57 protein-coding genes and 3 pseudogenes (1 of these 60 only partly in view) are annotated in these 55,584 nt (G+C 60.3%); 30 read left to right on the top strand and 30 right to left on the bottom strand.

What is annotated here, in order from left to right; all coding sequences use genetic code 11:
• Together mgtE and NKJ11_RS19850 are read right to left on the bottom strand one after the other, a co-directional pair.
• Positions 1-580, bottom strand: partial view of a magnesium transporter gene (mgtE, locus tag NKJ11_RS19855; RefSeq protein WP_352794104.1) — the beginning only. It extends 785 nt beyond the left edge of the window; only the first 580 of its 1,365 coding nucleotides appear in the window; its start codon is at positions 578-580; its stop codon lies off the left edge, out of view.
• A gap of 273 nt (positions 581-853) precedes the next feature.
• Positions 854-2,740, bottom strand: coding sequence for an ABC transporter ATP-binding protein/permease (locus NKJ11_RS19850; protein WP_352794102.1), 1,887 nt, complete (start codon positions 2,738-2,740; stop codon positions 854-856).
• Between the two features lie 599 nt (positions 2,741-3,339).
• Between NKJ11_RS19850 and NKJ11_RS19845 the strand changes: the two genes are divergently transcribed.
• On the top strand, positions 3,340-3,777 hold the full coding sequence (locus NKJ11_RS19845; protein WP_023811876.1) for a hypothetical protein: 438 nt from the start codon (positions 3,340-3,342) through the stop codon (positions 3,775-3,777).
• A pseudogene (locus tag NKJ11_RS19840) lies at positions 3,729-3,836 on the top strand (hypothetical protein); the annotation flags it as partial. The gene NKJ11_RS19845 and the pseudogene NKJ11_RS19840, both read left to right, overlap by 49 nt.
• Here NKJ11_RS19840 and NKJ11_RS19835 read toward each other — a convergent pair.
• Positions 3,815-4,495, bottom strand: a complete 681-nt coding sequence (locus tag NKJ11_RS19835; RefSeq protein ID WP_352794101.1) for a DsbA family oxidoreductase — start codon at positions 4,493-4,495, stop codon at positions 3,815-3,817. The pseudogene NKJ11_RS19840 and the gene NKJ11_RS19835 sit on opposite strands and share 22 nt — an antisense overlap.
• Before the next feature lie 18 nt (positions 4,496-4,513).
• Positions 4,514-6,334, bottom strand: a complete 1,821-nt coding sequence (locus NKJ11_RS19830) for an extracellular solute-binding protein (protein WP_352794099.1) — start codon at positions 6,332-6,334, stop codon at positions 4,514-4,516.
• 232 nt (positions 6,335-6,566) lie between these two features.
• Here NKJ11_RS19830 and NKJ11_RS19825 point away from each other — a divergent pair, with 232 nt between their 5' ends.
• Complete coding sequence (locus tag NKJ11_RS19825; protein WP_352794098.1) at positions 6,567-7,196, top strand: invasion associated locus B family protein; 630 nt, start codon at positions 6,567-6,569, stop codon at positions 7,194-7,196.
• Positions 7,197-7,267: 71 nt separating this feature from the next.
• Here the strand turns inward: NKJ11_RS19825 and hspQ are convergent, their stop codons facing one another.
• Positions 7,268-7,591, bottom strand: coding sequence for a heat shock protein HspQ (gene hspQ / locus NKJ11_RS19820; RefSeq protein WP_023811879.1), 324 nt, complete (start codon positions 7,589-7,591; stop codon positions 7,268-7,270).
• Positions 7,592-7,716: 125 nt separating this feature from the next.
• On the opposite strand from hspQ, the gene NKJ11_RS19815 reads away from it, so the two are divergent.
• Complete coding sequence (locus tag NKJ11_RS19815; RefSeq protein ID WP_352630746.1) at positions 7,717-8,679, top strand: AEC family transporter; 963 nt, start codon at positions 7,717-7,719, stop codon at positions 8,677-8,679.
• On the opposite strand, the gene NKJ11_RS19810 is transcribed toward NKJ11_RS19815, so the two are convergent.
• Positions 8,656-9,867 carry a UbiH/UbiF family hydroxylase gene (locus NKJ11_RS19810; protein WP_128305845.1) on the bottom strand — a complete coding sequence of 404 codons (1,212 nt, stop codon included), beginning with the start codon at positions 9,865-9,867 and terminating at the stop codon, positions 8,656-8,658. The genes NKJ11_RS19815 and NKJ11_RS19810 overlap by 24 nt on opposite strands.
• A 70-nt stretch (positions 9,868-9,937) precedes the next feature.
• Between NKJ11_RS19810 and NKJ11_RS19805 the strand changes: the two genes are divergently transcribed.
• The 8 genes from NKJ11_RS19805 (at position 9,938) to NKJ11_RS19770 (ending at position 18,218) form a co-directional block, all read left to right on the top strand.
• Positions 9,938-10,876: a DUF2182 domain-containing protein gene (locus NKJ11_RS19805; RefSeq protein WP_023811882.1), complete on the top strand. Its 939-nt coding sequence runs from the start codon at positions 9,938-9,940 to the stop codon at positions 10,874-10,876.
• A gap of 14 nt (positions 10,877-10,890) precedes the next feature.
• Positions 10,891-11,505: a DUF1326 domain-containing protein gene (locus NKJ11_RS19800; protein WP_352794097.1), complete on the top strand. Its 615-nt coding sequence runs from the start codon at positions 10,891-10,893 to the stop codon at positions 11,503-11,505.
• Entirely contained in the window at positions 11,502-12,320 is an 819-nt protein-coding gene (pcsA, locus tag NKJ11_RS19795; protein WP_023811884.1) for a phosphatidylcholine synthase, read from the top strand. Before NKJ11_RS19800 ends, pcsA begins: the two co-directional genes overlap by 4 nt.
• Before the next feature lie 44 nt (positions 12,321-12,364).
• Positions 12,365-13,342: a quinone oxidoreductase family protein gene (locus NKJ11_RS19790; protein WP_352794096.1), complete on the top strand. Its 978-nt coding sequence runs from the start codon at positions 12,365-12,367 to the stop codon at positions 13,340-13,342.
• 133 nt (positions 13,343-13,475) lie between these two features.
• Positions 13,476-15,053: an ABC transporter ATP-binding protein gene (locus NKJ11_RS19785; RefSeq protein ID WP_352794094.1), complete on the top strand. Its 1,578-nt coding sequence runs from the start codon at positions 13,476-13,478 to the stop codon at positions 15,051-15,053.
• On the top strand, positions 15,050-16,180 hold the full coding sequence (locus NKJ11_RS19780; RefSeq protein ID WP_352721481.1) for an ABC transporter permease: 1,131 nt from the start codon (positions 15,050-15,052) through the stop codon (positions 16,178-16,180). The genes NKJ11_RS19785 and NKJ11_RS19780 overlap by 4 nt, the downstream gene beginning before the upstream one ends.
• A complete protein-coding gene (locus NKJ11_RS19775) occupies positions 16,180-17,100 on the top strand; it encodes an ABC transporter permease (RefSeq protein ID WP_352794093.1) in 921 nt (306 codons plus the stop codon). Before NKJ11_RS19780 ends, NKJ11_RS19775 begins: the two co-directional genes overlap by 1 nt.
• A gap of 50 nt (positions 17,101-17,150) precedes the next feature.
• Positions 17,151-18,218 carry a BMP family ABC transporter substrate-binding protein gene (locus NKJ11_RS19770; protein WP_023811889.1) on the top strand — a complete coding sequence of 356 codons (1,068 nt, stop codon included), beginning with the start codon at positions 17,151-17,153 and terminating at the stop codon, positions 18,216-18,218.
• Between the two features lie 45 nt (positions 18,219-18,263).
• Here NKJ11_RS19770 and NKJ11_RS19765 read toward each other — a convergent pair whose 3' ends face one another.
• The 6 genes from NKJ11_RS19765 to NKJ11_RS19740 all read right to left on the bottom strand — a co-directional run bounded on the left by NKJ11_RS19765 (position 18,264) and on the right by NKJ11_RS19740 (position 23,391).
• The gene (locus NKJ11_RS19765) at positions 18,264-19,370 is read right to left on the bottom strand and encodes an acyltransferase family protein (RefSeq protein WP_352794092.1); all 1,107 of its coding nucleotides are present in this window, start codon (positions 19,368-19,370) and stop codon (positions 18,264-18,266) included.
• Between the two features lie 99 nt (positions 19,371-19,469).
• Entirely contained in the window at positions 19,470-20,783 is a 1,314-nt protein-coding gene (gene rimO / locus NKJ11_RS19760; protein WP_013531645.1) for a 30S ribosomal protein S12 methylthiotransferase RimO, read from the bottom strand.
• Between the two features lie 136 nt (positions 20,784-20,919).
• Entirely contained in the window at positions 20,920-21,582 is a 663-nt protein-coding gene (locus NKJ11_RS19755; protein ID WP_352794091.1) for a TerC family protein, read from the bottom strand.
• A gap of 180 nt (positions 21,583-21,762) precedes the next feature.
• A complete protein-coding gene (locus tag NKJ11_RS19750; protein WP_032909322.1) occupies positions 21,763-22,170 on the bottom strand; it encodes a DUF930 domain-containing protein in 408 nt (135 codons plus the stop codon).
• Between the two features lie 56 nt (positions 22,171-22,226).
• Positions 22,227-22,925: a DUF2161 domain-containing phosphodiesterase gene (locus tag NKJ11_RS19745; protein ID WP_352750969.1), complete on the bottom strand. Its 699-nt coding sequence runs from the start codon at positions 22,923-22,925 to the stop codon at positions 22,227-22,229.
• Positions 22,926-22,977: 52 nt separating this feature from the next.
• Complete coding sequence (locus NKJ11_RS19740; RefSeq protein ID WP_502905809.1) at positions 22,978-23,391, bottom strand: sterol desaturase family protein; 414 nt, start codon at positions 23,389-23,391, stop codon at positions 22,978-22,980.
• A 33-nt stretch (positions 23,392-23,424) separates the two neighbouring features.
• Here NKJ11_RS19740 and NKJ11_RS19735 point away from each other — a divergent pair.
• Positions 23,425-23,826: pseudogene (locus NKJ11_RS19735) on the top strand (isochorismatase family protein); the annotation flags it as partial.
• Between the two features lie 716 nt (positions 23,827-24,542).
• On the opposite strand, the gene ku reads toward NKJ11_RS19735, so the two are convergent.
• Entirely contained in the window at positions 24,543-25,367 is an 825-nt protein-coding gene (ku, locus tag NKJ11_RS19730; RefSeq protein WP_352630724.1) for a non-homologous end joining protein Ku, read from the bottom strand.
• A 785-nt stretch (positions 25,368-26,152) separates the two neighbouring features.
• On the opposite strand from ku, the gene NKJ11_RS19725 reads away from it, so the two are divergent.
• The gene (locus NKJ11_RS19725; RefSeq protein WP_023811898.1) at positions 26,153-26,584 is read left to right on the top strand and encodes a hypothetical protein; all 432 of its coding nucleotides are present in this window, start codon (positions 26,153-26,155) and stop codon (positions 26,582-26,584) included.
• A gap of 267 nt (positions 26,585-26,851) precedes the next feature.
• On the opposite strand, the gene NKJ11_RS19720 is transcribed toward NKJ11_RS19725, so the two are convergent.
• Positions 26,852-27,352, bottom strand: coding sequence for a metallophosphoesterase family protein (locus NKJ11_RS19720; protein WP_352442910.1), 501 nt, complete (start codon positions 27,350-27,352; stop codon positions 26,852-26,854).
• Positions 27,353-27,391: 39 nt separating this feature from the next.
• Positions 27,392-27,568: a hypothetical protein gene (locus NKJ11_RS19715; RefSeq protein WP_352442909.1), complete on the bottom strand. Its 177-nt coding sequence runs from the start codon at positions 27,566-27,568 to the stop codon at positions 27,392-27,394.
• Between the two features lie 619 nt (positions 27,569-28,187).
• On the opposite strand from NKJ11_RS19715, the gene NKJ11_RS19710 reads away from it, so the two are divergent.
• Both NKJ11_RS19710 and NKJ11_RS19705 read left to right on the top strand, forming a co-directional pair.
• Entirely contained in the window at positions 28,188-28,496 is a 309-nt protein-coding gene (locus NKJ11_RS19710) for a hypothetical protein (RefSeq protein ID WP_352630714.1), read from the top strand.
• 41 nt (positions 28,497-28,537) lie between these two features.
• A complete protein-coding gene (locus tag NKJ11_RS19705) occupies positions 28,538-29,383 on the top strand; it encodes an SIR2 family NAD-dependent protein deacylase (RefSeq protein WP_050592710.1) in 846 nt (281 codons plus the stop codon).
• 318 nt (positions 29,384-29,701) lie between these two features.
• Here NKJ11_RS19705 and NKJ11_RS19700 read toward each other — a convergent pair whose 3' ends face one another.
• Positions 29,702-30,211, bottom strand: coding sequence for a ferritin-like domain-containing protein (locus NKJ11_RS19700; RefSeq protein ID WP_023811902.1), 510 nt, complete (start codon positions 30,209-30,211; stop codon positions 29,702-29,704).
• 735 nt (positions 30,212-30,946) lie between these two features.
• Between NKJ11_RS19700 and NKJ11_RS19695 the strand changes: the two genes are divergently transcribed.
• The 5 genes from NKJ11_RS19695 (at position 30,947) to NKJ11_RS19675 (ending at position 35,186) form a co-directional block, all read left to right on the top strand.
• Entirely contained in the window at positions 30,947-31,192 is a 246-nt protein-coding gene (locus NKJ11_RS19695; RefSeq protein ID WP_352630712.1) for a hypothetical protein, read from the top strand.
• A gap of 289 nt (positions 31,193-31,481) precedes the next feature.
• Positions 31,482-32,879 carry a cytochrome B6 gene (locus NKJ11_RS19690; protein WP_352794090.1) on the top strand — a complete coding sequence of 466 codons (1,398 nt, stop codon included), beginning with the start codon at positions 31,482-31,484 and terminating at the stop codon, positions 32,877-32,879.
• Between the two features lie 53 nt (positions 32,880-32,932).
• Positions 32,933-33,535 carry a DUF4142 domain-containing protein gene (locus tag NKJ11_RS19685; protein WP_128305829.1) on the top strand — a complete coding sequence of 201 codons (603 nt, stop codon included), beginning with the start codon at positions 32,933-32,935 and terminating at the stop codon, positions 33,533-33,535.
• A gap of 184 nt (positions 33,536-33,719) precedes the next feature.
• The gene (locus NKJ11_RS19680) at positions 33,720-34,013 is read left to right on the top strand and encodes a DUF768 domain-containing protein (protein WP_128305828.1); all 294 of its coding nucleotides are present in this window, start codon (positions 33,720-33,722) and stop codon (positions 34,011-34,013) included.
• A 954-nt stretch (positions 34,014-34,967) separates the two neighbouring features.
• Positions 34,968-35,186 (top strand): hypothetical protein, encoded by a 219-nt coding sequence (locus tag NKJ11_RS19675; protein WP_352630710.1) that lies wholly within the window; start codon positions 34,968-34,970, stop codon positions 35,184-35,186.
• Positions 35,187-35,257: 71 nt separating this feature from the next.
• Here NKJ11_RS19675 and NKJ11_RS19670 read toward each other — a convergent pair whose 3' ends face one another.
• On the bottom strand, positions 35,258-36,646 hold the full coding sequence (locus NKJ11_RS19670) for a phospholipase D-like domain-containing protein (protein WP_352630707.1): 1,389 nt from the start codon (positions 36,644-36,646) through the stop codon (positions 35,258-35,260).
• Entirely contained in the window at positions 36,591-36,917 is a 327-nt protein-coding gene (locus NKJ11_RS19665) for a low affinity iron permease family protein (protein ID WP_352721459.1), read from the bottom strand. Before NKJ11_RS19665 ends, NKJ11_RS19670 begins: the two co-directional genes overlap by 56 nt.
• Positions 36,918-37,429: 512 nt before the next feature.
• On the opposite strand from NKJ11_RS19665, the gene NKJ11_RS19660 reads away from it, so the two are divergent.
• From NKJ11_RS19660 to NKJ11_RS19650, 3 genes are all read left to right on the top strand, one after another.
• Positions 37,430-37,678 carry a hypothetical protein gene (locus NKJ11_RS19660; protein ID WP_352630703.1) on the top strand — a complete coding sequence of 83 codons (249 nt, stop codon included), beginning with the start codon at positions 37,430-37,432 and terminating at the stop codon, positions 37,676-37,678.
• A 111-nt stretch (positions 37,679-37,789) separates the two neighbouring features.
• Complete coding sequence (locus NKJ11_RS19655; RefSeq protein ID WP_352613335.1) at positions 37,790-38,074, top strand: DUF6894 family protein; 285 nt, start codon at positions 37,790-37,792, stop codon at positions 38,072-38,074.
• Positions 38,071-39,123, top strand: a complete 1,053-nt coding sequence (locus NKJ11_RS19650; protein ID WP_352630701.1) for an NAD(P)/FAD-dependent oxidoreductase — start codon at positions 38,071-38,073, stop codon at positions 39,121-39,123. Before NKJ11_RS19655 ends, NKJ11_RS19650 begins: the two co-directional genes overlap by 4 nt.
• Before the next feature lie 836 nt (positions 39,124-39,959).
• Here NKJ11_RS19650 and NKJ11_RS19645 read toward each other — a convergent pair.
• The 4 genes from NKJ11_RS19645 to NKJ11_RS19630 form a co-directional block, all read right to left on the bottom strand.
• Positions 39,960-40,277, bottom strand: coding sequence for a hypothetical protein (locus NKJ11_RS19645; RefSeq protein ID WP_352630699.1), 318 nt, complete (start codon positions 40,275-40,277; stop codon positions 39,960-39,962).
• 1 nt (position 40,278) lies between these two features.
• Positions 40,279-40,515: a DUF6894 family protein gene (locus tag NKJ11_RS19640; protein WP_127296098.1), complete on the bottom strand. Its 237-nt coding sequence runs from the start codon at positions 40,513-40,515 to the stop codon at positions 40,279-40,281.
• A gap of 19 nt (positions 40,516-40,534) precedes the next feature.
• Positions 40,535-41,188: a Crp/Fnr family transcriptional regulator gene (locus NKJ11_RS19635; protein ID WP_352794089.1), complete on the bottom strand. Its 654-nt coding sequence runs from the start codon at positions 41,186-41,188 to the stop codon at positions 40,535-40,537.
• Between the two features lie 405 nt (positions 41,189-41,593).
• Positions 41,594-42,469: an MBL fold metallo-hydrolase gene (locus NKJ11_RS19630; protein ID WP_128305823.1), complete on the bottom strand. Its 876-nt coding sequence runs from the start codon at positions 42,467-42,469 to the stop codon at positions 41,594-41,596.
• Positions 42,470-42,674: 205 nt separating this feature from the next.
• On the opposite strand from NKJ11_RS19630, the gene NKJ11_RS19625 reads away from it, so the two are divergent.
• Positions 42,675-43,841, top strand: a complete 1,167-nt coding sequence (locus NKJ11_RS19625) for a beta-glucosidase (protein WP_128305822.1) — start codon at positions 42,675-42,677, stop codon at positions 43,839-43,841.
• A gap of 88 nt (positions 43,842-43,929) precedes the next feature.
• On the opposite strand, the gene glf is transcribed toward NKJ11_RS19625, so the two are convergent.
• Complete coding sequence (gene glf / locus NKJ11_RS19620) at positions 43,930-45,072, bottom strand: UDP-galactopyranose mutase (RefSeq protein ID WP_352613341.1); 1,143 nt, start codon at positions 45,070-45,072, stop codon at positions 43,930-43,932.
• 2 nt (positions 45,073-45,074) lie between these two features.
• Entirely contained in the window at positions 45,075-46,247 is a 1,173-nt protein-coding gene (locus tag NKJ11_RS19615; protein ID WP_023811918.1) for a glycosyltransferase family protein, read from the bottom strand.
• A gap of 360 nt (positions 46,248-46,607) precedes the next feature.
• Between NKJ11_RS19615 and NKJ11_RS19610 the strand changes: the two genes are divergently transcribed.
• The 5 genes and pseudogenes from NKJ11_RS19610 (at position 46,608) to NKJ11_RS19590 (ending at position 50,674) form a co-directional block, all read left to right on the top strand.
• Positions 46,608-47,525, top strand: coding sequence for a glycoside hydrolase family protein (locus NKJ11_RS19610; protein WP_352442897.1), 918 nt, complete (start codon positions 46,608-46,610; stop codon positions 47,523-47,525).
• 172 nt (positions 47,526-47,697) lie between these two features.
• Positions 47,698-48,542 (top strand): annotated as a pseudogene (locus NKJ11_RS19605) (manganese catalase family protein).
• Between the two features lie 301 nt (positions 48,543-48,843).
• Entirely contained in the window at positions 48,844-49,452 is a 609-nt protein-coding gene (locus NKJ11_RS19600; RefSeq protein ID WP_352613346.1) for a hypothetical protein, read from the top strand.
• Positions 49,449-49,841, top strand: a complete 393-nt coding sequence (locus tag NKJ11_RS19595) for a phage holin family protein (RefSeq protein WP_352613347.1) — start codon at positions 49,449-49,451, stop codon at positions 49,839-49,841. Before NKJ11_RS19600 ends, NKJ11_RS19595 begins: the two co-directional genes overlap by 4 nt.
• The gene (locus NKJ11_RS19590; RefSeq protein ID WP_352613349.1) at positions 49,838-50,674 is read left to right on the top strand and encodes a hypothetical protein; all 837 of its coding nucleotides are present in this window, start codon (positions 49,838-49,840) and stop codon (positions 50,672-50,674) included. The genes NKJ11_RS19595 and NKJ11_RS19590 overlap by 4 nt, the downstream gene beginning before the upstream one ends.
• Positions 50,675-50,754: 80 nt before the next feature.
• Here the strand turns inward: NKJ11_RS19590 and NKJ11_RS19585 are convergent, their stop codons facing one another.
• From NKJ11_RS19585 to NKJ11_RS19560, 6 genes are all read right to left on the bottom strand, one after another.
• Positions 50,755-51,171: a c-type cytochrome gene (locus tag NKJ11_RS19585; protein WP_023811925.1), complete on the bottom strand. Its 417-nt coding sequence runs from the start codon at positions 51,169-51,171 to the stop codon at positions 50,755-50,757.
• A complete protein-coding gene (locus NKJ11_RS19580) occupies positions 51,152-52,030 on the bottom strand; it encodes a cytochrome c oxidase assembly protein (protein WP_023811926.1) in 879 nt (292 codons plus the stop codon). The genes NKJ11_RS19585 and NKJ11_RS19580 overlap by 20 nt, the downstream gene beginning before the upstream one ends.
• Positions 52,027-52,236, bottom strand: a complete 210-nt coding sequence (locus NKJ11_RS19575) for a hypothetical protein (protein WP_352442890.1) — start codon at positions 52,234-52,236, stop codon at positions 52,027-52,029. Before NKJ11_RS19575 ends, NKJ11_RS19580 begins: the two co-directional genes overlap by 4 nt.
• 133 nt (positions 52,237-52,369) lie before the next feature.
• A complete protein-coding gene (locus NKJ11_RS19570; RefSeq protein WP_352794087.1) occupies positions 52,370-52,975 on the bottom strand; it encodes a cytochrome c oxidase subunit 3 in 606 nt (201 codons plus the stop codon).
• Complete coding sequence (ctaD, locus tag NKJ11_RS19565) at positions 52,972-54,939, bottom strand: cytochrome c oxidase subunit I (RefSeq protein ID WP_502905806.1); 1,968 nt, start codon at positions 54,937-54,939, stop codon at positions 52,972-52,974. The genes NKJ11_RS19570 and ctaD overlap by 4 nt, the downstream gene beginning before the upstream one ends.
• A partial coding sequence (locus tag NKJ11_RS19560) for a c-type cytochrome (protein WP_352794086.1) occupies positions 54,936-55,584 on the bottom strand: 649 nt, incomplete at its 5' end. The genes ctaD and NKJ11_RS19560, both read right to left, overlap by 4 nt.

Here is a 55,584-nt window from a genome sequence, read left to right as displayed (position 1 = left end):
CCACCGTCATGATCGAATCGTCGGGCTCCCCGGTGATCAGCCGGCGCAGACCGGTCGAGCGCACGAGCAGGTGCGTTTGCGGATCGACGATATAGATCGCGTACACGGTTTCGCGCGTCCGCTCGACCTTGCGGATGTAGTCTAGCGTTTGCCCGACGGTCCAGTCCGAGGGCACGCTGACGAACTCCGTCGTCATGATCGATGCGGCGCTGCCTTCGGGATAGCCGAGGATGGAGAGCAGCGTTGCGCGGAGCGGCGGCGCAAGCCCGCCAAGCAGCTCGGATCGGGCCGGCTCTTCCAGCTCGCGCAGGATGTCGGCGGCACGGTCGACCGACATCGCGGTGAGCAGCTTGCCCGCCTTGGCGCGCGGCAGCGCCTCCATGAGTTCGGACGCGCCGTCGAGTTCCGGCTGATCGAAGATCTCGACCAGACGTTCGAACGTCACTTCACAGAGCAGTTCCGCCGCGGTCTCTCGAGGCTCCCTGTTCAGGGCCTCGACAATGTCGGCGACGTGATCGTTGGCTAGGATACGGGCAATCGCGACGGCCTCGTCGCTGGCTACGGCGGTAAATTCGTTCATGGCTCACTCCTTGCCGTCCGGCAGGACATGAACCATGTGAGGTCACGTCAGGGCGCACGGCTGTTGCGTTCGACTGTGACTGTCGCCAGGCATGGCGCGGTGACCTTTCCGCTTGCGGGTTCGCGTTTTTACTATCTGCAAGCGGGCGCAACATAGGAGCGCGCCTTGCCGTGTCAATCGCGGTGAGGAGGGAAAATGCCGACGAGCGGCCGAGATCGCGAGACTGTGATTGCCGGCCGCCGTTCGACTAGGCAGACCGGGGTGAATTAACCGTTATTTCTGCTTCAGCCGGCGCGAGAAGCGCAGCCACTTGTCCTCGACCGGCCTGGGCTGCACCAGAATGGTGGTGAGCTCGACGGGCAAGGTCGGAACCAGCGGCTTCTTGGTGGCGACGCCGTCGGCGATCGCGACGATGCTGTGATAGAATTCGCTGCCCGTCATCGATCTCGGCGCCACCGCCTCGTGCATGACGCTGATCACCGTGACATCGGGGCAGTTGTCCTTGATGGCCTGGTGGAAGGCGACCTTGCCATCGGGGTCGAGCGCGCCGGTCGCCTCATCGAGGAACAGCAGCCCCGGCTGCTGCAGCACGATGCGCGCCACCACCAGCTTCTGCTTCTGGCCGCCCGACAGCACCTGGTCCCAGCTTTTGCCTTCGCGGCTTTCGTCGGCCATGTGCTCGATAAAGTCGCCGAGCCCCGCCTTGTGCAGCGCCGACGCGACCTGCGCGTCGCCATGGTCGCGCTCGGAGCCCGGGAGGCAGACCAGTTGCTTCAGCGTCACCTGCTGCAGCTTGACCTCCTGGGCAGCATAGAAACTTTTCACGCCCTCGGGGAAGACGATGGTGCCGCGGCCATAGGGCCACAGGCCGTTGATCGCCTTGATCAGCGAAGTCTTGCCGCTGCCGGATTCGCCTTTCAGGAAGGTCCACTCGCCGCGCCGGAAGCGCAGATTGGCGGCGCTGAGGAAGGGCGTTGCATCCTCGCCCTGATGCGCCAGTTCGAGCTTCTGGATGGTAAGGCCGAAGACCGGGTTCTGGCTGGTGTAGTGGAAATCGGAGCGGCCGGTCTGGCTGTAGAATTCCTGCGGATGCTGTACATTCTCGATCGCCTGCGCCAATTCGATGACGCGCTGGCTGTTGGCGCGCAACGTTGCGATGTTCGGCATGACGTGGATGAACCAGGAGCATTGACTGATCAGCGAATTGACCAGCTCGGAGCCGGTTATGTAGCCCTTGAGATCGAAACCGTTGTGGATGAACGGCACCAGGCCAGGTCCATAGGCGACAATGCGGGCGCCAATGAAATTGTAGATCAGCTCGAACGAATTGTAGCCTGTGTTGACGATATTCAGCCGCGCCCAAGTGCGGTCGATGTCGACATAAAGTCGATTGTGCATCGTCTTCTGCACATCCTCGCCTTGCGAGGCCGCGACATGGAAGCTGCGACGCAGGAAAGTGGTCAACTCGCCGCGATAGCTGCCTTCGGATTGCTGCATCCTGACGTTGAGCCGTTCCAGCAGACGACCCAGTTTGACCGCGATCCAAGTGTTCAGGGGCACGTAGGTGGCGACCGCCAGGAAAGCCAAAACCGCGCTGCCGTAGCTGCCGAGAAATTCCAGCCCTTTCACTTCCGCCGAGTTTTCAAGCAATTTCTGGCCGACGAAATAAAGCGATGTGGCAACACCCAGGACGCCCATGGCGAGGCCGATGGCTCCGCCGGTCATGTCCTTGATGGATTCCTGGACGCGCTGATCGATGTTGTCGGGAGCGGCATTGCCGGACGAACCATGCTGGGCGTGGAAATGCGTATGATTGGTGTCGAGCAGCGCTTCGTTGAAGCGGCTGTCCAGCCAGCCGCGCCATTTGCGGTGCAATGTCGCTGACACGAGGCTGCGGATGCCGGTGAAGCCGGCGTCCTTGAGCACGACCAGCAGCACCAGGACGCCGGCATTGACCAGCAGCGAGCGAAGCGGCGTGGTGTTGGCGGCGTCATGGAAGAAGGCGATCGAGTTGACCAGTTCGCCGGAGGCTTCGGCGAACCAAACACCGGCCTTGCTGGACAGCGCCGTGAGCAGTGCGATCACCAGCGTCAGCGTCCAGGCTTCCTTCCAGCGGTCGGAAACCCAGTAGGCCCGCATCAGGCCCCAGAAGCTGCGCATCGACGACACCGGCGTCAGAAGCGATCGCCCTGCGGCATCGCGAGGTGTTTTTTCCGGTACTGACTCTTGCGATGGTCTACCGACCCGAATCACGATCCCGCCCAAACCTTTTTTCTTTTGTTACGGATGGTAACACCAATTGATCATTTTCCATTAATTTAAAACCGGGCCGACCGGATTGCGCCGGCAGCCGTGGCCGTGAGGCAACAGATTACATGCTGAAATATAGCGACAACGATAGGCAAAAATCCGAATATTGCTTTTCATTTCAAATGCCTGATACATAGGGGCGTGACGTTAGCGCGGCTTCCCTTAGGGAAGGTTTTCACACGGTTTTGTGAACTCAAAATCGTCCGGACCGAGCGCTTTTCTCAAAGCAGGTTGACCCGAACACCCGAAAATTTGCCGTTCGCGACCTCGCCGGGCGTGCCGTTGTCGTCCTTGCCGGAGGCAGGAGGTGACCGGAGAATCGGCCGAGCGGCGCTTCCTTGTCGGATCGGCTGAGGGACTGTGTTTGACAATTCATCCGCTTGGGATTGAACCTTGCCTGGCATCGTCGACACTCATGCATGTTCGGTTCTCCAACAAGGAAGCTCCCAATGCTTGCACGCGCGGCCGCAATCCTGTCCCTCTTCGCCTGGCTGCCCCTCGTACCTTTGGCGCATGCCGGCCAGCAGAGCATCCCGGCCAGCGCCGAAGGCCAGATCGAGTTCAACACGCCGTCCGGCAACATCGGCTGCATCTACACGCCCAAAGGCGGCACCGGCACCTATGAACCAAGGGATGGTGGCCCGGAGCTGAGCTGCTCGCGCGTCGAGCCAAGCTACGTCACGATTATCCTGGGTCCGAAGGGGCCAGCCACGCTGATCAAGAACCCAGGCGAGCAGGGCTGCTGCAGCGATGTCGACAAGCTTGGCTACGGCAACAGCTGGAGCGCCGGGCCGTTTTCGTGCCAGTCGTCAAGCAAGGGACTGTCCTGCACGGCCACGAACGGCCATGGATTTTTCATCAGCAAGGCCAAGGCGACGGTGAAGTAACGCTTGCTGCTGTCGCGGAGAGGAGAGGGCGGTCGGCTCAGCCGGCCTTTTCCAGTTCGCCGCGCGCCTTGGCGGCCGCCACCTGGCGAATGGCATCGGCCAGCGTGTCGGCATCCTGCGCGCCCATGACCGCGTATTTGTCCTCGAGCAGGAAGCACGGTACACCAGAAATGCCCATGCGCGACGCGGTGGCGATCTCCGTGCGCACCGCCTCGACATCGGCCTCGGTCGGCAAAAGCGTGGCGACCACGGACGCATCCATGCCGGCCTCGCGCGCCGCCTCGACCAGCACGGCATGATCGCCAATGTTGGCGCCTTCCTCGAAATTCAACTGGAACAGCCGGCGCACAAGCCTGTTCTGAATGGCTTCGCCGGCGGCACCTGCCCAGCGGATCAGCCGGTGCGCATCCAGCGTGTTCGGCGCCACCTTGATGGCGTCGAAGGCGAACGAGATGCCTTCGATTTCGCCCAGCGGCTCGATGCGGGCGTGAATCTCGCGGATGCGCTCGTCGCTGCCGAATTTTGCCAGCATGTATTCGCGGCGGTCCTTGCCTTCGGGCGGAATGGTTGGATCGAGCTGGAACGGCCGCCAGCGGACATGCACGTCGACATCGCTGACGGCGGCGATTGCCCTGTCGAGCCGCTTCTGGCCGATGAAGCACCAGGGGCAGACGACATCGGATACCACATCGACGGTGATGGCGTTCAATTCGCTCATCTCGATCTCCCTGATCCCTCAGTTGGGCTTGCGCCACCATGTTGGCAGTTGATACCCGAATATGGGTGTCTTTTGCGGATGTTCCAGGTAGTTCCAGTAGGCGACCCATTGCTGCGTGTTGTACTGCATCGGCACCATGTAGTTGCCGGAGATCAGCAGCCGGTCGAGAACGCGAACTGCGGCAACATAATCCTCCTTGGAACGGGCGCGCAGCATCGCCTCGATTGCCGCGTCCACAGCCGGATCGGCGACGCCGGCGAGATTGAACGAGCCTTCCGTCCTGGCCGCGGCCGAACTCCAGCGTCCGCTCTGCTCGATGCCGGGTGACAACGAGTTGTTGAAGCCGCTCGATCCGACCAGGACCTCGAAATCGAAGCGCTGCTTGCGCGACTGGATCTGATCGCCGTCGAGGCTGCGAATGGTGAGGTCGATGCCGATCTTCTCCAGCGTGCGCTGGTAGATGCCGGCAAGGCGCTCCTCGTCCTGCGACGCGGTCAGGATTTCGAAGCTGAAGGGTTTGCCTTCGGGATCGAGCATCGTTCCATTCTGCACGTGGTAGCCGACACTTTTCAAAAGATCGAAGGCTGCCTTCAGCACGCGGCGGTCCTGGCCCGATCCGTCGGTCACCGGCGGCCGCCATGTACCGTCCATGACATCGGCCGGCACGCGGCCGGGGTAGGGCGCCAGAAGCGCTTTCTCCTTGTCGTCCGCTGGATGGCCGAGCGCGGAAAGCTCGGAGTTTTGCCAATAGCTCATTGTCCGCGCGTACTTGCCGCCGAACAGGTTCTTGTTGGCCCATTCGAAGTCATAAAGCATACCGAGCGCGCGCCGCACGACCGGGTTGGCGAATTTCGGCAACCGCGTGTTGAACAGGAAACCAGTCACCACGGGCGGAATGCCGGTGTCGAAGGTCTGCGCGACCACATCGCCCTTGTGGAAGGCCGGAAAATCGAGATCGCGCTCGCGCTTCACCGGATCACTGTCGTCGTCGATGGCGCAAAGGCCTTTCTTGAACGCTTCGAGCTTGGCGTTGGCGTTGAGGAAATACTCGATGGTGATCTGGTCATAATTGTCGAAACCGCGCTTGGCCGGGACGTCCTTGCCCCAGTAATCCGGGTTGCGCTTGAACACGATGCGCTGGCCGGGCTGCACCTGCGCGATCGTATAAGGGCCGCTGCCGATCACCGGCTTGAGCGTCGTCCTGTCGAAAGTCTCCTTGTCGAAGGCATGCTTCGGGATGATCGGGGTCAGCGCGATGATCAGCGGGAATTCGCGATCGGCCTTGTCGTTGAAGGTGAAGCGCACGCTGTGATCGCCGGTCTTTTCGAGCTTGGCGACCCTGGCCATGCGGTCGCTGTAGGGCGGTCGCCCTTTCTCGGTGTAGACATCGTAGCTGAACAGCACGTCCTCCGGCGTCACCGGCTGACCGTCCGACCATTTGGCCTTCGGATTGAGATGGAATTCGATGCTCTTGCGCTCCGGGTCCATGTCGGCGCTGTCGGCCAACAAACCGTAGAGCGTGAAAGCCTCGTCGGCATTGCGCTGCATCAACGGCTCGAAGACCAGATTGCCGAAGATCGTGTCCATCATGCCGCGCGCCGTCGTGCGCAGGCTCTTGAGGATGAAAGGGTTGAGGTTGTCGAAGCTGCCGACGACGCAATACGTGATCGAGCCACCCTTCGGCGCATCGGGATTGACGTAGTCGAAATGCGTATAGCCGGGCGGCAGCGCGGGTTCGCCCTGCATGGCGATCGCGTGCTTCGGCTCCGATGCGGCCGGCTGATGCGAAAGGGCGAGAAACGATATCCCGGTGATCAGCCAAACAACAACGCGGCCCATGACCGTCTCCTTATTGGGTCGGCTTAATGATTCGGTGTGCACCCTAGCATGGGGCGGCTGCGCGCCGGCCAACCGCGCGTTCAACAATTGCTGACGCCGGGCTGGATTCGGCCTCGCTTGCAGTGTAACACGCCCTCCGAAGTCATTCTGTTGCCTCATTTCGGCAACAGGTAGCTGGACCACACGGCACGAAGAAGCCGGTCCTGGGATCATTTGAGAGGAAGTGCACGACATGACGAGCCTGAACAGCAACGCGTACCGCCTGTCGGTCATGGCCGCTGGCGTGGTCGGCTTTCTCGGCGCAGGACTTCCCCCTGCTTCCGCACAGCAGCAACAGCAGATTCCGCAAGGCTGGTTCAAGGCCTGCACCAAGCAGGAAGACGTCGACATCTGCAACGTCCAGAACATCACCACCGCCGGCAACGGCCAGCTGGTCACCGGCGTCAGCCTGATCGAGCTCAAGGGCAAGGTGAACCGCAAGGTGTTCCAGGTGACGGTGCCGACCGGCCGTCTGGTGCCTCCCGGCATCGGCCTGCAGATCGACACCGGCAAGGCGCAGAAGCTCGATTATGTGATCTGCTTCCCGGATCGTTGCGTGGCCGAAGTGCCGCTGACCGACCAGCTCGTCGCGGCATTCAAGAAGGGTCAGGCGATCACGCTGACTTCCGTCAATTTCCAGAACCAGCCCAATCCGATCAAGATCGCCCTGCAGGGCTTCAGCGGCGCCTATGACGGCCCGGCGCTGCAGCAGTCGGACATCGAGGACCGGCAGAAGAAGCTTCAGGACTTCGTCGCCAAGAACAACCAGGATTTCGCCAAGAAGCTCAAGGAAGAGCAGGACAAGGCGAAGACCGCCAACTGATCGGCCAATATCGCCGAGCCAACAAAGAAGCGGGGTCATGCCCCGCTTTTTTGTGCCCGTCTCTCCGCGGATTAGTGCCTTGACTGCCGTTTCGGCTGGTAGCCGCCGTCCGGCCTCTTGTCGAACATCTCCTTGATCTGCGGATGCCGGACTGGCTCACCCGACTGATCCTCAAGCAGATTCTGCTCGGAGACGTAGGCGATGTATTCGGTCTCCGAATTCTCGGCGAGCAGATGATAGAAAGGCTGATCCTTGCGCGGCCGAACGTCGGCGGGGATGGCTTCGTACCACTCGTCGGTGTTGGCGAATTGCGGGTCGACGTCGAAAATGATGCCCCTGAATGGAAACAGCCGGTGGCGAACCACCTGTCCGATTGCGAATTTGGCTGTTTTCATCGTACTCACCACTGAATTCCTTGGGCTTATTTGGCGCAGACCGCGCATCAATTCAATCCCGAGGCGCTTGACGCCCTATCAAGCAACGGGCTAGCCCGGCGCCAGGGTTTCGGACCAGCATAAAAATGTCTGACGTCATCGGTCTTGTTCTTCCGTTCTTCGGCTTGATTTTTGTCGGGTTTCTGGTGGCGCGCATCACCAGGCAGCCGCTGGAGGCGCTCGGCTGGATGAACACGTTCATCGTCTATGTCGCGCTGCCGGCCCTTTTCTTCCAACTGCTTGCCAGGACGCCGTTCGAAGACCTGACGGAATGGCGCTTCATCTTCGGTTCGGTCGTCTCCACCTTCATGATATTTTCCTTGATGTTCATGGGGTCGGTGCTGACCTCGCGCGGCGAGATAGCGCAATCGACCATCAAGGCGCTCGCGGCCGCCTATGGCAATATCGGCTATATGGGACCGGGGCTGGCATTGCTGGCCTTCGGCGAGGAGGCGGCTGTGCCGGTCGCCCTGATCTTCTGTTTCGAGAACATCATGCATTTCGCCCTCGCACCCATGATGATGGCGCTGTCGGGCGACGAGAAGACCACTCCTCTCCGGCTTGCGCTGGGTGTCGTGCGCAAGATCGTGCTGCACCCGTTCATCATCGCAACCGCCCTGGGTGTCGGCGCCGCCTATATCGGCTTTCGACCGCCCGTGCCGGTGGAGCGACTTCTGGAATATCTTTCCCGGGCGGCCGCACCTTGCGCGCTGTTTGCCATGGGCGTCACCCTGGCGCTCAGGCCGCTCAATCGCGTCCCGCATGAGATGGTTCCGATTGCGGCGCTGAAATTGATCCTGCACCCGTTGCTCTGCTATGTCGTGCTGAGCTGGATCGGCAATTTTTCTGAGACATGGGTCTTCTCGGCGGTGCTTCTGGCGGCATTGCCGACCGCCACCAACGTCTTCGTCATCGCCCAGCAGTATGGCGTCTGGGTACAGCGCGCGTCGGCCAGTGTGCTGATCACAACCTGCCTGTCGGTCGTGACCGTCACCGGGCTGCTCTACCTGATCCGGCACAATATCCTAGCGCCGGACCTGTTTCCCTAACCCGCCAGCAAGCGCGGCAAAACCGCTGCCGGGACGAAGTCCCTCGCGCATGAAAAAAGCCCGAAGCGGCGCGAAGCCTCCGAGCACACCGAGCCCGGCAACGCGGGCCATCTGCGCCGGCAGCATGTCGGAAAGCAGCGACATGTTGAGCAGGTTGACCACGCTGCTGCGCGCCAGAATATCGGGGCGGCGCTTGAAATCGTAGGCTGCAAGCGCCTTGGCTGCACCTGGATCGGCTCTATTTTCACGAGCGATTCCAATTAGATCGTCGACGTCCCTGATGCCGAGATTGAGGCCTTGCGCACCAATCGGGGGAAACACATGGGCGGCTTCGCCGACCAGCGCCACCCGATCTCGGGCGAAACGCAGTGGCGTCACCGCCGAAAGCGGATAGATCTGCCTGCCCGGCTCGACCGTTACCCGGCCCAGCATCGACTGCATCTGCTGTTCGACCCGCTGAGAAAGCGTCGCATCGTCCAGTGCGGCGAGGTCGGTCGCGGTCTGGGGCTTGACCACCCAGACCAGGCTGGAGCGATTGCCGGGCAGCGGGACCTGCGTGAACGGACCGGTCTCGGTGTGGAATTCGGTCGAGGTGAAGGCATGGTCGCCGCCATGGCCGAAATTGAGGACGAGAGCTGCCTGCGGGTAGGACCGGGCCGAGGTCGAGATGCCGGCCGCCTGGCGCGCCGGTGACAACCGCCCATCGGCGGCGACCGCCAGCGCTGCGTCGACCGTGCTGCCGTCGGACAGGACGGCACGGGCGCGCTCGGCATCGAGATGCCAGTTCGCCACCATCGGCATCAGCCGGTCGATGCCGGCATGCGCGGCAACGGCGCTGGCGAGTGCCGGGTTGAGCACGCTGTTGGGAAGGTTCAGCCCGAACTGGTCCTCGTCGATCTCGCTGGCACGGAAGGTGACGACCGGGCTGCGGATCAGCCGGCTGGTGGCGTCGACGATGCGCATCACTTTCAGGGCCGCCGCCTTGGATTTGACGGCTTCGAGCACGCCAAGCCGGTCGAGCACTTTCAAGGCAGGGTTCATCAGGGCCGTCGTGCGGCCATCGGGGGCGGTGGCCTCCGGCCCGACCAGTGTCACCGGGAAACCCTCGGCGGCAAAACCGAGCGCCGCGATCAGTCCTGCCGGCCCCGTGCCGGCAACCAGTATCCGCGCAGTTTGCTGATGCTCCAAGATCGGCTTCCGGCTTGCAATGCGAGGCGGTCCACCCGACCTGCCGTTCGATGAGCATATAGGTCAGATCATGCCGCTTGATCAACGCGGCGATTCGGCCCATTCGGATGTCATGACCGGCCAGCAGGACGACTTCAGGCATCTCGACCGCGCCGGCCGCGCCATGGCCGGCATCGCGCGCAGTCCTCGCGTCACGGTAAACGTCGTTGTCGGCGCTTGCATCCTGCTTGCCTGGCTGACCCTTGCCGCGATGGCAATCCGCGGCGCCGAAGGCGGGATTGCAGGCGTCAGCGCCCCCGGCGACACGATCCTGCGCAGCCTGCCGCAACTGCCGCTGCCCGATTTCCTGGAACGGTTCTTTGTGCTGTGCCTCTCACCGGTGCCTTTGGACACAAGTCTCGGCTTGCAGGCCGGCGCGCTCGTTTTCATGTGGTTCCTGATGGCGATCGCGACGATGCTGCCTTCGGCGGCGCCGATGATCCGCACCTATTGCGAAATCACTGACACGGCTCGCATCAAGGGCGAACCGGTCGTTCACCCGCTGGTGCTGGTCGCCGGCTACCTCAGCGTCTGGCTCGCCGCTTCAATGATGTTCGCGGCGCTGACCCTGGCCGCCCATGCATTCGCCTCGTCAGCCGGGATGCTGGATCCGGTCGTCGGCGTTGCCGGTGCGCTCGCTCTCCTGATTGCCGGCCTCTACCAGTTCAGCGGCCTGAAGGAGGCTTGCCTGAAGAAATGCAAGAACCCGTTCTCGGTCCTGTTTTCGAACTGGAGCGCGAGGCCCCTTAACATCTTTCGGCTCGGTGTCGCGCAAGGTCTGTGGTGTCTCGGCTGCTGCTGGGCCTTGATGCTGGTGATGTTCGCCGTTGGCGTCATGAACATTTTCTGGATGGCGTTGATCGGGCTGTTCACCCTGATCGAAAAACAAACCGCCAGCAGGGTTCCAACCCGGCTGGCCGGTGCGATACTGCTTGTCTGGGCAGCCGCGCTGCTAGTAGTCTCGCTGTGAGTGGGGGAAAATCGATGGCAGACCAGAGCTGGGCGATGAAGGGAGAGCTCGTACTCTCCTGCAATTGCACGGTTTTTTGCCCCTGCGTGCTGTCGCTTGGCAATCATCCGCCGACCGAAGGCTATTGCCAGACCTGGGCGGGATTTCGCATCGATGCCGGCCATTTCGGTGAAGTAGATCTGTCCGGCCTCAATCTCGGGCTGGTCATGGAAATTCCCGGCTACATGAGCCGCGGCAACTGGACCGCGGGCCTGTTCATCGACAGCCGCGCCTCTGTCTACGCGGTCAAGGCGCTGACAAAGATCTTCACGGGCAAGGCAGGCGGAACCACATCGCTGCTCTCCATCCTGGTCGGCAAATTCCTCGGCGTCGAACAAGTGCCGATCACCTATGAGACGCGTGACAAGACGCGTATCTTCCAGATACCGAGGATCATCGACGGGGCGGTGACACCCATCCCCGGCAAGGATCGCGACAAGGATACGGTGATCAGCAATTCGGAATACTGGATCGCGCCTGAGATCATCGTGGCAAGGTCCGACAAGAGCAACATGCGGGCTTTCGGCCGCAACTGGAATTTCGCCGGCCGTTCGGCCGAAATCTGCAAGCTGGATTGGCGGGGCCCGTGAGCAAGAACACAACGGCCCGAAAAGCCGCCAAAAAGATCACGGACCGGATTCCGCGCCCGAAAAAGAAGGTCACCTGGCCACAGGCGAGGGCGTTCTCCGTCCACCTCTTGACCGCCTCGGGGTCGTTCCTGGCCTTCCTGTCGCTGGTAGCGGCAAGCGAAGAGCGCTGGACGGCGATGTTCTGGTGGCTCGGGCTGGCATTGTTCGTCGACGGCATCGATGGGCCGATCGCGCGGAAGCTCGAGGTCAAGGAAATCCTGCCGACTTGGTCGGGCGAACTGCTCGACAACATCATCGACTACGTGACCTACGTGCTGATCCCGGCCTTCGCGCTCTATCAGCGCGGCTTCATGGGCGAGGGCCTGTCATTCCTGTCTGCGGCGATCATCGTCGTCTCCAGCGCCATCTACTATGCCGACACCGGCATGAAGACGAAGGAGAATTTCTTCAAGGGGTTCCCCGTGGTCTGGAACATGGTGGTGTTCACCCTGTTCGTCATCGAGCCCGGACAATGGGTTTCGTTTGCGGTGGTAGTGGTGGCCGGCGTCCTGACGTTCGTGCCGATCAACTTCATCCACCCGGTGCGGGTGGTGCGGCTGCGGCGCATCAACCTTGGGATGACTCTCTTGTGGTGCGCTTTCGGCGCGCTTGCCCTGGCCCAGGCGGCACTCGCTGCCTTCTACGATCAGATCGGCGTGCTGGGCGAGCAGGTCAGCACCTTCACCAAGATCGGCATCACCATCACCGGGCTTTACCTTGCCTGCATCGGTGGCATCATGCAGTTCTTTCCCAATCTCGGTGCCAAAAAGGCCTGATCAGCCACTCCCACAGAGAGCCTAGCCCCACAGGAAGCCTAGCAATGTCCAAAGCGATCCGCATTCACGCCAACGGCGGCCCGGAAGTCCTGACCTACGAGGACGCCGACCTCGGTCAGCCGGGATCCGGGCAGATCCTGGTCCGGCACACCGCGATCGGCCTCAATTTCATCGATGTCTATCATCGCTCTGGCCTCTATCCGCCGCCCGGCGGCTTCCCGCTCGTGCCAGGCAGCGAAGCCGCCGGCGTGGTGCTGGAGGTCGGCCAGGGCGTCGACTGGCTGAATCCGGGCGATCGCATCGCCTATGCGGTGACGACGGGGGCTTATGCGCAAGAGCGCGTCATCGATGCCAGCCGGGTCGTCAAGGTTCCGGATGGCATCAGCGACGAACAGGCCGCCGCGATGATGCTGAAGGGCATGACGGCGGAATATCTGCTGCGCCGGACGTTCAAGGTGAAGGCAGGCGACACGATCCTGTTCCACGCCGCGGCCGGCGGCGTCGGGCTGATCCTCGGCCAATGGGCAAAACACCTCGGCGCGACCGTCATCGGCACCGCCAGCTCGTCCGACAAGATCGAGCTCGCGAGGGCGCATGGTTTCGACCATGTCATCAACTACAAGGAACAGGATTTCGTTGCCGGCGTCGCCGCCATCACCGGCGGCAAAAAATGCGATGTCGTCTACGATTCGGTCGGCAACGACACATTTCCGGCTTCACTCGACTGCCTGCGGCCGCTTGGCATGTTCGTCAGCTTTGGCCAGTCATCGGGACCCATACCGCCGTTCAGCATGTCATTGCTGGCCCAGAAGGGCTCGCTGTTCGCAACAAGGCCGACACTGTTCGTCTACAACGCAAAACGCGAGGACCTCGATGCTTCTGCCGCCGCTCTGTTCGAGGTCGTGCTCAGCGGCGCGGTCGAAATCAAGATCAACCAGCGCTACTCGCTTAAGGATGCCGGCAAGGCGCATTCCGACCTCGAGGGCCGCAGGACGACAGGGACGACCATTCTCATCCCTTAGTCCGTTCTGCCTTGCTATCCCTTGAATTTCCGCTGAAATTCTTGAAGCTCTTTCAAGACGCGTGCCGCTTTCCGATGAGAGCCGGCCGCGCCTACCATGCCTGCGGGAACACAGAACATGTCTGGCTAACCAGATGGGAGGCACTGTGAGTGCAAATCACGACGGCACGAACCTGCTTGAGGTGCGTGGCCTCACCAAGATATTCGGCACGCTGACGGCGTGCGATCACATCGATCTCGACATCGCCAGGGGTGAGATCCACGCCTTGCTCGGCGAAAACGGTGCCGGCAAGTCGACGCTGGTCAAGATGCTGTTCGGCTCGCTGGAGCCCAATTCCGGAGAGATCTTCTGGAACGGCCAGGCGGTCAGGATTTCCAACCCCGGCGCCGCGAAAAAACTCGGCATCGGCATGGTGTTCCAGCATTTTTCGCTGTTCGAGGCGCTGACCGCGGCCGAAAACATCGCGCTATCGCTGGACGACGGCTCGCCGATCAGCAGCATCGCGGCCAAGGCGAGGGCGCTTTCCTTCAGCTATGGCCTGCCGCTCGATCCTGAATCGCTTGTCGGCGACCTGTCGGTGGGTGAGCGCCAGCGCATCGAGATCATCCGCTGCCTGCTACAGACGCCGCAGCTCATCATCCTCGACGAGCCGACCTCGGTGCTGACGCCGCAGGAAGCCGACAAGCTGTTCGAGACGCTGGAGCGTTTGCGCTCGGAAGGCAAATCCATCCTCTACATCTCGCACCGGCTCGAAGAGGTCAAACGCATCTGCGACCGCGCCACGGTGCTGCGTCACGGCAAGGTGGTCGGCCACTGCAATCCGCGTGAGGAAACAGCCTCTTCGCTGGCTCGCATGATGGTCGGCAACGAGGTGCAGGCCGTGGTGCGCGCGCCGGTCGAGGGCATCGACAAGGCGCCACCGCTGCTCGAAATCCGCAATCTCAATCGCAAACCGGCAACACCGTTCTCGATACCGCTCAAGGGCATCAACCTGAACGTCCGCGCTGGCGAGGTGATCGGCATCGCCGGCGTCGCCGGCAACGGCCAGGGCGAGTTCTTCGAATCCGTTTCAGGCGAAGTGCTGCAGCAGAATGCCGCCTCGGTGCGCATTCGTGGCAAGGATGCGGGAGGCCTTAGCATCACCGGACGCCGACTGCTGGGCGCCGCCTTCGTGCCGGAGGAGCGCCTCGGCCACGGTGCCGCACCGCGCATGAAGCTTTCCGAAAACCTGCTGCTGTCGCGCCATGCCACCGACGGCAAGGCGTTCGTCGGTTCCGGCGGGATGGTCAAGAGCGCCGCCATCCAAGCCGCCTCCCAGCGCATCATCGAGGCGATGGATGTGCGCAAGAGTGCGCCGGATCCGGAGGCTGCGGCCCTTTCGGGTGGCAATCTGCAGAAATTCATCGTCGGCCGTGAACTCGACCGCCGGCCAAGCGTCATGGTGGTGAACCAGCCGACCTGGGGCGTCGACGCGGGCGCTGCCGCCCACATCCGCCAGGCCTTGATCGAGCTGTCGCGCGGCGGATCGGCGGTGCTAGTGATCAGCCAGGATCTCGACGAGCTGTTCGAGATATCGGATGCGATCGCGGTCATGCACAATGGCGAGCTGTCGAAGCCGATGCCGATCGCCGAGGCGACCTTCGAAAAGGTAGGTTTGCTGATGGGCGGCGCCGAACCAGGCCACGCCGAACACTCGCTGGAGACGGCATGATGCGCCTCGAACTCGTCAAACGCCCGCAGCGTTCCATGCTTTTTTCGGCCCTGTCGCCGTTCATCGCCTTTGCGCTGACCATCATTGCCGGCGCCGTCATGTTCGCGCTGCTCGGTGTCAATCCCCTGACCGCGTTCAATATCTATTTCATCGAGCCGATCAGCCAGGTCTGGCAGCTGCATGAACTGGCGATCAAGGCAGCGCCGCTCATCCTGATCGCTGTCGGCCTGTCGGTCTGCTACAAGGCCAACATCTGGAACATCGGCGCCGAAGGCCAGTTCATCCTCGGCGGCATTGCCGGTTCGATGATTCCGGTGCTGTTTCCGCAGTTCGAAGGTCCGCTGGTGCTGCCGCTGATGCTTTTGCTCGGCATGGTCGGCGGCGCGGCCTATGCGGCGATCCCGGCTCTGCTCAAGACTCGCTTCGGCACCAACGAGATACTGACCAGCCTGATGCTGGTCTATGTCGCGCAGCTCTTCCTCGACTGGCTGGTGCGCGGACCCTGGCGCGATCCGCAGGGCCATGGTTTCCCGCAGACCATCCAGTTCAACGATTCGGCCGTGTTGCCGGAGCTGATGCCGGATGCCGGGCGGGCAAACTGGGGTTTTGTCTTCGCATTGGTCGCCGCGGTGCTGGTCTGGATCCTGATGAGCCGCATGCTGAAAGGTTTTGAGGTGCGCGTGCTGGGCTCAAGCCCGCGGGCAGGGCGCTTCGCCGGCTTCGGCCTCAACCGCATGGTCTTTTTTGCTTTCCTGCTGTCAGGCGCGCTGGCGGGACTCGCCGGCATCTCCGAGGTCTCGGGCGCCATCGGCCAGTTGCAGCCCGTCATCTCGCCCGGCTACGGCTTCACCGCCATCATCGTGGCGTTCCTCGGCCGTCTCAACCCGCTTGGCATCGTTGCCGCCGGACTGGTGCTGGCGCTGACCTATCTCGGCGGCGAAGCGGTGCAAAGCGCGCTCGGCATCTCCGACAAGGTGGCGCGGGTGTTCCAGGGCATGCTGCTGTTCTTCGTGCTCGGCTGCGACACGCTCATCCACTACCGCATCCGCGTGATCGGCCTGGCGCTGACCAAACCGGAAGGCGTGGCCAAACTCGAAGCCGCACCGAAGCTGAAGGAAGCCCGTTGATGGACATCACCGTAAACATCCTTCTGACCATCGCCACCGCGGCAACGCCGCTGTTGATCGCGGCAATCGGCGAGCTGGTGGTCGAGCGCTCCGGCGTGCTCAATCTCGGCGTCGAGGGCATGATGATCATGGGCGCCGTCGGCGGATTCGGCGCGACCTATCTCACCGGTTCGCCCTGGATCGGCCTTTTGGCGGCAATCGCCATGGGCGCGGTATTCTCGCTGCTGTTTGCCGTCATGTCGCTGTCGCTGGCCACCAACCAGGTGGCGACCGGCCTGTCGCTGACGCTGCTCGGCCTTGGCCTGTCCGGCATGATGGGCACCAGCTTCGTCGGCCAGCCCGGCGAAAGGCTGCCCAACCTCTACATTCCCGGCCTGACGGAAATCCCTGTGGTCGGCAGGCTGCTGTTCGGGCAGGATCCGATCTTCTACATCTCGATCGCGCTGACCGCGGCCGTCATGTGGTTCCTGTTCAAGACCCGGACCGGGCTGACGCTGCGTTCGATTGGCGACAGCCACACCTCGGCGCATGCGCTTGGCATCAAGGTGATCCGCTATCGCTACCTCGCGGTCATCTTCGGCGGCGCCTGTGCCGGTCTCGCCGGCGGCCATCTCTCACTAGTCTACACGCCGCAATGGGTCGAGAACATGAGTGCCGGCCGCGGCTGGATCGCGCTGGCGCTGGTGGTGTTCGCCTCCTGGCGGCCATGGCGGGTGCTGGCCGGCGCCTACATCTTCGGCGCGGTGTGGATCGGCCAGCTTCATGCACAGGCTTTTGGCATTCCAGTGCCCTCGCAGTTCCTTTCTTCGCTGCCCTATCTGGCAACCGTCGTGGTTCTCGTTCTAATCTCGCGCAACAAGCGTCTGACGATGATGAACACGCCGGCTTCCTTGGGGCAGCCATTCGTTCCGGATCGTTGACAATAAAAACAAACGGGAAGCTCCAAGGCTTAACTCAGAGAGGTAACACGATGAAAAAACTGCTTATTGCCCTGATGACCACGACCGCCGCCATGTCGCTGGCAGCGACGGCCGAGGCCGCGGACAAGCTGAAGGCCTGCTGGGTCTACACCGGCCCGATCGGCGACTTCGGCTACTCCTACCAGCACGACCAGGGCCGTCTCGAGGTGGAGAAGGCGCTCGGTGACAAGGTCGAGACCGCCTATCTCGAAAACGTCTCGGAAGGCCCCGATGCCGACCGTGCTTTCGAGCGCCTGGCACGCGAAGGCTGCAAGATCATCTTCGGCACCTCCTTCGGCTTCATGGACCCGGAAGTGAAGGTCGCCAAGAAATTCCCGAAAGTGATGTTCGAGCACGCCACCGGTTACAAGACCGCTGACAATCTCGGCATCTACAATGCGCGCTTCTACGAAGGCCGCTACATTCTTGGCCAGATCGCCGCCAAGGAATCGAAGGCAGGGGTCGCCGGCTATATCGTTTCCTTCCCGATCCCCGAAGTGGTGATGGGCATCAACTCCTTCATGCTCGGCGCGCAGTCGATCAACCCGAATTTCAAGGCCAAGATCGTCTGGGTGAACTCCTGGTTCGATCCGGGCAAGGAAGCCGACGCTGCCAAGGCGCTGTTCGACCAGGGCGCCGACATCATCGTCCAGCACACCGATTCCACCGCTGCCCTGCAGGTGGCCGAGGAGCGCAAGCTGAAAGGCTTCGGCCAGTCCTCCGACATGATCAAGTTCGCGCCGAACGCGCAGTTGACCTCGCTCACCGACGAATGGGGTCCCTATTACATCAGCCGCGTCCAGGCCGCGCTCGACGGCACCTGGAAGCCGGACAATGTCTGGCTCGGCATCAAGGACGGCGCCGTCAAGATGTCGGCCTACACCAACATGCCCGACGACGTGAAGGCGATGGCCGAAGCCACCGAAAAGAAGATCGCCGGCGGCTGGAATCCCTTCACCGGACCGGTTGCCAAGCAGGACGGCACGCCGTGGCTGAAGGATGGTGAAGTCGCCGACGACGGCACGCTGCTCGGCATGAATTTTTATGTGAAAGGCGTCGACGACAAGCTGCCGAAATAAGCAGCGCGAGACATGAGACGGAGGGGCGCCGCGAGGCGCCCTTCTTCATTCGGCGGGCCGGGCGCCGGCAGAGGGGCGACGAAACCGCGTTCGTCCGGCATCGACCGCGCGGCCGAGCCAAAACCTGAGCAACCGCTGTACCGGTTGTTCGCAGGTGCGCCAGATCGCCCACGAAATGAAAAGCATGAGCACGACGCAACCAAGAGCGGCAATCCATTTGCCGACAAGGGGCGTTGCCGCATTGATGGCGAGATAGCCGATGTCCTGGTGCAGCAAATAGAGCGGATAGGTCAGCCCGCCCAGCGCCAGAGTGAGCCCCGATGCCCTGACACGGTCGCGCAGCAGCACCGCGCCGATCAAGGCCGCGTGCATGACGACGTTGGCGACGACGAGATTGGCCGAGGCAACGGCAATGCCGTAGTGGCCAAGTATCCAGTGCTGCGTCACCGATAGCGTTCCGCAGGAGATCAGGAACGCGGCGGCAAGCAGCAGCAGGGCCGGCACAGAACGGCCATGCGAATGGATTTGGTGGACCAGCACGCCGGCGGCGAAGAACGGGCCGAACTCGGTGAGGAACAGCAGCCTGGCTCCGCCGCTGCCGATGAAGAACTCGTTCAAGGCCGAGATCGCCAGCCAGATGAAGATCAGCTCCAGCTTGCGTTTCTGGAAGAGCCCGGTGAACAGGGCCAGCGTGATCCATCCGTAGAACACCAGTTCAAGCACGATCGACCAGTAGACGCCGTCCATGAAGGGCTGGCCGAAGGCCGGCGCGAACATCGACAGATTGGCGGCATACTGAACGAAAGAGGCCGAAAGCAGCGGCGACCCGACAAGGAAGACAATCGCGAAGGTGATCGTCATGCAGAACAGAAAACCCGGATAGAGGCGAACGAACCGCGCGATCGCAAACTGATCCCAGTTCCGGTTTTCCGCCGACCAGGCAATGACGAAACCGCTGATCAGGAAGAACAGGTTGACGCCGAGATAGCCGTAGAGGGCGAATGGTGCGGCAAGCGGATAGCCTTGCGCAAGGTAGCCTTCGGCGGCAGCGCCGCGAAAGAAATAGTGGAAGAACACGACGGCAAGTGCTGCCGCCAGCCTGAGCAGGTCCAGCGTCGCGATGTAATTTTGTTCCGCAGGTCTGGTGTTCATCCGCATTTCCCGCATCTACGGTCCACAAACCATAGAGCGGATCGCGGCTGCGCGGGTTAAGACGGCTGAATTATCGCCAGATGTAGTAAATACGGACCGTCAGACCGCCGAACCATAGAGGTCATAGGCATCGGCACGGTCGATCTTGACGGTGACGATGTCGCCTTGGCGCAGCGGGCGGCGCGACTGGATGTGCACCGAGCCGTCGATCTCGGGCGCATCGTATTTGGTGCGGCCCTTTGCCGATGTGCCGTGCGCCTCGTCGATCAGCACCGGTAGGCGCTTGCCGACCTTCCTGGCCAGCTGCGTCGCCGAAATCTTCTGTTGGCGCTGCATGAAGCGATGCCAGCGCGCCTCCTTGATTTCCTGCGGGACCTGTTCAAGGCCGAGATCGTTGGAGCGGGCGCCGCGGACCGGCTCATATTTGAAGCAGCCGGCGCGGTCGATCTTGGCTTCATCGAGCCAGTCGAGCAGCATCTCGAAATCGTCGTCCGTCTCGCCGGGGAAGCCGACGATGAAGGTGGAGCGGATGGCCAGATCAGGGCATACCTCGCGCCAGCCGCGAATGCGCTCGAGCGTCTTTTCGCCGTGTGCGGGCCGGCGCATGTTCTTCAACACCTGCGGCGAGGCATGCTGGAACGGAATATCCAGGTAAGGCAGGATCTTGCCCTCGGCCATCAGTGGGATGACGTCGGCGACATGCGGGTAGGGGTAGACATAGTGCATGCGCACCCAGATGCCGAGCTTGCCCAGTTCCTCCGAAAGGTCGAGGAATTTCGCGCGCACTTCACGGTCGCCGAACATCGACGTCTGGTACTTGATGTCGATGCCGTAGGCGCTGGTGTCCTGCGAGATGACCAGAAGTTCCTTGACGCCAGCCTTGGCCAGTTTCTCAGCCTCGCGCAGCACATCGGCCGCCGGCCGCGAGACGAGGTCGCCACGCAGTGCGGGAATGATGCAGAAGGTGCAGCGGTTGTTGCAGCCTTCGGAAATCTTGAGATAGGCGTAGTGGCGCGGCGTCAGCTTGACGCCCTGCGGTGGCAGGAGATCGATATAGGGGTCGTGCGAAGGCGGTGCGGCCTCATGGACCGCAGCCATCACGCTCTCATAGGCCTGCGGCCCGGTGATCGCCAGCACGTTAGGGTGCTTTTCACGAATGACGTCCGGCTCGGCGCCCAGGCAACCGGTGACGATCACTCGGCCATTTTCCGAAAGCGCGGAGCCGATGGCGTTGAGCGACTCGTCGCGGGCGGAATCGAGAAAGCCGCAGGTGTTGACGACGACGAGGTCGGCGCCGTCATGCTTGCGCGCGATTTCGTAACCTTCGGCGCGCAGGCGCGTGATGATGCGCTCCGAATCCACGAGGGCCTTCGGGCATCCAAGACTGACAAAACTCACGCGGGGAGCGGACATAAAGGTTTTCCGGGCTTTTCAGGATTGCCGGCGCAGTACCACACTTATTGCGGCATTGGTATGGGCAGGCCCGCGATGCGGCAAAACGCACGGCGGTCTTGCTTCCACTGAGTGAAGATGCCGATGTCCGCCAGCCTCAGCCGACCGCACCGTTTACATGCGGCCAGACCTCCACCGCGCCACGATAGACCATGTCCACAGCCACATAGAAAATGATCAGCAGGCCGACATAGGCAATCCAGCGGTGGCGATGCAGCAGCTTGGCAATGAAAGTCGCGGCCAGCCCCATCAGGGCGATCGACAACACAAGGCCGATGACCAGCACCGGAAAATGATCGCGCGCCGCTCCAGCCACCGCCAGCACGTTGTCGAGCGACATCGACACGTCGGCGACGACAATCTGCAAGGCAGCCTGGCCAAGGGTCTTGCGCTTCGTCTTGCCGGCGACCGCCTGGTCGCTGTTGAGGTCCGAATTCGACAGTGCCTCGGTCGCTTCCAACTCGTCGGCATGCGACGTGCGCAGCTCGCGATACATCTTCCAGCAGACCCACAGCAGCAGGATGCCGCCGGCCAGCAGCAGGCCGACGATCGCCAGCAGCTTGACGGTAATTGCGGCAAACCCGATGCGCAGCGCCGTTGCCGCCACCACGCCGAGAAGAATCGCCTTCTTGCGTTGTTCGGCAGGCAGGCCGGCCGCGGCGAGGCCGATGACGATCGCATTGTCTCCGGCCAGCACGAGGTCGATGGCGATGACCTGCAGCAGGGCGGTCAGACTGGCAGCGCTGAAAAAAATGTCCATCGACAGGAAGCCCTTGCTGATTTTGCCGAGTGTTCGTCGATTATCCAGAGGCCCTAACTTGGTGGTCCCCTGGCGTCAAGGGATCACGCGTGGCTGCATCACCGAAGCATCGTCACGTCAAGCCGGATCCAAGGCTCGCGGCACTCGCCGACAGCCAGGCAAACCATGGCAGATCACAAATCAATCGTAGAGATTGTACTTTGCCCAGTCGGCTTCTGGAATCTCGTCCCCGATCCGGTAGCGGAGCTGCAAAACTTCCATATGGTCCGGCGCGGTCTGGCACTTGAATTTCAGCCGGTACCACTGCCCCTTGCTGCGAAACGCAGCACCTGGGCTCTTGATTGCATCGGCACCCATCTCGGGCGTGGCGAAGGCGTAGGCGACGACGCGATCGGCTTTGAACTTGCGATCGTCATGGGTGATGCGGTCGAGCACTTCGGCATCGCAACGCTGTTCAAGACGGGTTTGGGGATCGAGTTTCATCAGACCGGCGCGCAATGCATTGTCCATTGCGCTGGCTGGAAAACTCAGTGTCACTGACGCCAAGGCGGTCATGCAGAGCTTCTTCATGGGCGGGACAAGCAACATATTTTGTCGGAGAAATCAACCGAGAGGACCGCCGCGAGCGCCGCCGGAATCTTCAATCATATGGCCGGTGCGTTCAAAATTGCGTGTCGGGATTCGTCGTGCGACGCCTGCGGCCAACGGACCAAAGAGGCACGGCCGGCATCGGTGAGATCGTAAAGGCCGCGGTCGACGCGCGCGAACCAGCCATAAACATTGTGCTGCAGTATCTTGGGCGCGATCGGCGTCACCGCCTTGAGATCACGCGGTCGCCTGGGTCCGTCCACCATGGCGGCAGCGCAGGCGAGGGCGCTTTGACGATAGGCCGTCATGATCGGATTGCGCGATCCTCCTCCGGCAACGGGATCGCCGCGACGGCGCTGGTGCTCGTCAACCAGACGAGAGCGCCGGCGGGCATTCTTGCGCGGCGCCAGCGCGATCGGGCTGAGAAGCACCTCGACCCGGTCCGTCGCGGTCACACCGAGCAGGCCGAAGCCAAGACGGCGGCAGAGATTGCGAAATCTGGCGTCGCTTTCGCGGCCCTTGCCGCGGGCCGACATGCGCGCGGCCAGCCACACCTCGTCGCAGGCCGCCGCGCGATCGACACCTTGCAGCACCAGTTCAAGATTGAACTGCAGCTTCAACTCGCAGATGACGACAACCGGCGGCTCCCCCTCGCGCAATGCAACAACATCGCAGCCGTCGATCTCGCCTTTGACGACAAAGTCGAGGCTTTCGAGGAACCGCTTCACCGGCGCATAGAGAGACGTCTCGTTCATGCCGCAGGGTTTAGCCGATTCGACGCGAAAAGCCTTCCCGTGGTTCGGCGTTCTACGGCCCGAAAGCGGATCGGGGTGGATACCGCACCGTCGGGCCAGCTGTCAGGCTTCGGTGTTCGGCACCTGCCCGGTTCGGCAGCTTCCTACGGCGCAGGGGCGGATAGCCGATCTGACCGAAATAGGTGGAAGGGATCGGATCGTCGACGCCGTACTTGTCCGGCACCTTGTCACCGGTGGGATTGTAGGTGCCGAACAGCATGTCGAGGAAAGGCAACTGCCCGGCGAAGTTCTTGTCATAGGCTTCGCGCTGGTTGGCATGGCGCCAGCGATGGAACTGCGGGCTGGCGATCAGCCACTTCAAGGGGCCGAACGGAATCCGCACGTTTGAATGCACAAGCAGCGTATGTCCAAGGTAGATAGTCGAAAAGACGGCGATCGAGGCTTCCGAGAAGCCGAGGAAAAAGATCGGCGTCAGCGATATCGCCTTTGTGACGATGGCGACCGGACGTTCATCAACACCTGGGAAGACAGGAAGGTCGTGAACGCGGTCAAGGCGACCGGCCGCAGGCAGCTCATCATCGCCGGCCTGTGGACCGAGATCTGCGTCGCCATGCCGGTTATCCAGGCGTTGGGCGAAGGCTGGGACGTCACGGTCATCGCCGACGCCTCGGGCGGCACGTCGGTCGAAGCGCACGAGGTCGCCATCCAACGCATGATCGCGGCCGGCGCAAACATGATGACCTGGCTGGCGCTGGCATCGGAGTGGCAGCGCGACTGGGCGCGTACCGAGCACGTCGGCGAGCTGACGGAAGTGCTCAAGCAGCACGCCGCTGGCAGCGGCATCGCGTACCTCTGGGAGCAGCAACTGCTCAACACGCCTGTGCCGAGCACCGCCGGCTGAACTGGGCGGGGTGACGAAAGCGTTGAGCGATCCAGCGCCAACATGCTGAGCCGGGTCACCCCCGCCCACGACGAGCCGCCTGAATGCAGGGCGGCCGGCCGTCATCAACGATCACTTCCTCCATCCATTGGCCGCGACTACAGTCGGCGCAGCCTGGCTATCTATCGCCTCATTGAAAGGACCATGGAGATGTTCGGCGGAGCGCTTCCGAGAGGAAATGGACGTCATCTATCCGAACTTCAAAGTCAGCCTGACGCAACAGGGCGCTCGTGATCGATGACCTCGCAGTTCGGATATATCGACTTGGAACAGAGGACCTTGCAACCAATCGACAACCCGCTGGGCACGAGGTTGTCATCATGTCTTAGGTACAAACCGCTACCCATGTCTCCGGGCTGGACAATTCGACGTCTGGCGGAGGAAGTGGGATTCGATTCTTGCCTCCGATCCAAGCAAATCAAGAAATCTAAGAATCGATTGTTACACAGCATGTTACGCGCCAGTCAGACGGTGCGGACACGAGCGCGGCCCTTCCCGAAAATGCTAGTGGTGAATCTGTCTAGCGAGGCAACGGAGCAGTGCACGGTGCCGTTTGCGAAGGCCCTGAGGGAATGATCGTGGAGAAAGGCCGCCTTCAGGATCAGCTAGACGCGCTCAAGGCTCCGCTTCTCGGCAAGCGATATGGATGAGCAACGAACGAGTGCCGGTTCCAGCACCTAAGCTGATTTGCGGCTATTGGCCTTTGGCCGATCTTGGCCGAGCCCTTCCTTGGCGAGGCTCTTTCGAAGAACTGAGGCCAAGTCGACCACGTTCTCCTTGGGTTTCGGTACCGGTTTCGGGGGTTTTTTGCCCTTGCGCTTGGCGTCAATCATGGCAATCAACGCGTCCTCGTAGGTGTCCTCGAATTTCGAAGGATCGAACTTTGTCACCTTCTTGTCGATGAGAAGCCCCGCGATTTCGAGCAAATCCGAATCATATTTTGCGCTCTTCACATCGTCGAAGACGGTGTCTTCCGATGTCATCTCATTGTGGGTCCGTAGCTCGGTCAGCAACATGCCTTTTCCAAGGGGCTGTATCAACACTTCGCGCCCGCGCTGATAGAGTACGACGCAGGAGCGTGCCGCAACGCGTTTCTTGGCCATCGCATCGCGCAGGACGGCAAAGGCCTCCAGGGAGGCGCCGTCTGCCGGGATCAAGTAGTATGGTTTCTCCAGATAACGTGTGTCGATCTCGGCAACCGGAACGAAGGAATCGACGTCAAGTGTATGCTGTGACGTCAGCTTCAGTTTCTTTAACTCGTCCGGCTCGACGTGGATGAAATCATCCTTGTCCGCCTCATACCCTTTGATCTGATCCTCGGCTTTGACAACGTCGCCAGTCTCTTCATCGACATAGGCGCTTTTAACGGGTAAACCGTCCTTGCGGTTCAAAATCTTGAAGTCGATCTTGGTTGCCTCGCTTGTGGCACCCACTATCTTTACCCCGCATGACACGGAACCGACCCTCAGAAAGCCCTTCCAGACCGCGCGTGGCGCCACCATGCCGTTTCTCCTAGACGTCGATCCGGCACAACGTCAGGCACACGGTTCTGTTCCTCAACGTTGGCAGTACCCTCGCCAATGTTAGTTATTCTTCACGGTAGTCCAGCAGCTTTGCATGGCGCAGTTTTTCTTCGCCCTTCAGAAAAACTTGACCCGGCCGACCAAGCCTGGCTTGATTCTCTCGGCCTTGTCTTTCTTTAAGCCCTTCGGCACGGGACGCCGATCTTGCCCTGCACGCGCTCCGAAAGGCTGTTGAATATGCCCAGCAGCAGGTTGATAGGCCGGCTCGATGTAGGTCCAGTTTTGGGCTTATGCGAATGTCCGCAAAGCGCCCTCATTCCTGTCGTTTGGGTTGTGTGTTTGCCGGCCTGGAAGCGGACATCGATTTTGTCAGAAATGGCGGACGCGCCGAACCGCAAAGCAGGTCTTCTTTTGGTTGGCTCAAGCTACGTGGAAGGGGCGCCTTGTCGGCCTTGTGCCTGTCTCAAGATCCAATTCACTGGATTACAGTGGCCTCCATGCCGATGAAATGAAACGCCAACCCCAAAGTTCCATAAGGCGTTACTAATTTAAATTGTTGTTGTGGGCGGGTGGCGAGCTGTTCGTTCTGAACGGCTTCGGTCTGATTTGGGATGAGATATCGTTTCGCGCGCCGGCGGAGCAATGCGCTGTTTTTGTCATTTCGCAATCCATGTCGGGCAAGTGGCCGCCTTACCGGCTCTTGTCAGTGCGTAGGCGCGCGATAGTTTTTGTGGGGAAGGGACTTCGATCAAAAGGAGCCGACGATGGAACACCAAACTCTAAGTCAATTGCAGACAATTGCAGAAGTAGAACCCCTCTCGACATACCCGATCATGACCCGGCAACAGCGTATTGAGCGCTGGGCAGAGTTGCTGGCACAACATCCCGAGCGACGCCTGAGAGCCCTTACCGGCACTGAGTATCTGAAGCGGGAAGCCCGCGACGCAGCACGCGGTGAGGGCTCGCCAATTACAGTGGCCTTCGAGGACCCGCTACTGCGTGCGTTAGGCCTGAAGGATGACACCTATGGGGAAGCAAAGCGCTTCTTCGAACTGTCTGACGGTGAGTTGCATGACATCGTCTGCAGTTGCCATGTCGGAACCACGTTCAGAGGGCAGTGGGCTGCCGCTAGAGTCCGCCGGTCGATTGGAGGGAACAGGTTTCTTAAGTGGCTTAGAGAGAGAATGTGGCACTGAGATCGCCAAGGACGGCGATTGAAGCTCGTTTCAAGCGAGGTGGATGAACGATTGGGCGCCAGTGGCGCGCCGCCGGGGTGACGACGGGGGTCGGCGCCTGTCCCAAAGGTTGTGACGGCTGTGCAGACGGGTGGGGCGCTCCTCGGTCCGGTTTACTCGCGGTGCGTTCCAGGCAAGGCTGCAATACCCCAGGGGCAGGATTTCTGGATTCCTGTTTGCGGCTAGCATCACCACGTAAAGACGTCGATCGTTCGACCATCTGCTGCGCTAACCTCGGCGGCGCCGCCTGGCCTGTATGGCAGCAAAAGTGACTGGGCGAAAATCCCAGGCGTCTACGCCGACGTCGTGCTGGCGCGTCATCGGCTTCAGCCGGCCATGAGAATGGCCGTGCAGGTTTATCGATTTCTTGCCGATCTGGTTCCAGGTGCGGAACGGGTAGTGGCAAAGAACCAAGAAACGGCCCTCGACAGTCAGCTCCTTGTAGTGTTGCACGCTAGCCCAAGCCGAAGCGCGGAGCGTTACCACGCCGTCGTTGTTGCCGATGATGAGGTGCTTGGTGCCGTGGAGGCAGGACAGCAGCGAAGACACTGTCTCGGCCGATCCCCTGGCAAAGTCGCCGAGGTGCCAAACCTCGTCGTTTGGAGCAACAGTCTCGTTCCAAAGTTCAGTCAGTGCCTGGTCATGCGCCGCCAATGAACTGAAGGGGCGGGGGTCGAGCCGCAAAATGCGGGGATCGTTGAAATGCGTGTCGGAGGTGAAGAAGATCATGCGCCGCCGCTGGCTGAGACGAGCGCTCGACGAACGCTTCTAAGTTCGCTTGCCGGAGTGCCTTTTGGGTCCATCATCGATCCTGATTTGGGCTTCCCTGAACATCTTGAGTGCCTCTTCCTTGGTGAGGCCGCACTTGCGCGCAAAGTAGAGCGCTTCGATCGCTTTTTCACGATCCGCCGTGGCTTCTGTGTGCTGTTTGGGCTTTTTACCCATCGTTCTCTATCACCTTTGATGCCACCGAACCATCACCGTGCCGGGTTGTTCCCTCCATCGGATCTGCTGACCTGCCGAGCGCGGCAGCCTGATGTCGTCGATAAAACGAGATCCCGAGACCTTAGCAGGCATCAGCTTGGTCGTTTCTATATGGCCCATCCCGGAGGCACAGTCGGAGCTTTAAAGTTGCCGAACGCCTTGCAACGGTTGCTTTTGGCTACGAGCGGCACGCGGCCGGCATCTTTTGCCGAAGGCGGCTCGGCCTGCGCGTGGCTACGGTGAACGGTACTTCAACAGCCCTGAGTTCGGATGTGGTATTCCGGTTCCATCCGCGAGTTTTCCCGCGCATGGCTCGCCGGCAGACACGCTGGGTGGCTCCCGCTGAAGCCTTGCCTCTACCTTGCAAGCTTGCCATGGCGATCCGGAACCTCGAGGCATGTGGAGAGTTGTCCAGCAGCCCAGCGGAGATCCAAGCCATGGCGCCACCAGATGCCGATCCCGGCGCCGCCGCGCAGCCGAAGCGCTCTGGCAAGCGGCAACCCCATCACCGGCACGGCACAACGCCTCCGGAGCAGGATTATCTATCGACGGGCTTCCAATGATATGAAGGACATGGCCCATGAACGTCGCCAACCTGCAATTGGAAGGTTTGCTCATGGCGGTCGCGGCCGTTAATAACGCCTTGGTCCGCAAAGGCCTTCTCTCTGTCGATGATATCGACACGGCGTTGAAAAACGCGGAAGCCTCGTTCACGGTTGATGAGCGCCTCTTCGAGGATATGTCGCCGGCTAACCGCGACGCAGTGTGTTTCCCTTTGCGTCTTTTGCGGCTGGCTAACACCAAGCAGTTCGAAGCGAGTGTGCCACCGTTTTCCGAACTGGCCAGGCAGGTGGGGATCACCAAGCAGCCTAACAACGACCAGATGTGAGGGAGGAGGGTCGACCTGCGCGGGTGGCCTCAAAAGACTTGATGAACGATGACCCTGTAGATTCGCTCGCCAACGCAATTCGCCATCGCAGCGCAATTCTGTTTGTTGGGGCAGGGGTGTCGATCAGTGTTGGACTACCCTCCTGGGAGAAGCTGATAGAGCGAATGGCAAAGGAGCTCGGCGTCGACGACGAATTTTCCACGCGACGCGATCGCTTTCAAACCCTGGCCGAGTACTATCGGATCAAGCATGGCAGCATCGGGCCACTTCGCAGTTGGATGGACAGAAACTGGTCCGTCCCCAAGGACCGGATCGAGAAATCCGAGTTGCATCGTCTCATCGTGAGGCTCGACTTCCCTGTCATCTACACAACTAATTATGACCGGAACCTAGAACTGGCTTATGAGATATACGGCCGGGACTACGTGAAAGTGGCCAATGCACGCGATGTAGCGCAGGCCCGCCAAGGCGTTACCCACATCGTCAAGTTCCATGGTGATTTCGACGAGGATTCGTCCCTCGTCCTCACCGAAACGGACTACCTCGATCGCCTGTCCTTCAATTCTCCGCTGGACGTGCGTTTTCGCTCGGATGCACTCGGCAGCACGATCCTCTTCATTGGCTATAGCCTTTCCGACCCAAATATTCGGTTGCTGTTGCACCGTCTCTGGCAGACGTGGCATCGGTCCGGCTATGAGAAAGATCGCCCGCCCTCGTTCATCCTCATGACCAGCCGAAACCCTGTGGAGGAGGCCGTTCTTGGGCGTTGGGGCATTTCGGTCGTCGTCGGCGAAATCGACGAGCCGCAAGCTGCTTTGATGGACTTCCTCAGCCGGCTGGCGGAGATGGTTGGGGATGGGGAAGTGTCGCAAAACAGCGAGCAATAGGAACTATCGGGGTAAACGGCAGTTCGGCGAGCTCTCAAGAAACGGCCGCATAGCAGAGAGCTCCGTCCGGAATTTCAATGTTCAATTCCGGCCCTCAACATCTTGCCGCACATGACGTGCTTCGCCTGGCTCTTGAGTAAGATGGAGATGTCCTTGGCTCGACCTGCATGTCGGGATGCTAAATCGCGGCACGGAGAAACTGACGAAAACTGCCTTTCCTTCGAAGTGCCTTTCACACCGGTAACGCCTCAACCTCAATGCGCGTTGCGCCGAGCTCGGCGCAACGCGCGATCTCTTATTCGGCAAATGACCGACCGATCAACGCTTGGCGTTCTCACTCTCCGAGTCGGTCCGCGCGAGGAACTGTTCGGTTGTCGCTGGAATATGGCTTTTCAGCCAGTCCGCCATCGCGACTTCCTCACGCAGGTTCTCTTCGCAGACCTGGGCGACCTCTGCTTCACCTAGCGATTTGGCAGCGGCGATAAGGATTGTGTAGGAGGCGATTTCCATGTGCTCGAACGTGTAGCTTGCAAGCGATCCTTTCATCACTTCGTCACCGGCGAAGACCCCACTGAGCGACTGCGCCATTGCCGTCAGCTTGCCGCCGGCATCCTTCAATGTGGAAGATCCTTGTCCGATGCGGTCGAGACAAGTTTCCAGCCGAGCAGCCTGCTGTCTGGTCTCCTGAACGTGCTGGCGAATCCGGTCGCTGAGCTCAGGATAGTTCTCAATTCGGTTCAGCTGCCCATTCAACATGGTCTCGGCCTGCTCCTCCATAGCGTGAGCATCCCTAAGCCATTGGACAAGCCATTCGCGCGATTCTGACATTTTTCATTCTCCTTCACGGGTCGGCCAGAACTTTCAAAGGGAGATATTGTTCCTCATCGGTTGAGCTGCGGCCTCGGCCTGTATCGCGAGCCTTTTGCTGGTCGGCGCTGGATTCAGGCTCCTGGACCTCGGGCGATGGGCATTGCCGCGGCGCTGAAACGCATTCTGCAGAATGACCGAAGCTGTTGCCGTCACCGCGTTCGGCGATGGGTATCTCTAGAGTTTCGTGTCGGCTCGTATTCTGCTGCCACGCTGCCATGTGTCAGGCCAAGCTGTGTCTTGCCCGAACTGTCTGCATTTACCGTTTATCTTGCGAAAAACAGCTCGTTGCTGATGCGCCTCAGCGTGGCCCCAGGTTCACCAGCGGAGATCTTGTTTTCACGATGGAACGTCACGGGAGATCTATTCACGATGGAACGTCACGGCGTTTCGCAGGTTGGTAATGGAATTTCGCAGCCAAGGAAACGGGCCATGACTTCTTCAGACAATTCTTCAGTTGGCATATCACCCCGCCCCGAAAAATCGGAAAAATCGGGCGGCAGGACCCCGCCAAAGCAGGCGACACCTTCACCGGCCGCAGAGAAAACCTCTGGAGCAGGTCCTGCGATCGCCGAGCGTTCGAAAGACGCCAAGGCGCCCAGAGGCGGTCGTCAGCCTGGGGCTTATGTCAAGGATTAGACGGCCGTGCGTTTAGTTTCGGCTGGCCGCTACAGTCGAAGCGAGGAGGAGGTTCTTATGCAGATGATGGAAATTGTCGTCAGCCGAGACCAGGCACCGGTCGTGGAATTCCGCGGGGAGGGAGGCGAGTGTATTACAGTCACCCTGCAGGCCGGGCATAGTCTTCCCGACGACGAACTCATCGCAAAGGCCAAGGCTATGATGGTTCAGGTCGCTCAGTTCGGGATGGACCAGGTCAAAAGCGCAGTCACGTCTGATGGGTCGCCAACCGATGAGGTTATTCAATCCGAACTGTCGGGATAGAATAGCTTCGCAGGGTTACAGGGCACCAGTCGATCGGCGGGCGTGCAGTCATCAGCCAGAAAATGGCGAGATCGCGGGCAATAGTTCGAGCAGCACAATCGTGGTCCGCGTTCAGGCACGCAGATCGACGCATCTCCAAAACAGCGACACCGGTGATCACCGAGAAGCCGAGCGTGGGACGATCATGCGTTGCGTTGTCCAGTCGGCGGCTGATCGGCTTTTTCCAAAGCTCGGGAACAAAGCTGGCGCGCACTGGTTGGGGTCAAATTCAACGCTGTGGGGAGGAGATATGTCGCGTATCTTCAATCTTGGTTTGCCAGTCCTGCTTGGGGCTGCGACATTCGCGCTCAATGTTGCTTCGGACCCGCTGCCGCCGGATTTGACATATCGTCCATTGCCAAGCTTGCCTTTTTCCGCGGTCAAGGAGACTGACGAAGCGCAAAAACCGGCAGTGACACAACGGCAACGCGGCCTGCTTGAGAGACGTTACGATCTGGCTGACCGGCCGATGCGGGGCGTCATGATGTCGGGCGGGCGCAAAGCTGTGCAAGAAGGCTCGCGAGTGAAACTGCCGGCAGGCGAAACCTGGAGCAGCTTGGCAGCGAAAACTCCTCAGGAAATTCGTGATCGTGGTCTGTTGCCGCAAGGTTTCCTGCCGTTGCCGCACGTCAAGCAGGCCACTGGAGGTCAGGTCTTTCCTGAAAGTCAGATAAGAGAGATCGGCGCTGATGAAGGACGGGATCTGCGTCGCTTCGATGTCGATTTCGACCTGCCGGATTATCTTACGCCGGAATTTCCACCTCCAATATTTCTCACCACGCACCCGGAGCTTGGCGATGTGTCGCGAGGTGATCTGCTGACGATACGCAACTTCTATGAATACATGAACGGCATCATCACGCCCGTGCAGATGGAAGGGCTTCGTCTGCTGTTGACGCCATTTCCGCAGGAGGAATTCAATCAGACCGAGGACAGGAAGGTAGCGATGCAAAGCACGGGTGTGGCGTGCCTCGATTGCCATTCCAATTTCCACACCAACGCGGCGTTTCACCTTACCCAGGACGTGCGGCCGCAAGCCGAGCGCTTCCGGCTCGACACGACCAGTCTGCGCGGCTTGTTCAACCAGCAGATCCACGGGTCCAAACGCTCGCTGCGTTCCGTGGAGGACTTTACGGAGTTCGAACAGCGCACTGCCTATTTCAACGGCGATCACGTGAGCGCCACCCGCAAGGGCGTGAATCTGCCGGATCGGCCCAACCAGGTTGCGATGATGGCGCAGATGCAGAACATCGTCGATTTTCCGCCGGCACCGAAGCTCGATCCGTTCGGACGACTTGACCCGGCTGCCGCCAATGCGCTGGAGATCAAGGGCGAGCAGGTGTTCATGGGAAAGGGCCGCTGCGGCGAATGTCATGTTCCAAGTCTGTCCTTCATGGACAACAACATGCACGATCTGAAGCTTGAGCGATTCTACAAAGTTGGCCAGACGTTCAACGATCAGGTTGCCATACCGGATGGACCGATCAAGACCTTCACGTTGCGCGGGATCAAGGATTCTCCGCCCTATCTTCATGACGGCCGCCTAATGACGCTGGGCGATACCGTAGAGTTCTTCAACCTGGTGCTCGGAACGAAGCTCGACCAATCGGAAAAGGATGCATTGGTGGCCTATCTGCTCACGCTCTAGAGCACCGGGGAAACCGCGGCCGAAGGTTAATTCGGTACTGAATGGAGGACATCATGCGTGCTGCCGTAATGACAGTAGCCCTGGCATTGTCGCCCTGCTGTGCGCTGGCGCAAATCGGCAATCCAGCCGGCCTTGCTCCCGATACGAGTATGGAGAAGCCTGGAGTTCCAGCACCGCATCAGACGAATTATCAGGATCGGCTTTTCGCCCAGCTGATTATGGTAGGCGGCAGGTCCGAGATAGAGCTAGGTCGGCTCGCGGCTGGAAAGACAAGTCACGATGGGGTTCGGGAATTTGCAAATCGGATGGTCGATGATCACGACAAGGCCAATGAGCAGCTGAAATCCGTGGCAGATAAAAGCAAAATTCCACTTCCCGAAGGGCTCGACCCAGATCACAAAAAAATCCGTTCCGATCTCGAAAAACTCGACGGCACCGCGTTTGAGCTGGCTTACCTGGGAGCGCAGATCGTCGATCACCAAAAGACGGCGCAACTCCTGGCTTGGGAGATAGGCTCGGGCGAGGATGCAGCGCTTCAGCGCTTCGCCTCCGAAAAGCTGCCGACGGTGCTGGAACATCTTGACCTGGCCCGCGCATTGCACGCGAAGCTGGCGGGGCAGGCCCTGTTTGCGCCGGATGCGCAAAAGACCAAATGAAGCGGCCGGTCCATGTGAACCCCTGAAAGTTCAGGCTGTCTTCCATGAATGTCAGCGCACGAGCGTCTTTTCGTAAGATGATCAGCCAAGCCTATCCTGAGCATAGCCCTTGCTGATTGGGAAAGTGACGGCATGGCGGAACTTCGGATCGCCGCCGCGCTTAACCCGGCGGAGGAGTTATCAGATGAACGCGACCAAAGAATTTTTTGAAAACTGGCTGCAGGAGAATGTCGGCACTCTGGCTGGCGAAGAGGAAGTCAGCTTCGCCGTGCTGGCCCAGCAATTCGAGCAGGATGCCGAAGCGGCCGGTTATGGTCGCGAGGTGCGTGAGGACGAGCTTGGAAACATTGAAGATGCGATCGAGCAAGCACTAAAGAATGCCGGAACTGGGGTGCATGGTGGCGTCGACGGCGAAGCCAGCGATGTGGCAGCCGTCATGGATGCGCTGGAGGTCGAAGATGCCAAAAGCGGGCCATAGGTTTTATCAGGTTAGCTCTATTCGTTTGTCGAAGTTGTCGGGGTAGCCCTATGGAGCAGTTTCGCAAGGACATGGCCGCCTTGGCAGAGCCGGCTTTCTGGGTGTCGATAGGTTTGCTTCTTGTCCCGTATGCGCTTGGAACCGTGCTCCTCGTCTGGACTTGCGGCTGCCTGTAAGGTTGACTGCAGACACACCCGGTAGTGGTTCAACGACCCTAGCGCCGAATTCCCTGCAATGCCGAGCTTATGCGTTTCCGCGGGATCCCTTGCTGCAGCAAAGTCTGAACCATCGCGTCGCGAGGAAAGTTCATCGTAGACACCTGCGGCATCACGCCGTTTGGACAACCTAAAGACCGACAACGTGTTCCAAGCGTGAAATCAGCTATGAACCTGCCTCGAGCAGTCCCGCTGCTCATTCGCGCACCTGCAAGGTGGGTCGTTATCAATCGCTGGACGCGAGTTGGCAAACGACGCCAGGCTCGGATCGCATGCCTTGGGATCCGCCGCTGCATCCGAAAATAGCCCAGCAACTTGCGAGTTGGCTGGGAACACTTCCGCCATTTCGAAGTTGGGCCCGCATAGGAGAACCGAGATGGCCATCCCACGAGCGGACAACGACAACCACCTGCGCAAGAAGCCGGCTCATGCAGGCAAAAGCTCCGCCAAGAGGACGATAGACCAGGTTAGAGCACGACCCGGGTACAAAATGGCACCGCGGGCGATAAGAATTAAGGCGAGGCGCTGAGATGCCGCGGACCAATGATGACGGTCGCAACGAGAAGACCACATCAGCTGCAGCACTCATTGTCGACAAGGAACGTGCTGAGCGCGCCGCCAAGACGGCGCGGTTGAAGGAGGCTCGCCTCGCACAAGCCATCACGCCCGGTCCCAGCCAACGCAAGCCGCGTGTCACCAAAAGGTTCGCAGGATTTTTGTTGCTGGCTAGGAGGTGTCCGTGACTCGCAATCACGACAAGGAAAGATACGACCGCGCCAAACGTATCAGCCAACAGATGCTGGACGCTGAACGAGCCGAACGCGCCGAGAAGACGGCGCGGCTGAGACAAGCAAGGCTTGCACAGCATCTGGTGGAGTCGTCGCCGGCGCAACCGCAAATTCATCGAAATCCATTCAGGCTCTCAAAAAGAGAAGCCGTAAAGCGGCGCGGCGTTTAACTTCGACCAAGAGCGTCTATCAATACCAATCGCGAGCAATCGCGGGGACTTTGCATCTCCGCACCTCGCCATTAAAGCTGGGAGCGAAACCTGCTCGCAAAGTAGTCGGTGACCTTTTCGCTTAGCGGACGAGCTTGCCATTCTTCCACACTGACCTGCCTTGATCGTTTCAGGTCCTCGTTGAAAACGTCTATTTGCGTCCGCGCGAATTCCATGCCGTAGACATTCAGAGTGGCCTCATCGTTGAGGCGCAAGGAACGCTCATCCAAATTAGCCGAGCCAAAGCTCACCCAGACATCGTCGACGATCAAAAGCTTCGGATGGTACATTGTGGGTTGAAACTCAAAGATGCGCACACCGGCCTTGAGCAATTCGCCCCAGAAGTAACGTGAACCCTTTCGCACTATAGGCACATCCGTCAGCCAATTGGGAACGATGATATCGACCGAGACGCCTCGCCTCCTTGCATCAAGAATCTGCTGCAGGGCTATGTCGTCCGGCACGAAGTAGGCCATGCCGATGCGCAGATGGTCCTTGGCCGCGGCTATTGCCGCCAACATCATCAACTCCATGTTCTCCGAGCCGTTTGGCTGCGAAGAAAGTATTAGTTGGGCATCGAGCCCACCAGCGGGCGCAACTGCAGGGTAGAACTTCGCGCCCTGCAATGTCTCGCCGGTCGTCTCCAGCCAGTTTTCGGCGAACGCCGCCTGGAATGCGGCCACGGCGGGTCCTTCGATCCGGTAGTGCGTGTCGCGCCATTCATTTGAGTTGCGTGCGTTCCCGCGCCAATTATCGGCAATGCCGACCCCGCCAGTGAAAGCGACCCGGCCATCGACGATCAGCAGCTTGCGATGAGTTCGGTTGTTTACACGGTCCAACGTATACCAGCGTAGCGGCCGATAGCGTTCGAACCTCACACCGGCCGTGGTCATGATGTGGATCAAGTCCTCGTCGAAGGGAAGGCTGCCAACCCCGTCGACGTTCACGCGGACTTCGACGCCTTCGCTGGCCTTGGCCGCCAATGCGATTGCGAACTCGTAGCCGATGGCTCCCGACCAATAAATATATGTCTCGATGTCGACGCTGGATCGAGCCGCCCCGATTGCTTGCAGCATTGACGGAAATATTTCGTCCCCGTTGATGAGAGTTTGGACCGCATTGGAGCCGAACATCTGCCCTTGCGAATAGCTGCTCATCGTCTTGGAAAATTGGGGATCCGTAGCGTCGAACCGATGGGGAACGATTGATCGTAGAACGCGCGACTCTGGAGTGAGATTTATGATCAACACCGTGAGCAGGCTGGCGATGGTGGCAATGGCCAGATAGATGAGCACCTTTCGCCAAAGCTCAATACCGGAGGTCTTCTTGCGGGCGCCTGACGCAACGGAACCGAAAGGCTGCACGTCAATCGCCCCGCTGCCGGCGATGGCGATGTTTTTCGATCTCCTCGGGCTCTTCATCGTCGATCCGCGTGATGTTTGAAGCCGCGTGATCTGACCGCAGAATCTCGTCAAGCTTGGCGTGGATCGCTTGAGTGTCGCGGTGCTCCGCGCGCTGGATGAACAGCGTCATCGCCCAAGTAAACAATGTAGCGGCTCCATGCCAATCCAAGCTCTGTCGCTCGAAAATCATCCAAAGGATTGCATAGGCCAGCAACACCAGGAACGCTGCGGGACGGGAAGTCAATGTGCCGATTGAGGTAAGGGCGCTCGTGACCGGATGATTTGCCATTCCAAAGAACTCGCGGCAGTGCCCCTGGTTCCGCGGGGCATTATATCCCCCCGCCATGAATCAACAAAAGGTACAGTTGAGCAGCGCACGCTTTCCAGGTGTCCTGCGTCGGCCCTCCCACATGCCATCCGGCATCGAGAACGGTCTCGATTTGGATAGTCTCGCCAAGCGTTCGGTTCAGCAAACGCTCATATCGGCGACGAGGCGATTTGGATTCAGCCGCTTCGGCACCTGCGGTTGCGCTTGGTAAATTCTGCTGCACGTTGTGCCCCATCAATCGCGCCGCGAAGAGTTATAGTCGCTGGAGTATAGGGCTTCGCCGTCTACACCCTTGCGCGAGGTTAAGCGATGAATGGGCCGTGGGGCGATCTTCACGCATGAACAACGGCCGAGTGCATCATAGTTTAATGACAGCTGGTGGGCTGTGCCGCATAAAGCCGTGGTCAGCGGCTGTGTAACGGGTTTCGCTGCTTGGAGCGACTATCGCACTCTCGCCCGTTTGGAGGAGCCTGATGCTTAACCGACCCATCCGCATGAACACAGAAGCTCTCTACCCCAGTGACCTGAATATCCTTCGCGCGGCATTTGACGCGCTGTGCCAGGAATTTGCCATTTTGCCTGACACGGCGGCGGCCTATGCCGTCGCAAGAGAGTTGATCAGGCTGTTCCAAACAGGAATGACGGAAGCGGCCAAGCTGATGATTGCCGTGCGCGCACGTTGGCGGGACGATTGGGAGATGGGACGCAGCAACGCTGCCTGACGTTGGATGGTCATGCGAACACCATCCGCTGCATCCTTTTCGACACCGCCGCGTTGACCGTCAAACCTGCCAGAAATGGCCGATCCGCTGGCACACCGACTGGAGCAACCGATGCCGAAATTTCGCTTCGAGTTTATCGAAGGCATGTCGCAGCCTGCAATCTTCGCCGATATGGCTGATCGAGATGAGGCTGTCAGGGAGGCGAAGCGCGTTGCCAAAGAGGCCATGCTCGACGGAATTGTCGACGGCGTGGACCCGACCAGTTGGGTGACGAAGGTTTACGATGAGGCAGGCTATCTCGTCGCCACTCTCGGATTCCAGGATCTGGTCGCCGCGCCCAAGGATACGGAAGAGTTCAAGGAAACAGAGGAGCCTGGCGTCTTACGGTCGGGTTGAAGTCTGGTGTCTACGCTGTTGCCATCGAGCCAGATGTCCCGAAGACCGCCCTTGGAACATCGCACGAACCAAATCGTTCGCCGGTGATGCGCCCAACCATGCACGATAGCCACGTCAGTCGACCGGCCGCCGAGACCCAAGATGTCCTGATCGTCGGAGGCGGGCCGGCAGGACTGACCGCCGCTCAATATCTTGCCCGTTTTCGCCATCGCGTGCTGGTGATCGATGCCGGCGATCCTCGTGCCGCCTTGATCCCAACGAGCCATAACTGTCCTGGCTTTCCCGAAGGGATAAGTGGAGCCGATATCCTGGATCGCCTTCGACGTCACGCCACCTTGTATGGAGCCACTCTGGTTGGAGGGCAGGTCTATTCCCTCGCCCCTGCCTATGGAGGGTTCGTCACTGAGACCTCGATTGGCGCAATCCGGACACGCAAGGTGTTTTTGGCGACAGGGATCACCGACACGACACCCGTCATTCCGCGTCTACGCGAGGCAATTGCCGCAGGTGTCATTCGACTCTGCCCAGTATGCGATGGGTATGAGGCGATCGACCAGAAGATTGCGGTCGTCGGGCACGACGTGAGAGCCTTGAAAGAGGCCATTTTTCTCAGTCGGTTTACACCGCTCATAACGATGCTTGGAAGCGACGCATCCGACTTTTCGCTCAGCACTCGTAGTGCGGCGAGGGCAAGAGGCATAGTCATCGGTGACGCTCTCGACACGCTCTGTCCGGCAGCAGACGGCTGCGAGGCGATTTTGAAAGATGGGACTTCATACCGCTTCGATGCCATTTATCTGGCACTCGGATGCAAGGTTCGTTCTCAACTCGCCGAGGCCGTTGGCGCAAGATGTTGTGAAGACGGCTATGTCACAGTCGACGAGCATCAGCAGACTTCCATCCACGGCATGTACGCCATCGGTGACGTTGTCAAAGCGTTGAACCAGATAGCCGTCGCTTTTGGACAGGCTGCCATTGCCGCGTCGCATGCCCATAGAGAGCTGGAGAGCGCCGAGCGGACTGGATTTGCAGATCAGCCTTCTCAATGAACATGAGACCACGCGGCTGATCGGGATGTCGGCCGCTTGACGGCGCGTCGGAACGTCTCGACCCCGGCCGACAAGAAGTTGCCGCGCCCTGCAATCGCAGCAGATGATCCCGCCAACAGTTACAGCCGCGGAACATTCACTGCGGCACGAGGTTTGGCTGCAGGCCTACAATCCTCCCTCATTGTCTGGGCCTTGAGGCTGCCGAAGCAGCTTCGGCCCGTCTCGGCTTTGTCCGGGGCGGGCTTTCCATCTAGGAAGAGGCTTTCCGGATGTAGTTGAGGCAGATCACGCCGTAGACCGATAAAAGGCCGTTGCTGGTTCGAGCGGACGCCATTTTGTTTGCCTCCCGAGAACACGTGGAACATTCTTTCTCGTCCAGCGTTAGCGCGCGCCGGACGACCTGTTCTGCGATCTCTTGCTGGCCGGCATCAGAGGTTGCAACCACAGCTTCAGCCCGCCTCGGCCCCTCTCGAGACGGGCGGCGCGCGGAGTTGAGATGCGATGCATAGAGACGCCTTCACGCCATCAGAACTTGCCCTACTCAGTCGCGTCTTCGCACGCAGCAAAATCAAAAACGAAACCGCAACCGAGAGGGAACGCCGGGCATCACGTATTCTGGCCTACTACCAGGCGGGGATCACGGACGAGGATGAGTTAGAACAGCTTTCTCGCCAACCGCTGGGAAGGTGACGATTAGTCTTCCTTCTTCAGAGCTTCCGCCTCGTCTTTGAGCTTCGGCCAATCGGCGCCGTGCTTGCGAAGCAGCGTTCGGGCCTGCTTGGGGTCAATGTCCGTGAGCTCGACCAGATGTTCGACCTCAAGTTCCTGGCCTTTCGCTACCCGGCTTGCTTCGTTCGCTTTTCGTTGCACTTCGACACCCACTGCTGAGACAACATGAACGAGCGCCGAAAGTGCGCGTTCCAGAACTTCATCAAAAAATACGCGACACCGATTAAAATCAGTCGGGTTGGGCCAAGTATCGGACGGGCCATGGCCTTCTGCTGTGCCTTGCCGATTTCTTCCCTGCGGGGAACCGAAGCTTGCCTGTAGGTCGCAAATGCGGCGACATCTTCGTGCGACTGTCCGATCACGCGGCGTTCGGGTTTATGTGCCGTCGCTCGGCAGCTTTCTGACGCGGCAAGTCCGGTGCGCACGTCACCTCATCAACTTGATCTGCAGCGAGATGCTCAGCCTCAGAATCCTGTCGCCGTTTTCGTTCCGCACTTCAACAAACACTTGCTGCCCGTCCACCTCAGTGAGTGCATCTCTCGTAAGGTCGATAAGGCCCTCGAAGCCCACGCGGCGCACCTCCTCCAAACCGGCACATTCGATGCCGATTTGGTCCTCGAAGACCAGATCGTGATCGCCACTATCAAAGAAAAATCGTGCCATGCGAGAGCTTCCGTCACCACTAAACTGCAGGGTTCCTTTGGTGCAGGTAGGTCGTGTCGAAATCACCTGCATGAGTGAGGCCAAGCCAATCCAGAACATGCACTCTTGATCCTGTGGTGGCGATGAGGCCTCTACGTCGAAGTTCCTGAAGCATTCGGTTGACGTGGACTGTGGACAAGCCCAATGCATCGCCAAGGGCTGCCTGGGTAATGGGAAGATCCGCGACGTGATCCTGGATGCGTCCAACCGAGCGCAAGCGAAAAATCAATTCGCACAATATGTGCGCCATGCGCGTGTATGCCTCGCGTCTTCCCACATTAGTGACCCATTCCCTGTAAATAGCTGCATCGATCAGGGTCGACCGCCAAAAAGCCGTCGCGATTCGAGGATGCTGTTCGCAAACGGCGCGAAGAGCGTCATGTCGTATGAAGCCCAGTCTAGCTGCTGTGAGGGTCGTAAAATTGCAATCCATGACCGACAGATGCAGTCCGTGCAGATCCGGAATATCCCCAGCCACAAAGAAGGATGTAATCTGGCGTTTGCCGTCGCCGGTAAGTTTGGTGGAACCGAGCAGGCCATCCAAAACGACAAACGAACTGACAGGACGGTCCCCCTCACGCACCAGGTCGTAGTTGGGCAAAAAATCCTTCTCCTGGATCGGGATGCTCTTCAAAACGTCGATGTCGGTCTGTCGAACATCCTAGATGCTCAGGAGTTTGCGGATAAGTACATCCGAGGATGAGGTGGGAGACAAATTTGCTACCTAGCTTATGTTATTTATCGAACTTGCATTCGCGCTGAAAGTTCCGTGACATTACAGAGCGGCGGCGGAGAACGGTGATTGGACCGCCGCACAATCGAACCCGCAGTTATGCCGCCCATAGGGGAGCCTGCGGAGCCACGCATTAACCTATGACATGGGCTGTGTTCGAAATTGTCGCTGAGAAAACCATTGGCGCCAATTCGGCAAGGCTTTGACGTCCGCAACGGAACATATGCCCCAACTGGCGCTACGAGGTTGTTCCGCCGAGACAATCTGCAAGCAACTTGGAGCGGCAATACAGCTCCTGGCGCTCCGCTAAGCTCCGCTATTTGAAACAGTGGCTGGCTCACGCACGAACTTCATCCGCGGCGGCACGGCGAATGCCGTGAACCGCTCAGCCAGTCTGTCGAGGGCTTGGCGCATGCCAACTCCCGCAGCTGGCGCTCCGTGTCCGCTGATCACCATCTGCGGCTTCAGCGCAGCCAGTTGTTTCACGGATTTTTCCGCCGCATCCCAATCCGGTGTGAAGTAGCGCGGTGGACCATGCATCTCCAAGTCCTGAACGGCGACTTCATAGACCGACTCCTGACCCGTGGTGATGAAGGCGTCCCCAGCGATCAGCGAGCGGTCTTCTTCGCGCCAGAGAGAGACATGCCCCGGCGCATGCCCGGGCGTGTGCAGCCAGCGCCATCCGGGCATGCCGGGGACCGATCCGTCGGCCGGCAAGAGTTGCAGGCGATCTCCGAGATCGATTGGGCCACGAGGAAAGAGTGGCGAAAGCAGCGCTATCAGGCCGCCCCCCACCCAAGGATCAGGCGGTGGATAGGACCCGGTTCCGTCCAAATAGGGACGCTCGAGCGGGTGCGCGAAAACGGGCGCATCCCATGTGCCGGCCAGATCCACAACCGCTCCCACATGGTCGAAATGGCCATGGGTCAAGATGATCGCGGCGGGCCGCGCGCCGGCTCCAAAGCGCTTTTCCGCGACCGCCAGGATGCTGCTTCGCGACGTCGGCAAACCCGTATCGATCAGGACCCAGTTTCGATCTCCGCTGCCGGGAGCGCCGAAGAACACGACATTCACAATTGTCAGCCGCAAATAGGCCAAATCCGGCGCGATGCTCCAGACGCCGTCGCCACGATCCTCGCGCCTGGCATGGTCGATGTCGGAAAGTCGAATCTGAACGGTCATGCTGTTCCCTGCCTCCGTTGTAACCGCTGGACAATCGATGACGGCTCGGTCCCGAACTTGCCTCGGCGCACCTTGTTCCCTGGCTCCTGTCTGCTCCACCGGCTCGGTGGGCTCGATCGGGGAACAAAGGCTCGACCATCCGGGTTTGGCCCTGAGTAATACACTGGACGATGGTGCAGCATGGCAAATGAGAAGGGGTTGCCGCATGAGCGAAGCAGCACAAAGCGATAGCGATGGCTTGACTTCGATTGCGGGCACGTCGGCGTTCGCCAGTTTTTTCATGGCTGGCTTTGAGTGCTCGTCGCACCGGCGCAAGGACGGCGTTCGCCTCGATCTTATCCGCGCGACGTCGCATTATTTGCATGCCCTGGGCGACTACCGCGGTTGCGCCGAACTCGGTCTTCGTACCATCCGCGACGGTTTGCGCTGGCACCTCATCGAAACCGCTCCTGGGACCTATGACTGGTCAAGCTGGACGCCGATGGTCGAAGCAGCGCAATCGGCAGGTGTCCAGGTCATCTGGGACATTTTCCACTACGGATCTCCAGACCACGTTGAACAGGGGTCGATGCATTTCATCGATGCCTATGCCTCGTTCGCTGCGGAAGCTGTGAGGGTCCATCGTTCAATCGCCGGTACAGCGCCTCTGTTGTGCCCAATCAACGAAATTTCGTTTTTCGCCTGGGCTGTTGAGGTCGGGTATTTCCCGCGCGTCGGCCCGAAGAAGCGGGGATGGTTCAAGCGGCACCTCGTGAAAGCTGCAATAGCTGGCGTTCGGGCAATGCGGGAGGTCGATCCCGCTTGCAGATTTGTCTGGGCCGAGCCGCTTATCCACATTGCTCCTCGCGACCGAACGCGGACCGAATGGCGCCGGGCCGAAAATGCCCGTCTCGGACAGTTCGAAGCTTACGACATGCTGCTGGGCCGGGCAGAACCAGAGTTGGGGGGCAGCGAAGATGTTGTCGATGTCGTTGGCCTGAATTTCTACCCACACAATCAGTGGTACCTAAACGGGCCGACGATTCCGATGGGGCATCACGAGTACCGTGCCCTATCGGAGATGCTGATTGAGGTCGCGCGTCGATACGGCAAGCCGATGTTCATCGCCGAGACCGGCTCCGAAGGATCGGGCGGGGCGGCTTGGCTCCATTATGTCTGCGACGAGGTGCGTGCCGCAATCGGTCTCGAAGCGCCGATCGAAGGTATTTGCCTATACCCGATAACCGCCTATCCGGGCTGGGACAATTCGCGGCATGCGGAAGTGGGATTGTTTTCGGTCATCCAGGCGAACGGCAGCCGACATGTCCGCACGCCCATCGCGGATGAATTGGCCCGCCAGCAAACTTTGTTCGCGGCGAACCCGACGCGTTAAATACATGAGCGGCACAAGGGACTGTTGCGAGCGCTGTTGGCGCCGCGTTGCCAAGCCCGATGCTCCCAAGTACGTCTAGGTGGGGGAGCTACAGCGCCCCTTCGGCCAACGACGCCTTCCTCGCGCTCGCCCATTCCGGGACGCTCTTTTGGATGCGGGCGAAAGTAGCCAGAGCCTGCCCGACCACTTGATCCATATTGTAGTAGCGGTAGGTTGCCAGGCGGCCGACAAACCACACGTCGGGACAGGTTGCGCCGAGCGCTTCGTAACGCTTGTAGAGCTCTTCGTTTTCGGCCCGCGGCACCGGATAGTACGGGTCCCCGATATCGGTGGGATATTCGTAGGTCAGGCTGGTCCGCGCGTTCTGCTGGCCGGTCAGATGTTTGTACTCGGTGATGCGGGTGTAATTTTCCGTCTGGGGGTAGTTGACGACGGCAACCGGCTGAAACTGCTCTTGGTCGAGGGTGACGTGCTCGAAACGGAGCGAGCGATAAGGAAGACGCCCGAGCTGCCAGCCGAAGTATTCGTCGATCGGGCCGGTATAGATCAGGTGGTTGAATGGTATCTCGTCACGAATTTCGCGGAAGTCGGTCTGCAACATGACCTTGATGTTCGGATGGTCGAGCATGCGTTCGAACATTCTCGTGTACCCGCCGGCCGGCATCTTCTGGAAGCTGTCGCTAAAATAGCGGTCATCGCGGTTGGTTCTGGTCGGCACTCGTGCCGTCACTGATTTGCTCAGTTGGCTAGGATCGACGCCCCATTGCTTCCTGGTGTAGCCACGGAAGAATTTCTCATAGAGTTCGCGTCCCACCGTGCTGACGACGACGTCCTCGGCCGTTCGTACGTCCTCTACGGTTTCGCGCCGCGACGCGAAGAACTCCTCCAACTGTGTGGAATTCAGGTCGAGGCCGTAAAGGCGATTTACCGTGTCGAGATTGATCGGGATGGGAAGCAGTTTCTCATCCACGGCCGCCAGCACCCTATGCTCGTATGTGCGCCATTCCGTGAACTGCGAGAGGTAGTCCACGATCGACTGGCTGTTGGTGTGAAAAATATGTGGCCCATAACGATGGATGAGGATGCCGGCTTCATTATAGCAATCATAGGCGTTGCCGCCGACATGGCTGCGGCGGTCGACCAGGAGAACACTTTCGTGGCGCTGGGAGGCTATCCTTTCAGCAAGCACGCTGCCGGCAAATCCCGCGCCGACGATCAGCCAATCGAACATGGCTATGCACTCCTGCGGAGAGGGATGACCTTCTTACCTCGATAGGCACGCTCGATGTGAGCGGTCATGCCACTCCATGTCTTTTGCCAAGACATGTCCGCAAGATAGGCGTCGACTTGCGGCAGGAACGTCTCACGAGGTCGCAATAGAATGGAGCGCAGCTTGATTTCCAGATCGTCACTGTCGGCGATTTCCACCAGTCCAGCAGCGCCGTAGCTGCGCACAACGTCAACGATTGCCGTCGAGATCACCGGGAGACCGGCCGCTAGGAACTCTGGCGTCTTGGTCGGACTGATGAAGCGGGTCGCTTCGTTGAGTGCAAACGGCATCCAACCGGCATCCCAATGGCGCATATAGTGGGGCAGGTCGCAGTAGGCCTTCGCGCCCAACCAATGCAGGTTTTCGGCTCTGGGCAGGGTTGCGGGGTCGATCTTGACGACCGGGCCAAGCATCACGAAATGCACGTCCGACATAGTCTCCGCCGCCTGCGCTACGAGCTCGACGTCCAGCCGCTCGTCGATAACTCCGAAATATCCGACCCTCGGATGAGGAATGCCGGCCTGGTCGGTTGGCTCCTTTCCTGGGCGTCTCGCAGTGTGAAAGTGCTTCACATCGATGCTGCTAGGAAAAGGGAAGATCGCGTGATGCAGGTGACGCTTGGTCTCGAACAGGCTTAGGCCTCCGGTGAAAACGAGATCGGCGCGGCGCAGCAGGGCCTTTTCCATCTGCCCCAGCTCGGGCGGCGCATTCTTGAATGCGGAGAGTTCGTCCATGCAGTCATAGATGCATATGTCTGGGTCGAGGTGCTCGGTGAAGCGCAGAGCCATCGGCGTGTAGTACCAAGCGATCAACCGGCTGTGCGGCATTGAAGCTATGATCTGCTGGACAAATCTCCGCTGGACGGCATCTGCTTTCGCGGCCGACATGCCGAGCGGAAGCACTGGCGTCACAATTAGAATGCTTGGCGCTGCCTCGCTCGTCCGCATCAGCGGCTGTGGCAGGTCTTCGAAAACAGGCTCTTCGAAGTAGACCACTCTCTGCTGCATGGAGGCGAGACTGAGGATATGTTGCGGGCGTTGATGAACGAAATTCCACCGCAAATGGGAGAAGCAAACCAGTAGATTTTCCCTGCCAGCGCGGTTACTGGCGACTGCCCCACCCAAGGCTGCTTCCATTGAAGATTTCCTTCCTTTAGTCTGTCGTTTATGTTCCGACTAACATTTGTTAGTCGCGGACGGGAGAGAACTAAACTTCGTTCCCGTCTCCTAACTTTCAACGAGGTGAGTTGTTCCAAGGTGAAATGGAGCGCCTTCAGTCGCCGCTCGATAGACGAAAACGAGATCCGCTCGCTGAGTCGAGAACGGCTATCGTGTGTCGGCGGGCTTTGAGGCGCGGGGCGACTGGGGAATGCTGGTGGAGAACGGCATTGCCGTATTTGCGTTGAACTTGTCGGCTATAAAATGTGCAGAACATCATGTTGATTCGCCTGCACGACTGGCGATTCGGTTTTGGCAGGGCAAGATTCCGGGGCTGATATGAAGATCGACTTTGCGACCAATGTTTTTCCGCTGTTTCATCCGCAAAGCGTCGATGATCTCAAAGACCCGTGCCCTGTCTTCGATGGCAGTCTGTGGCACGTCTTCGGCTCAAGTGGCACGGTGACCACCGAGACGTGGAGGATCCTTCATGCCACGGCGCCCGATCTCTATGGACCGTGGACCGAGCATCCGCCGATCGAACTTCCTATCAACGGGAGTGGTGTTGCGGCTCCCGGCGTCATCCACGAAAGCGGCGTCTTTCATATGTTCATCCAGACCGAGTTCATGAAGTCTGGCGGCCGGTGCGAGCACGCGGTTTCCAATGACGGATTCCAGTGGGTGGTTCTCAGCCCGGCGATCCTTGCCATCCCGGACACCGAGGAGGACGGCATTTACGATCCGCATCCCGCAGTTATTGGCGGCAAGCGCTACCTCGTCTATTCCGCGATGCCAAAATTCACCAGGGTGCCGCAACCCGACATCTACCTCGCACGGAGCCAATCCGACTCGTGGTTCGGTCCCTGGAAGCGGATCGGCAAGATCCTCGACCATAATGATGTCCCTCACCATAATACGAGAGAGGATCCCGACTATGAATGGGGCATAGAAGGCGCACAGCTGGTCGAGTTGCCGGACGGTCGGGTGCTTCTCAATGCCACTTGTTTTCTGCCGAATGGACTTCGGGGGAACCGGCAACGCGTGTTCTTCGCTATCGCTGATGACGTTGCTGGACCTTACGTATCGATCGGCCCGGTGCTGGAGCCAGGCCAGCCGGGAGAGAACGGCCACTCCACGGTGATGATCGAAGGCAGCCAACTATCGTTGTTTTACCAAAGCCGGGTCGCCACGACCGATCATCGGTGGCGCTACGGCCTGGCCAGATGCGACGTCGCCCTGTTTTCCAAGGTCGCATGATCCCCGGTGCCAATGGGCACCCACGGCGTAGACCGACTGGACGGCTCGCATTGCGCAATGAGCTTCCGTAGCTCGAGACGTTCCGTCGGGAAGCCTGCCGGAATTAAACGTTCCTCCTACGGAACAATGCGTCCGAGCTGAGGTTCGGCTGACTTCAAACCAGGAGTCAGCCATGTATTACACCGACAAGAAATTGCAGTACCCGGTTCGTGTGGAAACGCCGAATCCAGTCTTTGCCCGCGCGTTGCAGCAGGCCATAGGTGGAGTAGAAGGCGAGATCCGCGTCGCCTTGCAGTATTTCTTCCAGGCATGGGGATGCCGCGGACCGGCCAAATACCGCGACCTGTTGTTAAACACGGCGACCGAGGAACTCGGCCATATCGAAATGCTGGCGACTGCGGTCGCCCTCAATCTAGAGGGTGCACCACTTTCGCTGCAGGAGGACATCTCGTCGGACACGGTCGGCGGCTCGGTCCTCAACGGGATGAACTTCCGCCATATCTTGTCGACCGGCCTGGCCGCACTGCCTGAAAACGCCAACGGCGTTCCCTTCAATGCTTGCATGTCTATGCCAGCGGCAATCTTGCCGCGGATATGGTCGCAAACGTCACCGCGGAAGGAAGCGGCCGCGTGCTTGCGACCCGCCTGTACAACATGACCAACGATCCCGGCATGAAGGACATGCTGTCCTTCCTTATTGCGCGCGACACCATGCACCAACAGCAGTGGCTCGCGGCCATCGAAGACATGGGCGGACTGAACGCGTCTCTGCCGGTCCCCAACTCCTTCCCGCAGGAGAAGGAGCATCAGGACGTATCCTATGCCTTCATCAATTGCTTCGTCGAAGGTGTCGAACCAGCGCGGGGACGTTGGAGCGATGGACCCTCGATGGACGGCAAGGGAGAGTTCTCCCTGGTCGCCGGTGCACCAATGGGCGAGGAGCCCATGCTTTCGCCGCCACGGCCAAGTTCCGGCGCCCAGAGCGAGCAGATGATCGACAGGCGGGCCGCCGAATAAGCAGAGATAGCAATACCGGAGACAGCCGGCACTCGGCTGTCTCCTGCTTGCGGCTCCCGCGCACCCGGTCGTACCGAGCGCTCCGTTCGAGGGACAGCGCAACTCATTGGCGACTGTTGCGTGCCTGACGAGCTCTCCGTTTCAGCCTGATCATAAATGCTTTCACCTAAGGGAACATCGCAGGTTCCTCGAAGTTGGGCAGCCACGGAGGACGTGCACATGAACAGTGTCATCTATCTTATCGGCCTTATCGTTGTCGTGCTCGCGGTCCTCTCCTTCTTCGGTTTTCACTAGGTGGCCCATGCAGCATGAGAACGATCAGGGCGGACAGCCCACCGATTTCGACAAGACGAAAAGCGAAGTTTCCGACAGGCTTCGCCAGGAAGAGGAACGTGCCAGCGAGTTGCTTCACGACGCGCGTGATGCGGTGACCCGCAAGGCTGGCGACTATGCATCTGAAGCCAGGGAGGTCATCGCCGACAAGGCGGAGGAGGCGCAACGCGACATCGGATCGAGCCTGGCGGCGTTGGGCGGTGCACTGCGCGCGGCCAGCGATCACCTGGCCAACAACGATGAAAGGAACGCATCGAAGTTCGCTTTGGATGCTGCCGGTGGGCTTGAGCGGCTTTCATCGTCCTTGAAACAGAAACCGTTCGGCCAGGTCCTTGAGGAGGTGCAGTCCTTTGGCCGGCAAAATCCCGGTGTCCTGCTTGCGGGATCCGTGTTGGCCGGTTTGGCGCTCGGGCGGTTCATCAAGGCTTCTCCGCCGGCAAGGCCGGAATCTCAGGCTGCTCTGGGAGACCTCAAATCACACACCGATCAGCCACAGGGTTGGTCCGCTGATCATTCGCAGGATTTTGGCCTCGTCGGCGATGACGGGACTATGCAGAAGGCGGAGCAGGAGAGATGAACACCCAGAACAATCCCAGCCTTGCCGGACTGATCACCGACTTGGCCCAGAATGTCACCACTCTGGTGCAGACCGAGGCGAGGCTGTTTCGGGCCGAGCTCTCTGAAAAGCTTACCAAAGCCGGAGCAGGTGCCGCGGAAGTGCTGGGCGGCGCGATTTGCCTTCTCGCCGCGCTATTGGTGTTGCTGCAGGCACTCGTTATCGCACTGACGCGGGCAGGGCTTGGCGCGGGGTGGTCTTCTCTGCTGGTCGGTGTGGTCGTGGCGGTCCTCGGCGTCATCCTGCTGCGGACCGGGATGGCCAGCATGGCGCCTTCGGAACTTACCCCCGACCGGACCCAGGAACAGCTCAAGCGCGACGCGAGCGTGATCAAGGAACAGGTGAGATGAAAGAGAAATCCGCAGCCGAACTTGAACGCGAGGCCGAGGCGGCTCGCGCCCGGGTGATGGAGACCGCCGAATCCATTCGAGGCAAGATGACGCCGGGACAATTGCTGGATGAGTTCACCGGGCTGTTCTCGGGAGGGGAGAGCTCGGCCATGCTCAGCAATCTCAGAACGCAGGTCCGAGACAATCCTTTGCCGGTCACCATGGTGGGCGCGGGTCTGGCTTGGCTGATGTTCGGCAGCGGCACATCAAACACGGCCCACGGTCCCGCTGGTTACCCATTGCCTTCAGCGCCGGCACGACATGATGAAGGTGAGCGCGGCGGCTTCAGCGGCACGCTCTCCGATGCCGCGGAATCGCTCTCATCGAGCGCTACCAGCGTCGGCGATACCATATCGAGCACCGCAAGAGCCGCTGCGGCGGGTCTGACGGGAAGCGCTGCCAATGCAAGCTCGACGACTGGTGACATGGCGAAAGCCAGCCGCTCCGCCCAATATCTGTTGGAGGACCAACCCTTGGCCGTAGCGGCCGTCGGTCTCGCCATCGGTGCCGCTATAGGTGCAATGCTGCCCCATACGGCAACGGAGGATGAGCAACTAGGCGCCTATGGGGACAAGCTTCGCGACACCGCCGAAACCATGCTCGACATGGGTCTCGATGAGGCCAAGCAGGTCGCCGCTGACGCCTATGAGACCATTAAGCAGGAAGCTGGCCGGCAACATATGGAAGCAGGCACGATGGCCGATCAGCTCGGCGAGATTGTGAAGTCCACAGCAGACAAGACCGAGCGTGCCGTGCGGGAACGGATTTCCGATCCGTCTCAGCGCCAAACCTAGCTTGGTAATCATAGATCAACGATAGTCGGTCTCTTCCAGAAAGGGGTCGGCGTTGTCCGTCGAACGGTGAACCGCTCGAGTCATTTCAGAGCGTAGAGGTAGGCCGCGATATCGCGCGCCTGCTGCTCCGTGATCCGTGTCGATGGCATGGCCGTGTGCGGATCGATTTCCCTGGCCGATCGTATCCAGCGGATCAGGTTCTCTGGATTGTTGGCCAGCCCGCCGCCGATAAAGACGCGGCCAGCAAGACTGGCATCCAGGCGAGGACCCACCTGCCCTTGCGCGCCCGGCACGCCCGTTATCGTATGGCAGCCGGAACAGCCATTCGCAGTCATGATCGGCAAGGCCCTCGCAGTGTCACCGCCCGTGGCCGCCTCCGCCTCGTGGCGGACGCGCGCGGCCCGATCGGACCACCAAGTCATTCCGGCCACGGCCGCGACGAGCAGCACTAGCGCGGCGATGACGGCGGCAAGCAGTTTAGACAAGCTCGTACGCATGCGCCGCCTCCCTCCTTCCGCTCGCCTTGATCCACAACGCGGCCAGCAGCAGCGCTGCGCCGCCATATATCAATCCAGCCGGAACCCACATCACCAGCCCGGCAAGTTGCTGGTCCTCCAGGGGGCTCAAATTCCACAGTGCCGCTCCCACGGCGTTCTCCGGGTACCAGAGGCGCGGCGAGAGCAACAGGAGGACGCCGAGCAGCCCGGTATGCAGCGAGGTGACAAAGAGGTGCATCACTGCGCTCCCATAGGCATGCTGGCGGCCGGGACGCGGCAAGAGGACCCACCAGAACAGCAGCCCTGTTCCGAAGAAGCTCGCGTGCTGTGCATAGTGCAGCACGCCGCGTTCGAGCGCGGCCTCGAACAACACCGGAATGTGCCAGATCCATATAGCAATGCCGTGGATAATGGTCGCGCTGATCGGCCGCGTTGCGAAGGCCCAGACCATCCTCAGCCAATTGGCGTGTCCTGCAATTCCCAGAATGCGCCGGAACCGGATGGGTAGGCCCCACATCAAGGCCGCAGCCGGGCAGGCAGAGACCAACAGCGGCGCCGCCACGGCCATCAGCAGTTCATGCTCGATCATATGCGCCGCAAAGACCTGCTCGCCGAGCATATGAATCGGGCTGACCAATGCGGCTGTCAACACGCCCCATCCGGCCGTGAACAGCAGAGCCTGGCGCAGCCGCAACGTCCTGCCGCGGCTGCTGCGCCGCCAAAGCCGGCTCGCGCCAACGACATATATCAAGGCAAGCACGGCGAGTGGCAGGGTGATGGGCAGCGCGAACGTCCACCCGGCCCCGGGCGCGCCGGCGCCGTAGCAGATGGAAGTAGGGAACAGCGCGTCCAGGTTCATCGCAGGCACTCATCCAGGATCAGCGCCGCGCTGCCTTGCATGAGGATCACAAGCGCAAACAGCAACGCCGACAACATCCCGAGATTGGCGACGAAGCGCTCTGTGCCGCGCGTACGCTCCGGTTTGAATCCGGCACCGCCTCGCCGCTTCGCCCGCCACGACAGCGCCCCGCCGAGCAGCGACAACAAGACGAGCAGCAGCGCCACGGGAAGCACGACCGGCACCTGGCGGTTGCATTGCCAAGGCACCAGCGCATAATTCAGCTGTGTCGAGACCGCCCAGGCCAGCGGACCTGACAGAAGACCACCCCAAGACGTTCCCAACCGCAACGCTCGCATCTCAGCCTAGCCTCGGCGCCCAATAGATGAGCACGTAGATCGGAATCCAGGTCAGGACCACGAAATCCCAGTAGAAGACATTGTCGCCGACATCGCCGAAGCGCCGGCCGCTATAGCCGTGGCGCGTGAACATCAGCACTGTCAGCACGATGGTGTCGCCGACATCTGTTATGAGGTGCGTGGTGTGCAGGCCAAGCAGCACCCAAAGCATCGATCCATAGGCGTTAGTGTCCCAATAGATGTTGAGGGCGGGGAATTCGAACCAGCGCACGACGAGCGGAGCGATGCCGAGCAGCGACATGACCACCAGGCCGATCCGCACCGGAATCATGGAGCATTGCTTGGCGTGGCGGTGGAGGACGTGGTTGGGCACAAGGCTGACGACAAACAAAATCATCACGATCGTTCCGGGCCAATGGTTCGGCTGCGGTGCGCTAAGCCGCCATGCTGGCCATGACAGCGCAAGGTAGAGATACGCGCCCGCCGCCAGCGCGAAACCGGTGCCTTCGAGCGCCATGAAGCCCAACGTGCCCCACCAGATCGGGCTATGCGGACCATGCCCGAAGGTCGGCAGTCCTGAAAGATCGGCGGCAACTCGATGCTTCATTCCTGGTCCTCCGGATCGCCCTTCGGCCAGAACCAACCGATCAACGTGATGGCGATCGGCGCGGCGCCCCAGACGATGGCCCAAGGCGTAAAAATCGAATAGAGAAACGTACCACCGACGGCGAGCGCCGCGAAAAGAGGCCAGATCGACGGTGTGGCCGATTTCTCACGAATGTCGGGATGAGCTTCCGCCACGGTGGAGATGAGGAGCTCGCGCGCATCGACGCGGAGCCCGGTCGCTACAGGGAGCGTCTCGCGCTCGGCCCAGAGCGGCTCGATATGGGTGACGATGGGAATGCGTGCGAAATTATAGCTCGGCGGCGGCGAGGATGTTGCCCACTCCAAGGTTCCTGCGTCCCACGGATTGTTGCCGGCCGAGGTGCCTTTCAACGCGCCATGCACAAGATTGAAAGTGAACAGGACAAAGCTCAGGAAGAAGAGCAGCGCCCCTGCCGAGATGAAAAGGTTGATGTTGCCCCAGCCAAGCTCGGCCGGATAGGTGTAGACCCGTCGTGGCATGCCCCATAGGCCGACGAGATGCATCGGGAAAAAGGCCGCATTGAACCCGATGAAGGCCAGCCAGAAATGGCACCGCCCAAGGCGTTCGCTCATCATGCGGCCGGTGATCTTCGGGAACCAGAAATAAGCCGCGCCAAGCAGCGGGAACACCGAGCCGCCGATCAGCACGTAATGGAAGTGCGCGACGACGAAATAGGTGTCGTGCACCTGAAGATCCAGTGGCACCGAGGCGAGCATGACGCCGGTCAGCCCGCCGATGACGAAGATGAAGAAGAAGCCGAAGACGAACAGCAATGGCGTCCGGATCACCGGCCGGCCGTCCCAAAGTGTTGCAAGCCAGCAGAAGATCTGCACGCCGTTTGGAATGGCGATCAGCATGCTGGATGCGGTGAAGAAACTGGCGCCGAGCTTAGGCAATCCCGTGGCGAACATGTGGTGAACCCAGAGCCCGAACGACAGGAAGCCGACTGCGATCAGCGACAGGACCAGCCCGAGATGACCGAATGTCGGTCGCCTGGCGAAAACAGGAATGATCGCGGACACCATGCCCGTCGCCGGCAGGAAGATGATGTAAACCTCCGGATGGCCGAAGAACCAGAAGAGGTGTTGGAACAGCAGAGCATCCCCACCTTCCGCCGGGTTGAAGATGTGCGTGCCGACCAGCCGGTCAAGGATCAGGAAAGTCGAGGTGATCATCACCGCCGGCATCGCGAAGACGACGACGAAAGAAGTGACCAGCATCGCCCAGACATAGAGCGGGATCTTGTCCAGCGACATGCCGGGGGCCCGCTGCTTGAACACCGTGACGATGGTTGCCACCGCGACGGCCAGTGACGACACTTCGGTATAGGTGATCATCTGCGCCCAGACATCGGCGCGCTTGCCCGGTGCGAATTCGGGGCCGGACAGCGGCACGTAAGCGAACCAGCCGACATCCGGCGCCATGTTGAGGGCAAAGGACACCCAGGCGAAAGCGCCGCCCGAGACGTAGATCCAATAGCTGAACGCGTTCAGGCGCGGAAACGCGATGTTGCGGGTGCCGACCATCAGCGGCACCAGGTAGATCCCGGTCGCCTGCACGATGGGCACGGCGAACAGAAACATCATCGTAACGCCATGCATGGTGAACAGCTGGTTGTAGAGGTCGGGCCCGATCAGGCCGCGTTGCGGTCCCGAAAGCTGGATACGCATGGCGACAGCGTTGAGGCCGCCAAGACCAAGGAAGACGAAAGCGGTGATCAAATAGCGTCGTGCGATCACCTTGTGATCGACGCTCGCGAGCGCTCCGACGATGCCGGACGGCGTCCGCCAGGTGCGCTCGAGCCAGCGATGCAGGCTGGCATCATCCATGCCCGTATCGCGGGGGCCGTCACGTTCGGGAGCAAGGTCGCCCTTGGCGGGGTCTGGTTCCGGGATGTGGCGGTCGCCTGTGACATCGCTGCTCATTTCAGCCCCTCGAGATAAGCGACGATTGCGTTGAGCTCGTCGCCGTTGAGATCTGCCACTGGCATGTGGGAACCCGGCTTGATGCCTTGCGGGTCGGCTATCCAGGCGGCGAGATTGCCGCGGCTCATCGTCAGCGTTCCGGCCGCCAATGTTTTCCGGCTGGCGATGTGGGTGAGGTCGGGAGCCACCGTTCCGCCGGCTGGCGTTCCCCCGATCCTGTGGCACATCACGCAGGGGCGTTTGAGGAACAGGTCCGCGCCGGCCTTGGCTTCGCCGCTCGCCGGCGCGCCGGCCGGCTGCAACTGGTCGTTCAGCCAGGCATCGAATTTCGGGCGCGGCTCGGCGATGATGAAGATGCCCATATTGGCGTGCTGCGCACCGCAGAATTCAGCGCATTGACCACGGTAGACGCCCGGCTTGTCCGCCTTGATATCCAGCACGTTCATGTGGCCGGGGATAAGATCGAGTTTGCCGGCCAAGCTTGGGATCCAGAAGGAATGGATCACATCGGTCGAGGTCAATAGCAGCCGCACCGGCTCGCCGGCAGGGATATGGATCGCGTTTGCCGTCGTCAGGATGAGGATAGGACTAGGAGCCGGGTGGGGACGCGCCGCCCCCCCCTGGGGCCGGGGCGGCGGGAGTGGG

Source organism: Mesorhizobium sp. M0243 (assembly GCF_040321775.1).
GTDB lineage: Bacteria > Pseudomonadota > Alphaproteobacteria > Rhizobiales > Rhizobiaceae > Mesorhizobium.
Note: the sequence above shows the minus strand (reverse complement) of the source record. Positions and strands in the feature narration are given on the sequence as shown.

Excerpts from the sequence above, each read along its gene's own strand:
- NKJ11_RS19850 (WP_352794102.1), bottom strand. The coding sequence starts at position 2,740 with ATGCGCAGCTTCTGGGGCCTGATGCGGGCCTACTGGGTTTCCGACCGC.
- NKJ11_RS19845 (WP_023811876.1), top strand. The coding sequence starts at position 3,340 with ATGCTTGCACGCGCGGCCGCAATCCTGTCCCTCTTCGCCTGGCTGCCC.
- NKJ11_RS19835 (WP_352794101.1), bottom strand. The coding sequence starts at position 4,495 with ATGAGCGAATTGAACGCCATCACCGTCGATGTGGTATCCGATGTCGTC.
- NKJ11_RS19830 (WP_352794099.1), bottom strand. The coding sequence starts at position 6,334 with ATGGGCCGCGTTGTTGTTTGGCTGATCACCGGGATATCGTTTCTCGCC.
- NKJ11_RS19825 (WP_352794098.1), top strand. The coding sequence starts at position 6,567 with ATGACGAGCCTGAACAGCAACGCGTACCGCCTGTCGGTCATGGCCGCT.
- hspQ (WP_023811879.1), bottom strand. The coding sequence starts at position 7,591 with ATGAAAACAGCCAAATTCGCAATCGGACAGGTGGTTCGCCACCGGCTG.
- NKJ11_RS19815 (WP_352630746.1), top strand. The coding sequence starts at position 7,717 with ATGTCTGACGTCATCGGTCTTGTTCTTCCGTTCTTCGGCTTGATTTTT.
- NKJ11_RS19805 (WP_023811882.1), top strand. The coding sequence starts at position 9,938 with ATGCCGCTTGATCAACGCGGCGATTCGGCCCATTCGGATGTCATGACC.
- NKJ11_RS19800 (WP_352794097.1), top strand. The coding sequence starts at position 10,891 with ATGGCAGACCAGAGCTGGGCGATGAAGGGAGAGCTCGTACTCTCCTGC.
- NKJ11_RS19790 (WP_352794096.1), top strand. The coding sequence starts at position 12,365 with ATGTCCAAAGCGATCCGCATTCACGCCAACGGCGGCCCGGAAGTCCTG.
- NKJ11_RS19785 (WP_352794094.1), top strand. The coding sequence starts at position 13,476 with ATGGGAGGCACTGTGAGTGCAAATCACGACGGCACGAACCTGCTTGAG.
- NKJ11_RS19780 (WP_352721481.1), top strand. The coding sequence starts at position 15,050 with ATGATGCGCCTCGAACTCGTCAAACGCCCGCAGCGTTCCATGCTTTTT.
- NKJ11_RS19775 (WP_352794093.1), top strand. The coding sequence starts at position 16,180 with ATGGACATCACCGTAAACATCCTTCTGACCATCGCCACCGCGGCAACG.
- NKJ11_RS19770 (WP_023811889.1), top strand. The coding sequence starts at position 17,151 with ATGAAAAAACTGCTTATTGCCCTGATGACCACGACCGCCGCCATGTCG.
- NKJ11_RS19765 (WP_352794092.1), bottom strand. The coding sequence starts at position 19,370 with ATGAACACCAGACCTGCGGAACAAAATTACATCGCGACGCTGGACCTG.
- rimO (WP_013531645.1), bottom strand. The coding sequence starts at position 20,783 with ATGTCCGCTCCCCGCGTGAGTTTTGTCAGTCTTGGATGCCCGAAGGCC.
- NKJ11_RS19755 (WP_352794091.1), bottom strand. The coding sequence starts at position 21,582 with ATGGACATTTTTTTCAGCGCTGCCAGTCTGACCGCCCTGCTGCAGGTC.
- NKJ11_RS19750 (WP_032909322.1), bottom strand. The coding sequence starts at position 22,170 with ATGTTGCTTGTCCCGCCCATGAAGAAGCTCTGCATGACCGCCTTGGCG.
- NKJ11_RS19745 (WP_352750969.1), bottom strand. The coding sequence starts at position 22,925 with ATGAACGAGACGTCTCTCTATGCGCCGGTGAAGCGGTTCCTCGAAAGC.
- ku (WP_352630724.1), bottom strand. The coding sequence starts at position 25,367 with ATGGTGGCGCCACGCGCGGTCTGGAAGGGCTTTCTGAGGGTCGGTTCC.
- NKJ11_RS19725 (WP_023811898.1), top strand. The coding sequence starts at position 26,153 with ATGGAACACCAAACTCTAAGTCAATTGCAGACAATTGCAGAAGTAGAA.
- NKJ11_RS19720 (WP_352442910.1), bottom strand. The coding sequence starts at position 27,352 with ATGATCTTCTTCACCTCCGACACGCATTTCAACGATCCCCGCATTTTG.
- NKJ11_RS19715 (WP_352442909.1), bottom strand. The coding sequence starts at position 27,568 with ATGGGTAAAAAGCCCAAACAGCACACAGAAGCCACGGCGGATCGTGAA.
- NKJ11_RS19710 (WP_352630714.1), top strand. The coding sequence starts at position 28,188 with ATGAACGTCGCCAACCTGCAATTGGAAGGTTTGCTCATGGCGGTCGCG.
- NKJ11_RS19705 (WP_050592710.1), top strand. The coding sequence starts at position 28,538 with ATGAACGATGACCCTGTAGATTCGCTCGCCAACGCAATTCGCCATCGC.
- NKJ11_RS19700 (WP_023811902.1), bottom strand. The coding sequence starts at position 30,211 with ATGTCAGAATCGCGCGAATGGCTTGTCCAATGGCTTAGGGATGCTCAC.
- NKJ11_RS19695 (WP_352630712.1), top strand. The coding sequence starts at position 30,947 with ATGCAGATGATGGAAATTGTCGTCAGCCGAGACCAGGCACCGGTCGTG.
- NKJ11_RS19690 (WP_352794090.1), top strand. The coding sequence starts at position 31,482 with ATGTCGCGTATCTTCAATCTTGGTTTGCCAGTCCTGCTTGGGGCTGCG.
- NKJ11_RS19685 (WP_128305829.1), top strand. The coding sequence starts at position 32,933 with ATGCGTGCTGCCGTAATGACAGTAGCCCTGGCATTGTCGCCCTGCTGT.
- NKJ11_RS19680 (WP_128305828.1), top strand. The coding sequence starts at position 33,720 with ATGAACGCGACCAAAGAATTTTTTGAAAACTGGCTGCAGGAGAATGTC.
- NKJ11_RS19670 (WP_352630707.1), bottom strand. The coding sequence starts at position 36,646 with ATGAAGAGCCCGAGGAGATCGAAAAACATCGCCATCGCCGGCAGCGGG.
- NKJ11_RS19665 (WP_352721459.1), bottom strand. The coding sequence starts at position 36,917 with ATGGCAAATCATCCGGTCACGAGCGCCCTTACCTCAATCGGCACATTG.
- NKJ11_RS19660 (WP_352630703.1), top strand. The coding sequence starts at position 37,430 with ATGCTTAACCGACCCATCCGCATGAACACAGAAGCTCTCTACCCCAGT.
- NKJ11_RS19655 (WP_352613335.1), top strand. The coding sequence starts at position 37,790 with ATGCCGAAATTTCGCTTCGAGTTTATCGAAGGCATGTCGCAGCCTGCA.
- NKJ11_RS19640 (WP_127296098.1), bottom strand. The coding sequence starts at position 40,515 with ATGGCACGATTTTTCTTTGATAGTGGCGATCACGATCTGGTCTTCGAG.
- NKJ11_RS19630 (WP_128305823.1), bottom strand. The coding sequence starts at position 42,469 with ATGACCGTTCAGATTCGACTTTCCGACATCGACCATGCCAGGCGCGAG.
- NKJ11_RS19625 (WP_128305822.1), top strand. The coding sequence starts at position 42,675 with ATGAGCGAAGCAGCACAAAGCGATAGCGATGGCTTGACTTCGATTGCG.
- glf (WP_352613341.1), bottom strand. The coding sequence starts at position 45,072 with ATGTTCGATTGGCTGATCGTCGGCGCGGGATTTGCCGGCAGCGTGCTT.
- NKJ11_RS19615 (WP_023811918.1), bottom strand. The coding sequence starts at position 46,247 with ATGGAAGCAGCCTTGGGTGGGGCAGTCGCCAGTAACCGCGCTGGCAGG.
- NKJ11_RS19610 (WP_352442897.1), top strand. The coding sequence starts at position 46,608 with ATGAAGATCGACTTTGCGACCAATGTTTTTCCGCTGTTTCATCCGCAA.
- NKJ11_RS19600 (WP_352613346.1), top strand. The coding sequence starts at position 48,844 with ATGCAGCATGAGAACGATCAGGGCGGACAGCCCACCGATTTCGACAAG.
- NKJ11_RS19595 (WP_352613347.1), top strand. The coding sequence starts at position 49,449 with ATGAACACCCAGAACAATCCCAGCCTTGCCGGACTGATCACCGACTTG.
- NKJ11_RS19590 (WP_352613349.1), top strand. The coding sequence starts at position 49,838 with ATGAAAGAGAAATCCGCAGCCGAACTTGAACGCGAGGCCGAGGCGGCT.
- NKJ11_RS19585 (WP_023811925.1), bottom strand. The coding sequence starts at position 51,171 with ATGCGTACGAGCTTGTCTAAACTGCTTGCCGCCGTCATCGCCGCGCTA.
- NKJ11_RS19580 (WP_023811926.1), bottom strand. The coding sequence starts at position 52,030 with ATGAACCTGGACGCGCTGTTCCCTACTTCCATCTGCTACGGCGCCGGC.
- NKJ11_RS19570 (WP_352794087.1), bottom strand. The coding sequence starts at position 52,975 with ATGAAGCATCGAGTTGCCGCCGATCTTTCAGGACTGCCGACCTTCGGG.
- ctaD (WP_502905806.1), bottom strand. The coding sequence starts at position 54,939 with ATGAGCAGCGATGTCACAGGCGACCGCCACATCCCGGAACCAGACCCC.